The sequence below is a fragment of the Companilactobacillus nodensis DSM 19682 = JCM 14932 = NBRC 107160 genome (assembly GCF_000615905.1).
In the GTDB taxonomy this organism is placed as follows: domain Bacteria; phylum Bacillota; class Bacilli; order Lactobacillales; family Lactobacillaceae; genus Companilactobacillus; species Companilactobacillus nodensis.
On record NZ_BAMN01000007.1, the window covers coordinates 1 to 57,671 of the forward strand.

Consider the following 57,671-nt stretch of genomic DNA (forward strand, 5'->3'; position numbering starts at 1 on the left):
CAAGATTAATAAGAAATTAATCATCAAATAAATTATTGAAATATTAGTTTATTTGATATAAAATTTTTAATAATAAGATAAGCATTCGAGGAATACTAAATGACATTACTAAGCATGAGTTACCGTACTAATTACTTGCACACTTACTTCAAGACCACTGTTGTGATACCAGATTCCGGTAAAAAAGAATACAAGGCTGTCTGGCTATTACACGGATACACTGGTGATGATACAGCTTGGATACGCCATGCTAATATTGAAGAGTTAGCGAGAAAACATGATTGGGCTGTCATTATGCCTGAAGCTCGCAATGCCTTCTATACTGACTCAGATTTCATCCCTTATTACTCATTCTTTGTTAAAGAACTAATTCCAAAAATCCAGGGAATGTTCCCAATCTCCTCTAAACCTGAAGACAATTACATTGTCGGATCCAGTATGGGTGGATATGGAGCCTTGAAGATCGGCTTCACCAATGCTGATAAATTTAGCAAAATTGCAGCATTGTCTCCTATTACTGACATCGAAAAATTTAGGAATAATCCTCAATGCCCAATGGACAAGAAGACCTTTGACAGCATCTTCGGAACTGCCAAAAAGATTCATGATAACCAGCTTGCAACAATCTTCAATCGACTCCAACCTCGACAAAAAGTTCTGACAGTTTGTGGCGATGAAGATTACATGCACGAAGACAATATTATGTTCAAAAACTTTATGACCATTCATTTGACTGATAACTACACCTGGATGCCTGTTGATGGAGACCATTCTTGGGTCACTTGGGTTGGTAACATTGATAAAGTATTTAAATGGTTAGAAAACTAAAAAAGTTTGAAGTCTATTAAAAAGGCTTCAAACTTTTTTTGATACCATCCTGGAAGATGCCATTTTATTATTTTACCAAACGAACAGTCCTACAAACGCGGCTGACAATAACGAAACCAGAACACCTGATAACAACATGTAACCAACATTTTTAGAAATAACATCGTTCTTTTCCTTATCAACTATTCCTTTGAAACAACCGATGATCATACCCAAGGTCGAGAAATTAGCAAATGACGTGATAAAGACTGTTAAAACAGCTTTGAAATGCGGATCAAAGTTACTTATCGTACTAGTAACCTTTCCCATTACAACAAACTCGTTTGTAACCAATTTTGTACCCATATACTGGGCCATTTGAAAGGAATCATGACCATTCAATCCCAATAACCAAGCGAATGGATACATGATGATTCCTAAAATATGTTCCAAAGTTAACCAAGGATTAACCAATTGTAAAATCTTATCGATCAAAGCAGCCAATGCAACAAAGGCGATAACATTTGCGGCAATAATCAAAATCAATTTACCCGCACCTAAGATTGAATCACCCAAGAATGAGAAGAATGGCTCTTTCTTACCACTATCTCCCTCACCACTCAGCTTAGCAATCGTGTCCTCTGCTGGTGTGACTGTGACTGGGTTCAGCAAACTCGTCACAATGATCGAATTGATTATATTGATCGGAATTGCTGTTAAAATAAATCTTCCTGGCATCATTTGAATATAAGAGCCAATGATAGATGCCGTGACACAACTCATCGACATCATCGCTAATGTCACATTACGCTGTGACTTCATTTGTTTCAACTGTAAACTCGATACAGCAAGTGCTTCAGTATTACCCAAAAACATCATTTCAACTGCGAAGAATGATTCAAACTTCGGTTGACCCGTGACGAACGACAATCCTTTACCGATCCACTTAATAATGAAAGGTAGAATACCGATATACGTTAAAATATCAAACAATGGCACAATTAGTAAAATTGGTAATAATGCACTAGTGACAAAATCCATACTTTTTACATGCACCCAACTAGGCAATGCAAACTCGATTCCGACATAGGCAACCTGTACTAACCAATTAAACCCATTCGCAGCGCCCGAAACAATCGCACGCCCGATCCCAAAACTTGTTAAAAACCAAGCCAATAGTAAATTAAGAGCAATCATAATTCCAATTGACTTCCAGTGAATGTTCTTTTTGTTCTTCGAGAACAAAAACGCAATAGCAAGAAAAACTACTAGACCTATAATATTAATTATAAGGTAGATACCCATTTTTTATTTTCCCCTTTGTATTTCTGATGTCGACAACTCCAGTATGATTAATATAATATCATTTATTAACTAATTAAAACGTTAAAGATAACTTTTTATGACATGGTAAATAAAAAAGCCTCATCGAATATTACCGATGAGGCTTTTAATTGTTATTTATCAAATTACTAATATGAGCTTGTAATTCTTTCACGGTGTGATTATGATCTCTGATACATTCTGAAGCTGAATTATCACAAATCAAACATTTTCGAGGTTTTAACTTGAGATCCTCTCGCTTCAAGGCACCTAATGTATCGCCATGTACTATATAGACATCTATGTCAAAAATTGACCCTAACGGCGAATCATTTTCATATTTAACTGCAGCAGTTTTAACGATTTGCGCATCAGAATTAACAATGGCGAATGCCTCTGGGCCAGTTGCTATATCCCATATTATACGTTTTTTTATATCAAAATCACTGACAAAATCTTTGAAACCTTTCTCAAAAATCTCACTTAAATATTCATTATTCTTAATTGGTCCTGGAATCCGTAAGCTGGCATTGACGAGTGAAGCATAATCTGGAACTTCATCTGATAAATACTTTCTTTCACCCATACTAGCTTTATGGCTGCGGGCTATCTGCTTATCGTCTTGTTCAAAACCTTCAGCAAAAACATTGACCATTATTTAACACTCCTAAATTCATGAAATACTTTGGCATCGCGCCAACTATGTAATATTCTACCATGAATATAGCTATACACATCGACCAATATTTCATAAGTATAATTACAATATATGACCCTATTAGACGAACTCAAATTCGATTAACAAAATCTTTGAACAGCTGTAATTCTTCAGGATATTCTTCCCAAAGATTCTCGGGATGCCATTGTACTGCCTGGATACTGGCATCATCATTTTCGATCCCCTAAGTCACACCATCGGGTGCAGTTGCTACTATTCTTACACTGGAAGCCGGTTCCTTAATAGCTTGATGATGACGAGAATTAACAAAGACCTCATCCCCAACAGACTTTTGTAAGAACGAATCAGTAACTTGAACATGATGAACCGGAATATCCCCCGCAGCTTTCTGGTGATGCATCAACAAAGTCGGCTCATCATATTGGGTAGCCAGGTCTTGATAAACTGAACCTCCTAATGCAACATTAATAACCTGTGCACCACGACAAATACCTAGGATGGGAACATGCTTAGCAACTGCCTTTTTTATCAATGAGATTTCAGAGACGTCACGCTTTCTATTGGTCGTTCCTAATTCAGGAATGGGTTCTTCACCCATAAAAGTTGGATCAACATCGGGTCCACCAGTAAAAATAATCCCATCGAGAACTGTTAACAAGTCATCTTGTTTGTCTAATGAAGATGCATCATAGTATGGCAAACTAATTGGTACACCTCCAGCCTGCAAAACTGCATTGACCGCTGGTCTAGGGACAAAGTCTGCCTTGCTTTCATTGATGGCTGAGGCTGGTTCGAGAAACACATCTGCTGTGATACCAATTAACTTGCTCATACTATTCTCCTTCAAAAAAAGTCTAAAATTAGAATACATCCAAATTTAGACTAATTATATAGTTATTTTATTTATATGTCTTTAATACTGTCTTCATAATTGAACAAAATAATATCAATATTATGTATTTTATATTTTGTAATCGTTTCCGTTTATATCAATGAATAATTATTAAAATAATTTAATTTATTTCCGAACAATTCTCCCTTTATAAAATGAATTATTCATGTTAACCTAATATCAACTTAAATAAGGAAGTGTTAGATTATCACCTATCAAATTGTTTTTGAGGGAGCTGTTTTCTCTTCAGCATCGTTTGACAAGGCGGATTTTTCACCCAAAGTTCTCACATGTATTGATCGATCAGGAATGATTGATCGTGTAATATCTGTCGATGAACCGGATTTTAAATCGGTCAAACAAACTGCTGAAAATCACAACATTCTTCATGTCATACCAAAAAGCAGTTATCTGCTACCAGGATTCACAGATTTACACGTCCATGCACCGCAATGGCCTCAAGCTGGTCTTGCTTTGGACAAACCATTAAATGAGTGGCTGCAAACCTATACTTTCCCACTTGAAGCAAAATACCAAAACTTAGATTTTGCTAAAAAAAGCTACCAAAGCCTTGTCAAAGAATTACTGGCTAATGGAACCACAACTGTTTTATACTTTGGCTCCATCCATACTGAAGCCAATCTCGTCTTGGCACAAATTTGTGCTGACATGGGACAAAGGGCCTTCATTGGAAAAGTTGCGATGGATAATCCGGACCAAACTCCAGATTTCTATCGAGATAATTCTGCTCAAGAAGCACTGGAGCAAACAGAAGTCTTCATTCAACGACTCCAAAAATTACAAAAAGAAACAAACTCTGAACTCGTCCCCGTGATAACACCGAGATTCGTACCAAGTTGCACCGATGAAACCCTCGAAGGATTAGGTCAACTGGCCAAAAAATATGACCTTCCAATCCAATCACACTGCAGTGAGAGCATCTGGGAAGATCAATACGCCATCGATAGATTTGGCATGCGTGACGCTGAAGTCCTCGACAAGTTCAACTTGCTGACTGACAAAGCAGTCATGGCACATGGTACACAATTAAGTGATTCCGATCTTGATTTATTTAACGAAAGAAACACGGCTGTTGCCCACTGTCCTATTTCTAATATTTTCTTTGGTAGTTCCGTATTACCTGTCAGACACGTTCATGACAAGAATGTTGAACTTGGAATGGGAACTGATATTGCCGGTGGATACTCTCCAAGTATTTATCGTAATATCCAGCAAGCCGTCATGTCCTCACAAATGTTACAAGACGCTGGCACAAGGAATGCACGCATCACTGCTGCTAATGCGTTTTACCTTGCAACAGTCGGTGGCGCCAAAGCTCTCCACATACCGACCGGACAAATAAAAGCTGGTTATAAAGCTGATTTACAAATAGTGAACGATCAATATTCTGATGTTATGTCGAATAACGAAAATGATATTTTTGAACGTCTGATCTATCACACGACTAAATCCCAAATTAATGAAGTTTATGTTTCTGGAAAACAAGTAATCAATCGAGGAGAGAATAATGGAAAATAAAAGCAGCTTATTAGTTGGACCTGACGACAAAGTTGGATTCGGTGAAGCAGGGTTCTTAGGACTGCAACACGTTCTAGCAATGGATATCTATGTCCCACCAATTATTTTGGCCGGCATGATGGCTATGGGGGTTGGCGACCAAATGAGTCTCTTGCAGTCAACTTTCCTGGCAGCCGGAATCGGTACTATCCTCCAAACTTATGTATTCATGAAAATGCCCGTATCGCAGGACCATCGTTTGTACCATTAGGCGCAGCGGCTGGTGTCGTCTTAGCTTCAGGTGGACTCAAAGGAAATGGTATGGGTACTCTGATCGGCTCACTACTGATTGGAGCAATCATCTTGATCATCCTGGGTATTACTGGGGTCTTCCAAAAGGTCATCAGTAAACTTGTTCCCGCACTGGTCGGTGGCACGATCATCACTTGTGTTGGATTATCATTGATTCCTTCAGCTTTGAATGATAACATCTTCAAAGCATCTGGAAATATCAACAACAATATCATCCTAGCTTCGATCACCGCTTTAACACTTCTCGTTTCAGTTGGTATTAGTAATCGATTCCCACAAGTTAGAAGATTCTTCAGAACTGGTTCAATCATCTTAGCACTTGGAGTCGGCACTGTTGTTTCAACTCTCATGGGAATATTTGATTGGAAGACCGTTGGGGATGCCGCATGGTTCAGTGTTCCAACCGGTACAGTTCTCAAGTATGGTATTCACTTCTCACCTTCAGCTATTATTACGTTTATTATCATCTATGCTGTCATTACAACTGAAACAACTGGTACATGGTTCGCCATGGGAGCCGTTACCAACCATGAAATCAGTAAGAAACAATGGAACATGGGTATCATCGGTGAAGGCTTCAGTTGTTTAGTCGCTGCATTGCTAGGAACAACACCAGTTACGGGTTACTCAACCAATGCTGGTGTCATTTCTATCACCGGTGTTGCTAGTAAACGTGTCTTCTTGTTCGCTGGTATTTGGTTCTCTGTTTTAGGATTCTTCAGTAAACTATCAGCCTTCCTAGCCGCCATCCCTGCACCAGTTATCGGTGGTGTCTTCGCAATTATCTGTGTAACGATCATGTTGAATGGGTTGAATGTTATTCGTGGTCTACATACGACCGACCGCGATATCTATATTATTGGATTACCAATTATCCTGACGCTTGCACTAGTCTTATTACCAGCCAACGTCACAAAACAAGCACCACAGATCATCCAATATTTACTAGGATCACCAATTGCTGCGGCGGCCGTTGCAGCAATACTATTAAACCTCTTAATGCCAAGAATAAAAGAACTCTCAACTACAAAATCAGCATAAAAAATGTTCAGGTTGCCAATATGCAATCTGAACATTTTTTGATTTAGAAGTAATCTCTCAACTGTGGCTTTTCTGAGACAAGTGCATGGCTCAATCTATCGATTGAAACAGCATCACCATTAACTGCACCATAATGTGCTAACGAATCAAGCTGACGAGTCCCAAACATCGCCTTAGTCAAGGTTTCGATAGTAATTTGAATCGTTCCAGGTTCTTGTGTTTTTTCAAATTTAACATCACCATTCTTGATCGACAATCTCCAATGATGATTATTCCACTTCAAGGAATCCGTGACCTCAATTACGATTGGATCAAGATTGTACTTGATAAACGGATACTTCATTACAAAACTCTTTAAGTTGACGATTCGAGCTGACATATAAGGAACCGTTCTAACGTCTGCAATTTTAGGCTCATCCAACAGATCTGTTTTAACTTCCGAATCATCTGATTCATATACAAACTTATCAAATGTTGATGAATGTTTAGTTACAAAACTTGCAAGAGCGCGATAGCTATTTGGATCTTTGGTTACCCACTCGTGAATCTTGAGTGTGTCGCCTTCCTTAGAGTAGAACAAATATCCACCCAAATTATCGTCATCCTCATAATACAGTGCTGCAAACCAATCCGAGTGCTTATAAGCCATATGATCCCACCACCAGTCTTCACGGTTGACTCCGCCTAAAGAATTGTGATTATCATAAAGTTTTCTAGCTTGAACAGGAACCTCAGATAAACTGACCCGCTCAACATGACCAACCTTCGGTGCCTTAATATGCGTCCACTTATCACTAGGAATCTCCATTAAGACATGATCAAAAACATGCTCATAACCAAATTGACGATAGAACTCATACGAAAATGGTGCTAGATACGACAATGTAACATTATTCTTGTACATGTCCTTCATTGCTGCGTTGATAAGCTTACCAGCACCACCCTTACCTGCAAATTCGGGCGCACTCATCACGTCACCGATCCCATTCATATGATAATTTACGCCATGAAAATCAACTGTGAACGGAATGCTGAACAGTCCGCTTCCCAGCTTGTCACCATTCATAATCCCATAAACTAAAGAATGCTCATATCTAGTGTGAAGGGCATTCTTTTTTTGTTCGCTATCTTCACGATTGAAGGAATAAAGATACAAATCATAAAACTTATCGAAATCCTTAATTCCCAAACTATAATTTGCCATAATATTCCCTCCTTTATTATTAAATTTAACTTTAAATTAACCGATTGCGAGACATCTATCAAGAAATACACACTTTTTATTCATCCTCTGCAATATTCTCTGATAAACCACGCTTTGGCTGCTCGATCATTTTGTGATAAGCGTTGCTGGCACTCTGTTCCAGTATATAAACCAAAGGAACCTGTGTCGTAACATTGATCTGCCCATTTCTGATTTGTGGCAAATCATACGAAATGGGAAAATCCACAATTTGATTCAAAGAAGAATATGAATTAGCAGTCAATGCAATCGTTGCCGCTCCATTTTGTTTATAATACTTTGCCTGCTGAATCGAGTTTGGAGTTTCACCAGAAACAGATACTACAATCAAAAGAGTTTTGGAAAAATCTCGATCAGCTAGTGGTTCGGGTTGAAACGGGTCAGCAATTGGCAATGAATAAATACCATAACTTGATAAAAGGCTCGAACCATACTGAGCAATCTTGCCACTATTACCCACACCGAAGAAAAGAACCAAATCCGCGGCATTAATCATCTGTGCTGCTTGATTTATTTTTTTATCAAATGTACCTTCTTGAACTATTGTCTTGAAAAAATTCTGAATTGGCTCAACACTACTATCATTGAAAGTTCTTACAGGCTGATTTTGATTATGCTTAAGAGCAAACTTAAACTCTGAAAAACCGCCATAATTCATTTTCTTTAAAAATCGTAAAACGGTTGTCGTCGAAACTTGTGCCTCATTAGCCAAATCTCTGATAGTCATATTCTCGACTTCTTCCAAGTGTCCGACAATGTACTTGTACACTATCAGTTCAAGTCGATTAAGTTCATGAACCTTCTGATATGGAAACATGAAGCACCCCTCTTTTATACAAATTCTGTTATTAATTATTAAATAAAAAATTGGGGTACAATTCCCCAATTCAATTGGTATTAAAATTAGTCTTTGGAATCTAATTTTTTGTACAGATCAACAATTTCTCCAGCAAGATCTCTAAACGTTATAGCATTCATAATATGATCTTGTGCATGCACCATCATTAGCGAAACTTCAGCATGCGTTCCATTTGCCTCAGCCGTCAACATCTGCGTCTGAACGTTGTGCGCTTTTATTAGAAACTGATCTGATTCGTCCAACTTTTGATCAGCCTCCGTAAATTGACCCTTCTTTGCCGCGTGGATGGCTTCAAATGCAGAACTCTTGGCACTTCCACCATTAATGATCAATTTCATAGCTACTTCCAATTGCTCATCATGCTCTTCTTCGGCCATTTTAGAATCCTCGACTTGAATTAGATTTTTATTCCTTGATCAAAGATACGGCACGTTTGAATACTTTTTCACCATTCATCATTCCATAGTCTTGCATACTGATAACTTCGACCGGAACATCGAGTTTATCTTTGAATTGACCTTCAAGATACCTAACTTGAGGCCCTAACATCAATACGTCCGGATTTTTTCATCCAACTTAGCGTCTGCATCAGCGGCCGATGTTGCAAAAATCTCAGCGTTAATCCCGTTAGCTTCAGCGGCCTTTTGCATTTTTGAAACCAATAAACTTGTTGACATACCTGCGGCGCAGCATAACATAATTGTTTTTTCTGCCATAATGAGAGCTCCTCTATGTAATAAATTTATTTATTTGTTTTAATAAAAGACATTATATTAAAGCGTTTCCAATAGACAACTAGATTGTATAACCGGTTCTTGCCATATGCAAGATGTTTTTTCAAAAAAACAAAGGAGCATGACTACAATTTGTCAAGCTCCTCACTAAATATCTAATTCACTTTTTCCAGAACTACCGTCAAATTCACCACTCAATACACGGTCGATCATTACAGCAACACCATTTTTATTATTAGATTCCGTTATTTTCCACGCAACATCTTTTACCTTATCAATGGCATTTTCCATGGCGACACCGTATCCAACTTCACGGATCATATCAAAGTCATTCCCATAATCACCAAAACACATAAAATCTGATATAGGGATGTGCTCTAATTCAGAAATCTTTTGTAATGCTGCTAATTTAGTAACATCTTGTGCATTTATTTCAAAGTAATCACTACCTGAACGACTGATGGTAATTGGCAGCGATGCGAACGACTCTAATTTCTTACGTAATTCAGGAAGCCTATCTGGTGTAGTACTGAAACAAACTTTGTAAATATCAAAGTCTGGGTCATCATTCTTCTTGCACAGATCATCAACAGAATTGGCGTGTAAATTGTGACGACTACTTCCTTCAAAATAAGTCGTCCAACTCTTAGTTGGATCATAAACTTCTGTGTAATTTAAGCCGTTGAGAACGATTTTAAACTTACTGAATTCAGAACGTTTTAAAATTTCCGCAACAATATCATGCGCCAACGGTGCATCTACAACCTTTTCTCCCTTAGGGTCAACAACTACTGCACCATTTAACACAACTTTATATCCAGCTATTTTCAAATCATTTTTGAAAAACTTTTTAACTGAATGCAATGTTCTCCCTGAACAAACTGCATATACAAGACCCTTATCGACCGCTTTTTTAATAGCTGCAACATTTTCCTCAGAAATTTGACTGTAACTATTAAGTAACGTGCCATCAAGGTCAGTCCCAATAAATTTGATCATAAAATCAAGTAACCCCTTACATAATTTTCATTACATCAATCATACGTCAACAAGGCAAAAAAAAGAAGCATAAAACCTATGCTCCTATCAATACCTTCTTCATATCTGAGATGAAATCTGGATACGAAATATCAATTGCTTCGATGTTTTTTATTTGAAACGGTGTCGCCGTTAAATTAGATGCGACGCATAACATCATAGCGATACGATGATCATTATGACTGTCAACATCGTCTTTAACGTGTATCTCTTGATTACCTTGAATAACGATAGAATCATCATTTACATCCATAACGATGCCTAATTTTGCCAACTCCACACGCATGTTTCTAATTCGATCACTGATCTGCAGGTGGACATCATGGACATCCTCAATAATTGTTTTCCCTGTTGCTTGGGAAGCCATCAGAGCAATAATTGGAATCTCATCAATAATAAAGGGAACTTGTTTGGCCTTGATCACAGTTCCGTGAAGAGGCTGGCTTTTAACCACCAGATCACCATATGGCTCAACACTGTTCTTTGAATGATTAGTTATCTCAATAACTGCTCCCATTTGCTTGATAACTTCTAGCAGACCTGTTCGAGTAGAATTTAACCCGACTTTGTGAAGCGTTAGGTTACTGCCCTCTGACAATAGCGCACCTGCAATGTACAATGCTGCTGATGAGAAATCTCCCGGGATAGTTAGATTTTGTCCAGTCAATTCTGTATTTTGAGGATTAACAACAATCGTATCCGGATTAATCTCAATATCAGCACCAAAGTAATTAGCCAACACCTCGGTATGATTACGTGTAGGCATCTTTCGAATTATTTCAGTTTGAGAATCAGCAAAAAGACTAGCAAATATCAAACCGCTCTTAATCTGTGCACTAGCGATGTCTTGCTGATATGTAATTCCCTGCAAGTTAGTTGAACCAGTTATCTGTAATGGTAAATAATCATCTGACAAGCGTGTCAATCCTGCACCCATGTCATCCAATAACACTGCCAAATTATCCGATGGTCGTTTGCTCAAGAATTTCCCACCTTGCAGTGTGTACGTGTCAGGTAAAGCTGCTAACATCCCCATAATAAGACTCTGCAACTCTCCGACATTATTCAAATTCAAATTATGACTGATCGGTTCGAAATTACGATTTGAACCTTTGATAATCATATCCTTAGTCGTCGGTTCAATGTGCATTTTTACGCCGAGGGTTTGAAACAACTTAACGGTGGTTGTTAGATCCTCGGAAAATGAAAAATTACTTATTTGTGTAACACCTTTGGCTAGCGAACCCAAAATAATAGCACGATGGGCGATACTCTTATCACCTGGTACCGACATATCCCCCTCGAATCTATATTTCTTTGGTTGTGTATTAAAATTGAACATAAACATTCACCCGCAAGCTAATCTTGCAATATCCTTTCTTGACAAATGAATAGACATTTTGAAAAATTCAACGTTTCCTCTTACCCTTAAACTAACCAATTTATCAATATAAGACAAATTTTATGTCTTGAGAGAGTGAAGAAAAATTGAGAACTCCTGAGCATAACCTAGATAACGTGACGATACGGTCTTAGTATCTTCTCGTTATCGTAGTTAAGCGGAGGGAGTTATTTTTCGTAACTCGTTTTGAGAGAGTGAAGAAAACCATTTGAGAAACAAAAAAGAACCGCCGAAGCGGTTCTCATTTCGAATTATAAATAATTTTATAATACTTCAAAGGATATTACAAAAATTAAAGACTATACACAGAGACGATAGACTGCTTCAGCAATGATTTCCATAGCCTTACGCATATCTGCTTTGCTCCAGTTTTCATTTGCTTGGTGCATGAAGTCTGGTGTCGTTGGTAACATTGCACCAAAGGCAACACAGTTATTCATTGTTCTAGCAAATGTAGCACCACCAGAAATAGCTGGTTTGGATTCTGTATCACCAGTTACATCTTGATACGTTGACATCAAAGTCTTAACTAACTCTGTGTCAGTTGGTACATACAATGGAGCAACATAATCGAAGTTTTCGTACTTCATGTTAAATGGTTTAACTGCGTCAGCAACTTTTTGAACTAGTTCGTCGTGATCGATCTTAACAGGAATTCTCATATCGATTTGTAGACGTGATCCCTTTGGACTGATTTCCAAACTTGAAATGTTAAAGGTCAACTTACCTGATACGTCATCAGAAACGTCACCTAACAAATTAGTTGCATTGGCATCTTCGCCAAACTTCTTCAAGAACTTAAGAACTTCGATATCTGGGAATACGTCAGCAAGTGCCATACCAAGTCTAACAACAGCATTTGTTCCTTGTGGGGCATTCATAGCGTGAACTGAGTTACCTTTAACTTCAATTCCGCCCTCCACTTTTTCTGCATCAAACTTGTGGGCAACAAGTGCTGCCATAACCTCGTCTTGCTTAGGTCCATCATAAACTGCCTTGCCGGGTACAGCATTGAAGGCATTAACTAAGCTCAAGTTTAATTCATCTGAACCAGGGCCTGTTAAGTATGATTGTTGCAAGCCTTTTTCGGCATATGTTAATGGGAACTCTGAATCAGGAGCGATACCTAGGTCAATAGGATCTTCCTTCTTGTTGTATTGTGCCATACATCTCCAGAGTGTCTCTTCATCTGTACCGAAGATAAAACGAATTCTCTTATTGAAGGTGTGTCCAGCATCCATGATTGCTTTAACAGCAAACATTGAAGCTACACTAGGACCCTTATCGTCTTGAGTACCACGGCCGAACAACTTGCCGTCTTTCTCAACCATCTTGAATGGTTCAGTATTCCAAGCATCGATATTTCCAGCAGGAACAACGTCCATGTGGCAAACTAATCCAAAGATCTCTTTGCCTTCACCAATTTCGGCATATCCATAGTATCCTTCAGGATCTATAAATGTCGTATAACCGATTGATTCAGCGACTTTTAGGACTGTTTCCAAAGCCTTCTTGGGTCCAGGTCCAAAAGGCGCATTCTCTTCAGCGTCTTCGCAATATGATGGAACGGCAACAACTTTGCCTAACTCCTTGATTGCATTTTCTTGAACCTTGTCTGTGATAAATGTTTCCATTTTGAAACCTCCTTCAAATTTTTAAAACAAATCTGAAACTACATCATTGAAACAACTACTAAGAATGCCGCAATTACGACAAACAATACTGCAATTAGTTTCCAAATATACTTCCACCATGTAACAATATCAACGTGTCCAATTGCCAGAGCACCCATAACGATACCTGATGTTGGTGTGATCAAGTTAACTAGTCCTGAAGCAGCTTGATAAGCTGTGATAACTAATGAACCGTCAACGCCTGAGAACTTACCTAGTGGTCCCATGATACCCATTGTAGCAGCAGCTAATCCTGATGTTGATGGGATCAAGAATGACATAGGAATATAGAAGATATATGTCAAAACAATGAAGATACCTGATGATAGGTTTTGTAATCCTGTTTCACCAGCGTGCAATACTGTAGCCGTGATGTAACCATTATTCATAATAACTTGGATACCACGAGCTACGGCAACGATGATAGCAACACTCATGAATTCGCTCATACCATTCATGAAGGCTGTGATATAATCTGTTTCCTTCATGTGGAAAACAAACATGATGATAACTGACATCATGAAGAATAATGCTGTGATTTCTGTGAAGTACCATGTACCTAGTGGTGCGAAGTCTTGAGCAATTAAAGCACCCAAGAATGGAATCTTAGTAAACCATGCTGTGAAGTCATCGAAGAATGTCCATCCAGCATTCAAACTTGTCCAAGGGATCAAACCAAGGATCATAATTACGAATGTCAAAGCGAATAGCCATAGAACACTCTTTTGTTTCTTAGATAATTTGTCATCAATTGACTTGTCAGCAGTTGAGAATTCTTCGAGGTCTTTTTGACGACGTTCAAATACATAAGACTTACTTGGATCTTTTTTGACCTTGTCAGCGTAACGCATAACAAAGATAATACTGATTGCTGTTGTGATTATAAGTAAAATAAAACGTGGTATTAAACCATCACCAGGTGAGATGTTGATTGTTTGAGAAGCAACACCTGTGGCGAATGGATTAACTGTAGATGCTAAACATCCAATTTGTGAACCGATCAAAGCAAGTGATATGGCTGTGATCGAATCATACCCAACGCTGATCATTACTGGTATCAAAATTGGGTAAAATGCGATTGTTTCTTCACCCATACCATATGTTGATCCACCAATAGCAAATAATGTCATTAAAATGGGAATAAGTGCTTTTTCTTTACCGGCGTTCTTTCTAACAACTGTAGCAATACCGTCATCTAGTGCACGGGTCTTGTTTACAACTCCTAAAAATCCACCAATAACCAAAATAAATAGTGATACAGAGATCGAACCTTCGGTCAAGTCAGTACCAACCATACCATTGATCGGTGCCAAGAATATGTCCCAAATACCTTGAGGACTGCTTGCACGTGCTTTGTACGTACCAGCAATAATATTTCCCGCCTTAGTCGTTGCATACTCACCTGCTGGAATAATCCAAGTTAGTATGGCAACTACAATAATTAGGAAAAACAGTATTGTGTACGCCGAAGGCATTCTAAATTTCTTTACCTTTTTTTCCATGTTGTACCCTCCCTATACTCGTTCTCTCTAAAGCATATACAATAAATAAAGCGATTACAACGGTTTTAAAAGTTTATTTTTTTATAATATTTATTATTCTTTTCTTTCAATATTTATATGAAATTAATTTTTATTGTGAAAACGATTGCAAAAAGCTACAATAGATGTATTACAAAATACGGGTGATAGAATGGACAGAATGATAAACTTTGGTCGAGAAATAAATCACGGTCCTTTAATTAGAAGTATTTTAATAAGTGCACTTCTAGGCTGTGTTAGTTCTTTAATTAATTACAAGACTGGTTTGATGATTTTTCTAATAATTCTGCTAATAATGCTCTTCGTATATTATCCTAGCTACCTTCCTTTCCTTTATAGCTACTGGGCACTCGAAGCGCACGGAATCACCTACTATGACATGAGTTCATATCATGCCAAGTTAAAAATGATCTTCCGCGGAAGAAACTCTGATCATCAATTTATCAGTTACACCGAAATCAACAGTTTTGAAGTTAAATCAGAGAATAATTCATATTCATTAATCGATATCTCAACATTCAAAAATCAAAAACAATCAATCTTCACTTGGTTGAGAAAACCGCTTAATCTGATCTTGCATTTAAAGAATAATCAAATCACCTTGGATGCCTCTTGGGACCAGCTCCACGACAGCAAGAACATTCAGGCTCGCTTGATGAATGTCATGAGTTATTTAGATAAAAAAGTACAATAAAAGCCGTTTACTTCCTATATAAGAAGCAAACGACTATTTTTGTATTTTAAAACATTGTAGCAATGGCTAAAAAGACACATGTGAAGACGAAGAGAATCGCTAATAACTTCCACATATACTTCAACCAAGTAACGATATTAACATGACCAATTGCTAAGGAACCCATAACAATCGCTGATGTTGGTGTGATCAAATTGACGAATCCAGAAGCTGATTGGTAAGCTGTGACGACTAATGAACCAGCTACACCAGAGAACTTACCGATAGGTCCCATGATTCCCATAGTTGCGGCCGCAAGACCAGAACTAGATGGAATCAAGAATGACATTGGAATATAGAAAATATAAGTCAAAATAATAAAGACTGCTGATGATAAACCATGAAGTCCAACTTCACCAGCATGTAGCACTGTAGCTGTGATATAACCATTGTTCATAACAACTTGAATACCACGAGCTACGGCAACGATAATTGCAACATCCAATAGGTCCTTCATACCATTCATGAAAGCATCGATATAATCCGCTTCAGACATATGGAAAATGAACATTACGATAACTGATGCAATGAATAATAACGTCGTGATTTCAACGAAGTACCAGTCACCTAACGGTAAGATATCCTTACCAACTAAGGCACCGAGGAATGGAACCTTAACTAACCACTTATTGAAATTATCAAACATAGTCCAATTACTATTCAAACTTGACCATGGAATCAAACTGACGATCATGACTACAAAAGTCAAAATGAATGCGATCAGAACAGCTCTTTGCTTGCCAGATAATGACTTAGCAACATTTTCTTCTCCATCGTCATTCTTAACAAATTCTTCCAAATCCTTTTGGTGACGTTCAAAGACTAATGATTGATCAGGGTTCTTCTTGACCTTGGCTGCATAGTGCATGACGTAAGCAATTGAGATAATTACTGTACATACAAAGAAAATCAATCTTGGTACCATACCGGCACCTGGTGAAATATGAATCGTTTCTGAAGCAACACCAGTTGCAAATGGGTTAATAGTTGAAGCCATACAACCGATCTGCGAACCGATCAGTGAAATCGAAATAGCGGTCAAAGTATCATAACCAACACTTAACATAACTGGAATCAGAATTGGTACGAAGGCGATTGTTTCCTCACCCATACCAAATGTTGAACCACCAATGGCAAATAATGTCATTAAGAATGGAATTAAAATCTTTTCTCTACCTGCATACTTGGTAACTGCTGAACCAATACCATCATCGAGGGTCTTGGTCTTATTAACAACTCCCAAGAATCCACCAATAACTAAAATAAATAGTGAAACTGATATGGCACCATCCGTGGAATCAGTACCGACCATCCCATTGATTGGAGCTTCGAAGATGTCCCATAAACCCTGGGGACTGCTACTTCGGCTTCGGTAAGTCCCGGCAATGATATTGCCCGCCTTAGTAGTAGCATATTCTCCGGCTGGAATGATCCAGGTTAAAATTGCTACAAGAATTATTAGGATAAACAAAATGGTAAATGCCGATGGCATATGCCACTTACTCTTTGTTTCCTGCATATTAATCTCCCCTATCTTGTAGAATGATTACAAGAATACGAGTATTTTGATTAAATTGCAATGGTAAATTAAAAATATTCTAATTATTTTTTAAATTTATAATACTTTGGAATAGACCTTTTTAGATAATATGCTAATGATAATTTAATAATAATCTAATTAATTAGTGATTCTAATCGGAATTGAATAAGATAATTTGATTCTGACAATCAAAATAAATTCTTCAAAGTTTGTAAATAATCGATTGAAAACGAAAATTCACAATAACTATAATATCAACCAAATTTGCCAACTAAAAACGTCTAGTTTTCAATAAACTAGACGTTATTTTATTTAATATAATTTAACTGTTCCTGACGATGCTTTGCCCTTAACGGTATAAATTGGTTCATTTCCAACTCGACCATCCTTGAAATCCAAAGTATCGTGATCCAAAACAGCTAATTCTGGTGCTCTAACGATGCCGCTCTTTGCCTGAAGATCAAATTTATAATCTTTTGGCAACATAGTAATTTTTACAGCGCCACTATGTGATTCAGCCTCCAAATCACCTGTCAGTTCATTTATGCTCAAGGCAACCGTTCTCGAATGACTAACAATATGACCACTGCCGCTTAGTCCTTCGCCACGGATCGCACCACTATGCGCATTGATTTCAAATTCACGTCCCAAAACATTATGAATCTTGATAGAACCACTGTGTGCGGACAGTTCTAGGACATCCTCGGCCTTAACATTATCCAACTTAACCTTACCAGACTGGTCTCTGACAGAAAGATTCTCAACTGAAATATTATTAAAATAGCCATTGCCACTGTTGATCGTAGCCTTGACAGTTCTAAGACCACCGATTCCAGTAACATGCAAGTTACCAGCAATATTACCAATACGCATATCACCAGCAAACTTACGTGGAATCAACACTTGCGTTCTAACTTTCAAGTGTAAGAACTTAGGATAACGCCCTTGAGCAATTTTGACGGTACCATCTTGGGATTTTGTTCTGGCAAAGTAATCTGGATTATTACGAGACATGTACTCTCTTAAAATAATCTTGTCACCGTCAGTTGGCAGAACCCGCAATACTGCATAACTATAATTAATATCTAAACGCTCGATGTCCTCGATAGCAAACGACTCTTCATTGACCAAGTTGAGTGTTTCAACATATACTTCTGTGTCGACATGGTGATCGAATTGTTCATCGAACTTTGAAAAAGTATCACGTACCTTGTTCTTATTCTGGTCAAAATTAATGCCACGGCCGTCAATTGTCATATTGCCTAACTTCATGCCATTCTCGTCAGCTTGAAATATTCGTCCTTCACCAATCGAAACGCCATCCCCATCGGCACGAAATGACTTACCTTTATTGATGAAAACACCAGTTTTGTCGATCTTTAACTTATCGCCACCATCAATCGTAATTCCTGATTGATTGATATCAATATGATGACTACCTTCACTGTCAGGCTGTTCATCGTCAACATCATCCTGCATAACTTCATCGATCAAGTCATTGATATCTCCGAATTCAGCAAATGATTCTTTCACTGCATCTTCAAGCGACTTGCCCTCATCTACCTTATCTTCTGCCGCAGCAATCAAATCTGACTTCAATTCCTCAGCCAATTCATGAATATCAGGTGTGTGCGGATAGTCTTCAAATATTTCTGATAATTGTTTTTTTACTAGTTCTACAATTTTTTCATTCATAATTAGTCGATCCTTCCAAGAATTAAGTCATCGATCACGTGCTTGGCAAAATTCCATTCCTTAACGTTTGTTTTTAAAGTTTCTGTACCTTGTTCAGTTATTTTGTAATACTTACGTCTGCCACCCTGGCTCTCATCACCCCAGTAACTCTGGATGTCACCATTTTTTTCTAATCGTCTAAAGACGGTGTAGAGTGTTGCTTCGTTAAGCTCATATGCTTCATGACTCAGTTGTCTTATCGTCTTGGCAATTTCATATCCATAGCTATCACCTTGGCTAAGAATATTCAAAACGATCGTCGTAGTATGGCCGCGAATTATATCCTTCGAAATTATTGGTTTCATAATCTTGTCTTCCTTTCGATAAATATAATTTAACACCCATTACTATGTGTGTCAAAGTAATTATTTCAAAATAGTAAAAAAAGACTGCTTTCTACTTAGCAGTCTTTTTTATATGAATCTCGATTAAACAGTCTTGAGGGACGATTTTTCATTTTGAAGGAAATTACCACGAACATTTAACATTGAATCAATTCTTTCTTCGGCTAATCTATCTGCAGCTTCAGCAGTTGTAATGTCGTCACGTTTAGAAATTTCAAATACCTTATCCATTTGATCATAGATTGTCTTAACTTTTTCGAGAGCACGTTCACGGTCATAGCCTTTCAATTCATCAGCTACGTTAATAACACCACCAGCGTTGACAATGAAGTCTGGACCATAAACAATTCCTCTATCTTTTAACATTTGTCCATGTTTTTCAATGTCTAACAATTGATTATTAGAACTTCCACAAACAGCTTTTACTTTTAATCTTGGGATCGTGTCGTCATTCAGAATAGCCCCCAAAGCACATGGAGCAAAGATATCAGCGTCAACATCATAAATCTCGTCTGGCAGAACCGCTGTAGCACCATAATCATTGACCATACGATCGATAGCATCTTGATTGATGTCAGTCACTACAATATGTGCACCTTCATCATTGAGATGTTTTGCCAAACCAGTAGCAACATTACCAGCACCCTGAATAGAAATCGTCTTGCCAGTTAAATTATCATCACCAAAGGCTTCTTTGGCGGTACGTTTCATTGCATAATAAACTCCCAAAGCAGTGACAGGACTAGGATTACCAGATGCCCCTTTTGCATCACTTGTTCCAGTTACGTGATTCGTTTCCATATAGATTGAATTCATGTCATCAACAGTCGTACCAACATCTTCGGCTGTAATGTAACGTCCATTCAAGCTTTCAATGTAACGTCCTAAAGCTCTGAACATCGCTTCACTTTTATCTTTCTTTGGATCACCAATAATTACTGTTTTGGCACCACCGATATTTAATCCAGCGGCAGCGTTCTTGTATGTCATCCCTTTAGCCAAGCGAAGTGCATCATTCAATGCTTCTTCTTCACTGTTATACGGCCACATTCTGCAGCCGCCAAGGGCTGGTCCTAAGGTCGTATCATGAATGGCAATGATTGCCTTCAATCCTGATACCTTGTCTTGACAGAATACAACTTGTTCATAATCATCGTGTGTCATTACTTCAAATAAGTTCATGGCTCATTCCTCCAAATTAATAAATATTTGTATTTTGATCAATTGCTTCAAGATTTGCCTTTACTTCATTCAAAAACTTACCTGCTGCCAAACCATCCAGAATACGGTGGTCAAGCGTTAAGCACAAATTAACTTTGTTTCTAATGCCAAATGTATCATCATCTAAAACTGACAGCTCCTTACGAATCGATTCTACTTGTAAAATTGCTGCCTGAGGATAGTTGATGATACCCATTGATTCGACTGATCCAAAGGAACCAGTGTTATTCACTGTGATTGTTCCACCTTCACTATCAGATCCCTTCAAAGTATTTGTTTTGACTCCAGTCGCTAGACGACTGACTTCTGCTGCGATACCGGTGATTGACAGCCGATCAGCATGTTTGATGACTGGAACAAAGAGTGCATCATCGTTGCAACGGCGATAGAAATATTAATATCTTTATGCTGAATAATTTCGTCATTTTGCCAACTGCTATTTAGCTTTGGATTATTGCGTAATGCTGAACTAACCGCTTTAACGAAGAATGGGAAGTAAGATAATCCGAAGCCATTTTGTTCTTTGAACTCATTCTTCAAACTATTTCTTAACTTAACCAATCCAGTCACATCAACTTCGATCATTGTCCAAGCTTGCGGTATCTCATGAACACTCCTCAACATATTCTGAGCAATCATTTTTCTTACTGGGTCAGCCTTAGTAACAAGGTCATTGTTTGATACCGTTGTTTCAGCTACTGGTGTTGCCGGTGGTGCTGATTGTGCGACTGATTGGACTGGCTGATTGTCAACGACAGGTACTTCTTTGGGTTGGTAATTTAAGACATCTTTTCTCGTAATACGGCCATCCTTACCAGTTCCCGCTACCAAGCTCAAATCAATATTGCGTTCTCCGGCTATCTTAAGAACTGCTGGTGAGAATCTTCCGGCTGCTTTGGTTGATGGTGTGTTTTGTTCTTCTACACTGTTTCCTTTTTGGTAGTCGGTGCTGATTCTGCTGCACCTTCAGTCGTCATCTTCAAAATATCTGTTCCAATCGGCACCACGTCATTTTCATTAACCAATAATTCTTCGATCACGCCTTCATCACTCGAGGGGATCTCAGTGACGACCTTATCAGAAATTGCCTCCAAGATCGGATCGTATTTTTTTACATAGTCACCAGGTTTCACCATCCATTGAGAAACAGTTGCTTCGGTTACACTCTCACCCAACGGCGGCATTTTTATTATGAGTTCTGACATAAGTTTAACCTCCTAAAATTCAGCTAATTCTCTAATAGATTTGGTTACATCTGCTTGATTGACCAGGAAGGCATCTTCCAAGTCTTTGGCATACGGCATACTAGGTGAATCTGGTCCCGCAAGGATCTTGATTGGAGCATCTAGGTCAAACAATACTTCTTCAGCAATGATTGCCGAAACATTATTCATAACGCTACCCTCTTTGGTATCCTCAGTGATCAAGAGGACTTTTCCCGTTTTGCGAACAGCCTCAAGAACGGTTTCCTTATCAATTGGATACAAACTTCTCAAATCAACTACTTCGACTGAAAACTCATCCTTCAATTCCTCGGCAGCTTTGAGTGCAAATTGCAACATCACTCCATATGCGATCACAGTTACGTCATCCCCTTGCTTGAGGATATTAGCTTTGTCTAGTGGAACCGTATAGTCATCATCAGGAATATCATCTTTGATCGAACGATATAGTTTTTTATGTTCATAGAACAGCACTGGATCTTCACTTCTGATAGCTGACTTCAACAGTCCTTTGGCATCATAGACTGTCGATGGTGTCACGATTCTTAACCCCGGCTGACCAGCAAAAATTTTTTCAGTTGATTGTGAATGATAGAATCCACCACGTACGCCACCGCCATATGGTGTCCGCATGACAATTGGCGAGATCCAATCACCAGCTGACTTGTAGCGCATCTTGGTAGCTTCAGACATAATCTGATTGACCGCTGGCAAGATATAATCCGCAAACTGGAATTCAGCAATGGCATGATGTCCCATAACACCGAGGCCAACCGCTAGTCCAGCAATTTCAGATTCTCCTAATGGTGAATTGAAAACACGTTTGTCACCGAATTCTTCGGCTAGACCTTTGGTAACTCCGAACACCCCACCTTTGACACCACCAACATCTTCACCGAAGATCATTACCCCTTCATCATGTCGCATTTCTTCAGTAATGGCGAGATTCAATGCTTCTAAATAAGATTTTTCAGACATTTTTCTTACTCCTCTTCATAAATGTGCGTCATTAATTGATCTGAGGCCGGATTCGGCATTTCTTCTGCTTCCTCAGTTGCTTGATTGATTTTTGCTTCTAATTCTTTTTTGATACTTGCTAGTTCAGCTTCACTGAGGACTTTTTCAGACAATAACTGTTTCTCCATCAACATTACACAGTCGTTCTCTTTCATTTCAGCAATATCGTCCGGTGTACGATAGACTCTCTGATCATCATCGGATGAATGAGCTGTCAAACGATCGACTAACATTTCGATCAGTGTAGATCCATTACCATTTCTGGCATTGTCAGCAGCTTCTTTGAAAGCTAGATACGTTTCCGCAAAATCACGTCCATTAACTTGCTTACCGAATATTCCATAACCAGTTGCACGGACAGACAAGTCTTTAACACCGAATTCTTCTGCATTTGGAGTCGAAATGGCATAACCGTTATTCTCAATTACAAACACCATTGGTAACTTCTGGACTCCCGCAAAGTTCAATGCTTCATGGAAATCTCCCTCTGCAGTTGAGCCCTCACCAGTAGCTGTCAAAGCAATTGCTTTGCTGCCATCGATCTGCATTGCCAAAGCTACACCAGTCGCAACCGGATATTGAGTTGTGACAGTTGAACTGAATGGCACAATATTGTGTGCTCGATCACCGTAGTGATTAGGCATCTGACGACCATGAGAAGATGGATCATCAGCTTTACCAAGTGAACCCATCAGAATATCCTTGGCACTCATGCCCCAAACCATCACTGCTGCCATATCACGGTAATAAGGCAAGAAATAATCTTTATCATGCTCAAAAGCTAACGCCATTGCCACTTGTCCAACTTCTGCACCTTGTCCAGAAATATTAAAAGTTGATTTACCGATACGATTAAGCTGCCACAAACGCTCGTCTAGCATACGTGCTTCTTTGACCATTCGGTATGCTTGTATCAACTCATCTTTTGTTAGTTGACTATCTTTTAGTTTCATCGCTATAACTCCTATCGATTATTTGTTTAGTGAATTACCATTGATATCTCGAGCAGCCTCCATGATCACTTCAGAAAGCGACGGATGAGGATGCACAGTTTCACCAATTTCTTGTGGTGTAGCATTCAGATAAATTCCTAATGCCGGTTCACTGATTAAGTCTGTCGCATGTGGACCAACAATGCTTACACCGATCAAGTCGTCATTATCCTTGTCAGCAAAAACTTCTATCTGACCAATTGATTCACCCATGATCATCGACTTACCGTTAAACTTGAAATCGAATTGTCCATGATCAGCCTTAACCTCGTGACCATTAGTGCCATCAGTAATTCCAACACTAGCAATTTCTGGATACGTATAAACCCCACGAGGGATGTTGTCATATTTCAATGGTGTAACATCGTGTTCTAATATCTTCTCAACTGCAATCTCAGATTCTGCGGCAGCCACATGTGCCAACTGAAGGGTTGGAATCACATCGCCTACTGCATAGATGTTCTCAGCACTTGTTTGGAAAAACTCATTTACTTTTATCCCACGCTTGCCATATTCAACTCCGGAAGCTTCAAGACCGATATTCTCAATATTTGGACGTCTACCAACTGCCACTAGAATTTTTTCGGATTTAATTTCAGTTTTTTCTCCGGCCTTGTCCGCAATTATTTTTGTCTCACCATCACTGACTTCAACTGATTCAACTTTGGTAGATAGCAATAAATTAATTCCCTGTTTTTCAAATTCAGCTTTTAGTTGACTGGAAATTTTTTTACTTTCGTTAACGATCAATCTGTCTTGGAATTCTACAATAGTAACTTTGACACCCATCCATTTGAGTAATGACGCCCATTCGACACCGATAACTCCGCCGCCGATAATAGTGATCGACTTCGGCAATGTTTCTAATTCCAAAATTCCGTTAGAAGATAAAATATTTATTTCATCCACATTGATGTTGGGCAAACTAGCTGGTCTTGAACCTGTGGCAATCAAAACATTCTTCGGTGTCAAAATAATTTCATCAGCATCACCCTCTGGCTTGATCATTACTGAGCCCGATTTAGGAGTAAAAATCGATGTCCCTAGAACACTACCCTCACCTTGGAAGTAATCAATCTTGTTCATTTTGATCAATGCCGCAACACCGTTACGAAGATTACTAACGATCTTGTCTTTACGCTGTTTGATCTTCAAAAAATCAACTTGATATTCGGCATCAGTTTCAATTCCAAATTCTGAAATGTTCTTGAATTCTCGAATTGCCTGCGCACTCTTCAAATATGCCTTGGTAGGAATACATCCACGATTTAAGCAGGTTCCACCGACCAGATCACGTTCGACTAACGCAACATTCAAACCCTCTTTGGCAGCTTTGATGGCTCCGGAATATCCACCGATTCCACCACCAATTACGACTAGATCATATTCTTTTGGCATGTGCTAAAGCCTCCGATTCCTTTTGATAGTTTTTTACATCTTCGGTTCCAGTTAATACTCTCTGTGCTCCTAGATTCAGTGCCTGCATTTCCATTTCTCCAGGAATAACTACTACATCAGCAATCCATTTATTTTTTTGTGTCAGCGCTTTCTTCAAAGGCACAGAATACGCCAAACCACCGGTCAAAATTACCATATCTACTTCTCCCTGTAATACCGCAGCTTGTTTACCGATTTCTTTGGATATTTGATAGACCAAACTATCAAAAACTAATTTGGCATATTTGTCACCCGATGTAATTTTTGCTTCAACTTCACGCAGGTCATTGGTGCCTAAATACGAAACCAAGCCGCCAGTTTGCGTAATCAACTTTCTCATCGTTTCTCGATCTGTTTGATGATCAAAAACATAATCAACCACACTCATAGCACTGACCTGACCAGTTCGATTAGGTGCGAACGGACCTTCACCATCCAATCCGTTATTAACATCGACTACCTTACCGCGCTTATGTGCGCCGATACTAATACCGCCGCCGAGATGCGCCACAATAACATTAGATTCAGCATATTTTTTGTTGATATTTTTCAGAGCTTCTCTAGCAACGGCTTTTTGATTCAGAGCATGGAACACGCTTCGCCTCTCTAATCCCTTGAATCCACTAAGATATGCAACTGGTTCAAATTCATCGACACTACCGGATCAACAATGAAAGCTCTCTTTTGAAGTTTCTTAGCAAAATAATCAGAAATTATGGCACCAAGATTGGAGCATGTATACCAAACTTACCCGACCGCAAGTCTTCTATCATTGCCGTATCTACTTCATAAGTTCCGCCAGGAATGGGCCGCATCAGCCCTCCTCGACCGACAAATGCATCGATGCTATTCAAATCAATATTATGAGCTGTAATATATTCTTCAATTTTTTGTATGCGAAACGGTTCTTGCTCAACTAAACTGTGAAACTTTAATATTTCATGATTTTCATGTTCAATATTTTGATTCAACACACATTCATTATCAGCAAACAATGCAATTTTGGTCGAAGTTGAACCTGGATTAATAATCAGTGTCCTTATCATAGATTTATACCTGCTTAAATAGTTTTTAAAGCAAATTTCAGTGATAATATTTTGTTTTCGAGTGAATCACCACGAGATGTTAAGACGATTGGAACCTTAGTTCCCACAATAATTCCACCAACTTTAGCATTGGCAAACATTGTTAGTGACTTGTACAAGACATTACCGACATCAATATTAGGAACTACCAAAACATCAGCATCCCCTTGTATCGGTCCGGTAAACTTCTTTTCCTCCGCAATTTCTTTGGATAAAGAAATATCTAGCGAAAGTGGACCATAGACAATTGCGTCAATTTTTTTATCTTGATAGTACTCAGTTAAATCTTTAGCTTTGACCGATGAAGGCATTTTGGGATTAAAATTCTCCGCTGAGCTCAACAACGATACTTTGGGTGATTTAATACCGATCGAATGCGCTACGTCGATGGCATTCTCAATTATCAATCGTTCCTGATCAATATCAGGATCTATATTCATTGCTGCATCCGTCAGCAACACCGGCCGATTCAATGCTGATATCTCAATAATCGACACGTGAGACAGTAATTTCTTTTGAACCAAGCCATATTCTTTTTTTAAAACTTCCTTCAAAATCGTATGTGTCTGAACTAATCCTTTGAAGATAACATTCGCACCGTTCAGGACATCGTTGACTGCCAACCTGACCGCCTCTTCGTCAGAATCAGCTTCGATATATGATACATTGCTCCAAAAATGATATTCAGGTTTATCGACTCCAAATAAGTCAAAGGATATATTGTCATCATGGAAACTATCTACTAGTTCAAAAATTTTAAAGTCGTTTGCTCCCGCAATCGAAATCCGGATTTTATTACTCACTTCGGTTACCTCACAATTTCTATACCAATTTTTAAAAGATAAGATTTTTTCACAATATACTGTTTCTTATATTTCACCGACAGTATACATGAGTCTATTCATGTAGGCAAATAAAAGCTATTATAAAAAATAATATTCCGGTCATATTTGTTGACTTTCACAATTTATACCAATTATACTTTAGATGAAAAAATTCAAGGAGGAGGCGTTATGGAAATTGCAAAGTTATTAGCCAAGAAGAAGTTTGAAATAAAATATACTAAGGACGAAGACTCGTTGAGCCGAGATCTTAGTGCTTGGGGACTGACCGCAATGGGTGTCGGTGCGATCGTTGGTGCCGGAATATTCATCACACCTGGTATAATTGCGGCTAATTATGCTGGTCCCGGTACAATGTTTGCCTATATTCTCTCCGCTGCTGTCTGTGCATTAGCGGCACTTTGTTATTCGGAATTTGCTTCAACCATTCCGGTTGCTGGTAGTGCTTATGCCTACGTTTATACGGTTTTTGGTGAATTAGTTGCCTGGATCATCGGTTGGGCATTAGTTTCAGAGTACTTGTTTGCTGTCTCATCGGTAGCGGTTAGTTGGTCAGCATATTTTCAAAGCTTGTTATCAGGATTTGGGATCAACCTGCCCGACTTCCTATCAGTCTCCATGGGGACACCAGGTAAGAGTGGTGGTGTCAATATCATTGCCGGTATGATCACCTTAATAATCGGCTTCATTCTGGCAAAGGGCATTAAAGAATCCACGAAGTTGAATACGATCCTAGTCGCAACCAAAGTTATCGTTATTTTACTTTTTATTGCAGTCGCAATATTCTACATTAAACCTGCCAACTACAATCCATTGTTGCCATTTGGCTTCAAAGGTGTCTTAGCTGGCTCAGCCGTTGCATTCTATGCGTATATCGGATTTGATGCCGTGTCAACTGCATCTGAAGAAGTTAAGAATCCTCAGCGTGATATGCCGATCGGTATCGTATCATCCCTAATGATAGCGTCGGTCCTCTATGCTGCAGTAGCTGCTGTTCTAGTTGGTGTAGTTCACTACACTAAGTTAAATGTTGCTGACCCCGTCGCATATGCATTACAATTGATGAACCAAAATTGGGTGGCCGGTATTGTCTCATTTGGTGCTGTTGCCGGTATGACGACCGTATTACTGGTAATGTCATATGGTGGTACTCGTTTGATTTTTGCCATCAGTCGTGATGGATTATTACCCAAGTCTCTCTCAAAAATTAATAAAGAAACCCACGTACCTGTTTTTAATACTTATACTTTTGCAATCTTAGCAAGTTTGGTCTCAATGTTTATACCATTGGAAAAAATCGCGGAATTGGTTAATATTGGGACCCTGTTCGCATTCTCAACTGTTTCTATTGGTGTCGTCTTCTTAAGAAGATTGGACAACTACGATGAATTGCCAGCTGGTTTCAAAGTTCCACTTTATCCATACATTCCTATACTTTCATTCGTCATGTGTGTTGTCTTGATGACTCAGTTACAAGCCGTAACTTGGATGGTCTTCGCCGCTTGGTTCACCTTCGGATTGATCATCTACTTCACCTACGGATATCGCCATAGCCACCTCCACCAAAAGTCAGACAATGATGACGATCAAGATTCTGATATTGAACCAACAATTTAATTAGTTAACAAAAAATACGCCTGAATTATGTATGAAATACATAACTCGGGTGTATTTATTATCGTTGCTTGTTTAGTTATTCAATTATTTTCATGGTAATTAACTAAAAGCATTTCAAAAAGTTCCTGTAATTGTCCATTATTATCCAGATTTGCCAACATGACAATTTCATTTAACTCGTGGAAAACTTCATTAACTTGCTGCGCAGCATCTTCACCCTTGGGCAACAAAAAAAGCCGTTTTTGATGTGAATCGTTAGGATCAACACGACGAATGACTAAATCTTGTTTTTCAAGTTTCTTAATCATATTTGTCAAAGTGGCGGGCTGAACATTTAAGTACTTCGCAAGGCTCACTTGATTTGTCCCTGATTTCTGGCTCACATAATGCAACAATCGTGCATGATCCATACGGATACCTAGCCCGCTTAGCCGTTGATGAATGATTTTACCCTCTAATTGCCCAATCTGATAAATAAGTTCCGCTGTTGTAACTAAATGATTCTGACCCATAATATCATCACCTTCAATATTGTATTTAAAACTTAGAATAATTGACTAAAAAATACGACCGTTGTATGATAACAGCATTCAAGTTGTACTTACAACTTGAGAAATTATTTGGAGGCGTGTCTTTTGTGACAAAATCCTATCATGTAAGAACAATCTTAACAATTTTCACACTTGGAGCATTTATTACTATACTCAATCAAACACTATTATTTACAGCATTCCCTGACATCATGAAAACTTTTTCGATTAGTGGCAATACTGTTCAATGGTTAACAACTGCTTATATGCTAGTAAACGGCGTTTGTATTCCAGTTACCGCTTATTTGATCGGACGTTTCAATACTCGTCAGTTGACCCTCTTTGCCTTAGGTACTTTCTCACTGGGAACACTACTGTCAGCCATTTCTCCTGCTTTTAGTCTATTACTGATTTCTCGACTCATTCAAGCAATTGGCGCTGGCATTATTATCCCATTAATGCAGGTTGTTATGTTTACAATTGTTGCAAAAGAAAAGCACGGAACAGTAATGGGTATCATCAGTTTGACAACTGGTTTTGCTCCACTTATAGGCCCAACTGTCGCTGGTTTCATTATTAGTCATTTGTCATGGAGATATCTTTTTTGGTTAGTACTACCGATTGGAATCGGATTAACTATCGCAACATTTTTTTGTATGCAAAATGTAGGAACAGTCAATAAACGTCAACGACTAGATTATTCATCTGTCACTTATTCAACTCTTGGGTTTGGATCATTGCTCTACGGAACAGGTAGCCTTAATTCAAATATAAAGTTAGGAATTTTATTTATCATCATTGGCTTTCTATTTATCGTCATTTTCATTCATCGCGAAGCGCAATTAAAAAAGCCAATGCTAGACTTCAGTATTTTCAAAAATCGTCAATTCTCTATATCACTTGTTCTGGTAGTTCTATCATTCATCATCTTAATTGGTCCACAGGCTATTGTACCTACCTTATTCAATCAGCAATGCATCACTCAGCTTTGACCTCAGCCTTTGTTTTACTACCTGGGGCGATTGCCAGTGGCTTAACCTCATTAGTTGCAGGACATTTATATGATCGTATAGGTGCAAAAATTCTTGGACTTGTCGGTAGTCTAACCGTAGCAATTTCAATGATTCCATTCTTGTTTCTAAATATTCATAGCTCATTAATTATGATGGCCATTTGCTTAATTTTCAAAATGATTGGGAATGCTCTCGTACTAACACCCCTAACAACTGAAGCATTGAATGTACTCCCAAATCCATTATTGAAACACGGGACTGCAATGGTCAATACGCTTCGTCAAGTAGGTGGTTCCATTGGGACGGGCATCTTAGTCGCTATTCAGACCTTTTACAGCACAAGGTCTCCATTCATTGGAGCTCGAGCATTTTTTATGGGTATAGTTTTGATTAGTATATTACGTTTCCTACTGATTTTGATGTTAAAACAAACCAAACACGCATAAGAAATTATTTTAACTGTATCCAAGACATATTTACTTTAGCTTCATTGTTAGACGAACCATATCCTTTAAAACAAAACCGTCAAACGTCAAATACTTATCAATGACTTTTCTTGAATAATTATTAGTGAAGAAGTCCTTATCTATCCAACTCATTCTGAAACCAACTTTTTGATATACATGCAATTGCTGATAAGAATTGCTTCCGGTACCAATTTCTAACGTGTTGTAATCCGCTGCCTTAGCACTAGCAATCATCTTCTCAAGAATCATTGTCCCAATTCCTAGGTTCTGCTGTTCTGGTGCCACGGCAATATTGACGATTTCCAATGTTTCGGGACGTGTCGGTAACATCGCAACGATTCCGACCAACTTGTCCAAATTCAACACTTCAAAAACGGTCGAACGTTTGATATAACTATCAACTATCTCCTTAGATGGATCAGCGTCTAGCAATAACTTATAATCGTCTTCACTGATTTCTTCAGCCTGTCTATACTCTAGATTCATTTCAAATTCTCCCCAAAAACTGTGGTTAAATAAAAATTTTAAAAAAACATTACTCATATCTATTAAACTACTCTATCATAGTAAATGCATAGAAATATGGAAAACGCTTTATGGAGGGGAACCGTATGAAAGAATTCATGAATTTTTTTGACTGGTATACTAACTATTTTGTCGAAATAAAAACAGCTTCCGAAAATCTTATTGATCCCAGAAAAATAAAAGGTATAGATAAACTAGGGAAAGTCTCTACCAATGGTAACAATGATGCTTGGCATCTAAAATCAAAGATGGACGAAGAAGATTTGCATCGTCACCTATCAGAAATATTAAAATCCGAAACCAACATTGACCCAGAAACAGAAATGACGCTGACTAAGGGTATTGACGGTGGACCAATGCAAATGTTATAGCAATAATTGTGCCAAAAGTATCTTCAAAAAATTTTTTTGAAGATACTTTTTTAATTTAAATATTTGTGAAAAAAAGCACTTATTATTAAATCAATCTTATTTAACAACTTGAGAAAATTAAAAATTAGAAAAATATTGTGAAATTAGTTTGCGATTACATTAGCGATGCATCAATGTTTTCACAATAATAATAATATGTTAATATTAAGCAACACAATTTGTGTTTATAAGTCATTTAGGACCTCAAAGTATTTCTCCCCAACTAAATAGCTAGGAAGATACATTTTGAGGTTCTTTTTTCAAAATGGCATATGCAGTTAGTACGATGTACAATATGAAACGTTCAAAGAACCTTATACTGCATTCAATCACAATTTAATAATTCGGGGGATTTATCTATGATACTTGTTGCACTTTCAGCAGTAATCTTACCCATGATCCTTTTGGGAGTACTCAATTTACCGGCAACCAAAGGGATGTCGATCAGCGCCATTGTTGTAATGATACTGGGCGCCACATTTTGGAAAATGGATACCAAAATTTTAATTGCTTCGATTTTTCAAGCGATCCATAAGTCACTTCCTATCATCTGGATCTTATTCGGAGCACTGGTAATGCTCAAGACTCTGGAACATACCGGAGCCATTACTAGGATCAATATTGGTTTCGAAAAATTATCATCCGATATGCGCGTGCAAACTGTTTTGATCGCATATTTATTCGGAGGATTAATTGAAGGTGTTTCCGGCTTCGGAACTCCAGCCATGGTAACTGCCCCACTTATGATTGCCCTGGGATTCTCACCAATGGCATCAGTGACCTTAGCTTTGGTAGCTGATTCGACTCCTGCTGCCTTCGGTGCTGTCGGAACTCCACTAACAGTTGGTTTAAGTAACGTTAATGATGCTCCTTCATTTTTAAACACTGTCGGACAAAGCCTAACTAGGATTGACTTATTTGCTGGCTCATTAATGCCTACAATATTAATCTTCCTACTAGTATTTCTATTCAGTCCGAATAAACAAAACCGTCTCAAAAATTGGCTAGAATTCTTGCCATGGACATTATTATTGGGAATCTTATACAGCGTCATCGCCTTATTATCTGCGGCATTTGTAGGTTACGAATTTGTTTCGATTCTATCACCATTTATAACGATTATTATCGCCATTATCTCAATTAGATTTAAGTTTTTGATACCAAAATCCAGCTTTATAACACCTTGGACTATGAAGCAACAAAGTGACACAGTCGAAGAAACTTCCGATATGCCATTGATCAAAGCCTGGTCTCCATACATTATCGTCGTAGTTATGTTGCTACTATCAAGAGTTATTGAACCACTCAAAGTCTTTCTAACGACATTCTTAAACCTTTCTTGGAAAAACATTTTTGGCTTCAAGGGTTTAAACTCTGATTGGGAGTTCTTGTATTCACCGGGGACCTTACTGACGATCGCCGTTATCTTAGGATTACTGATTCAAGTAAGATCAATCAAGAGCTTTGTACCAACCGGAATAAAAGTCATCAAGTCAATGAAATCAACTGCTATCGCCTTGATCGTCACTTTGGTCATGGTTCAAGTGTTCACCAATTCCAATTACAACAGTGCTGATCTTGAAAGTATGCCGATGTATATCGCCAATTTCATCTCTAAATACTTCTCAGCAGGTTGGATCTTCATTGCACCATTCCTTGGTGCCTTAGGTTCATTCGTTACCGGAAGTACCACCGTCTCCACATTGACTTTCGGGCAAATTCAATCAGATATTGCCAGCAACGCCCATATTTCACAACAAATCGTCTTATCGGCTCAATTGATCGGTGCCGCTGCCGGGAACATGATCTGTGTTCACAATATTGTGGCAGTAAGTTCACTCGTAGGATTGAATGGACAAGAAGGAAATATCTTACGTAAAACGTTAGCCCCAGCATTCCTCTATTGTTTACTAGTCGGAATCATCGGATTCATTTTCATTTCAATATTCTAAGAAAATAAGAGCTTGCGGAAAAAATTCCGCAAACTCTTATTTAATTTCAGCCATCATTTGTTTTTCAGATAAATAACGATTGATCCGCTCGATCATTGTTGGACCTTCATAGATGAAGCCCGTATACACTTCAACTAGTGTTGCTCCAGCTTCTAATGCTGTTTGTGCATCTTCGGGTGTGAATACTCCACCAGAATAGATGATTGGCATGTCAGGGAATTCACTGTGAATCAACTTAGTCATCGCAATTGATGTTTCAAAAATTGGCTTACCGCTCAGTCCGCCGTTTTCTTTTTTATTAACAGATTGAAGTTTTTCACGTTTCATCCCGCTTGTATTAGTCAGAATGACTCCGTCTAACAATCCTTCAACTGCGTGCAATGTCGAAACTAATTCGTCAGTATCAATATCATTTCCAAATTTACAAAAGATTGATTCGTCGATTTCTAATTCTTTAATTCCAATTAATAACTCAGTGAGTAGTCCAACTTGTTGTAAAGTTGCTACTCCTTTTTGATTGGGACAACTGATGTTGAGAGCAATATAATCAGCTTCTTCATGGATATCTTTGACACTTTGAACCATTTCCGCAACTTTTCCAGCATCATTCAATCCGTGGCCGGGTGCGATGCTCAAACCAATTTTCACACCGTCGGCAGGATGTGCTTGTAAACGTGCCTTAGTTGTTGCAATGCCGTCATTATTCAATCCCATGCGATTGATGATCGCATGATTTTCAGGCAAACGAAATACACGTTTTTTCTTGTTACCTGCTTGCGCCTCTTTAGTAACACTACCGACTTCAACGAATCCAGCTCCTAAGGCGCCTAGACTGTTGTAGAATTCAGCTTTTTTATCAAAACCAGCCGCAATGCCGATTGGCGAATCAAAAGTTAAATTTTTGATCTTCACTTGTAAGTTAGGACGTTTTTTCGTATAAAACATCTTGCGAAGGATACCAGCATTATCGTTGAATATTTTCAAACCATCACCAACTAGGTGATGATCAACTTCAGGATCGACTTTAAAAATAAGTGGTCGTACATATTTATATAGATCCATTATTTGCCCCAACTTTCTGGTTCTTTGTACCATTGTTTTAATAGTTCCATATCTTCTGCTTCAACGTAGTTTTGTTCCTGAGCTACTTCGATCATTGTTGGGTAATTTGTTAAGGTAACTAATTTTGTGTCAGCGTCCGCAAAATTCTTCGTACTTTCAGGCAAGTTATAAGAGAAGATAGCTGCAGTACCGATCACTTCAGCACCAGCTTCACGAACGGCGTGGACAGCCTTTAAAATACTGCCGCCAGTAGAGATCAAGTCATCGATCAAGACAACTTTATCTCCCGCTTTGCAACGACCTTCAATTTGTCCTTTCTTACCATGGTCCTTAGGTTGTGCACGGACATAGTTTAGCGGCAAGTTAAGAATATTAGCTACGCCAGTGGAATGAGGAATCCCAGCAGTTGCGACACCACTGATAACTTCTACATCAGGATAGTTTTCTTTGATCAGATCAGCTAAGTCTTTGGCAATTTGTTGGCGGAATTTTGGATAAGCTATCGTCAAACGATTATCAGTATAAATCGGTGCGTGAATCCCACTTGCCCAGATGAAAGGACTCTTAGGATTAAGTGTCACCGCCTTGATATCTAATAACTCACTTGCAATATTCTTTGATACTTCGATTTTATCCATTATTTATTCCACTCCTTACAAATATTTTGATATGCAACATAACCATCATCAGCCTGAGTAATCGGACGTCCAACGACGATGCCGTCACTTCCAAGAACTCTGGCTTTGGCAGGTGTAGCCACACGTTTTTGATCTCCAACTTGGGCTGATTTTGGTCTGATACCTGGAGTAATACATAGGAAGTCTTCACCAGTTGCTTCTTTGATAAGTGGAACTTCTAGAGCTGACGAAATAACTCCATCAGCGCCGTTATCATAAGCTAATTTGGCTAGATGTGTAACGTAATCTTGAGATTGTAATGGAACTTGTAGTTCATTAGCTAGTTCAACTTGTCCAAGGGAAGTCAATTGTGTAACGGCTAATAACTTCGTATCAGTTCCATCAAGTCCTTCTTTGGCTGCGGCAATCATCTCAGCCCCACCAGATGCATGAACTGTTAACATTTGAACATCCCATTTGGCGATCATCTCGCAAGTTCTGCGAACTGTATTCGGGATATCATGCAACTTGAGGTCTAAGAAAATATTGTATCCACGGTTTCTGAGACTTCTAACAAATGGATAACCAAACTGACAGAACATTTCCAAGCCAATCTTCACAAAAAGATTCTCGTCCTTTGGAAACTGGCTCAAAAACTCAATACACTCAAAATCATCCGCAAAATCTAACGCAATTATTACTGGTTTCTTCATTACTACCTAGTACCTCCTCAAGTATTCTTACTCTGAATAAACTTCCTCACCATTCACAAATGTCTTCTCGATCTTACCGAAACAATTCCAGTCACTACCAACAAAAGGCGTGTTAATTCCTTTAGATAGGAAGTCCTCTTTTTCAAAATGATATTCTTCAAATAAATCAATTATGGTAAAGTCGGCTGACCTATCAAGCTGGATTTTACCAGCATCCAGTCCAAAAATCTCGGCTGGTCTACTAGACATAATGTCTAGTAGACGTTCTAGACTCATCATGCCGCTTTTGACAAATAACTTATGTATCAACGGAAATGACGTCTCGATCCCAGTTATTCCAAAAGCACTCTTTAATAATCCCTTATTCTTCTCGTCAACTGCGTGCGGCGCATGGTCGGTAGCTATCATGTCGATAGTGCCATCAAGTACACCAGCAATCAAAGCCTCTCGATCTGACTCACACCGCAGTGGTGGATTCATCTTATAATTAGCATTGTCATTAACAATATCTTGATCACTCAACAATAAGTGATGTGGTGTTACTTCACAGGTCACATTAATTCCTGCATCCTTAACGATTCGTATCAAGTTAACACTATCGGCTGTTGAAATATGGCAGACATGATAATGAACGCCAGATTCCTTGGCTAACAAAAGATCTCTGGCTAACTGTGATGTTTCCGCAACTCGTTCAATGGCTGGTAAACCTAGATTAATTGCTGTAGCACCAGCATTGATAACGCCTTTATTAAATAAATTTTGATCCTCAACATGAGCTGCCAAATGGCTGTTCAATTGAGCAATTCGTTGCATGGCATCAAACATTGTCTTAGCATTGTTAATTCCGTGACCATCGTTTGAGAAAGCAAACGCTCCTGCAGCCGCAAGATCTTCAAGTGGGCTTAGTTGATCTGATGTTTCCTCTAATGTTATGGGTGCATATTGTAATGTGTGAATCTTAGATTGCTTATTTAATTCCATTTGATGTTCGAACTTTTCAACATCGTCAGGTACAGGTACAACATTTGGCATTGCCCCAACTGTCGTAAATCCACCGTGGGCAGCAGCCGCACTACCAGTTTTGATAGTTTCCTTATGAACCTGTCCTGGTTCTCTAAAGTGAACGTGTACATCGACAAGGCCTGGAGCAACCAAGTTATGTTGAGCGTCGATTACTTCAGCTCCATCAAAATCGATCTCAGTTGCGATTTCCTTGAACTTACCATTCTCGATTAGAACATCCCTATCAACTAACTTCTTATCGTAATACAGCTTGGCGTTCTTGATTAGTTTCACTGTCAATTTTTGCTCCTTCGAGTACCGCTTCGATCATTGCCATTCTCATGTAAACACCGTTTGTCATTTGTGGGAAAATATACGACTTGTTGCATTCAACTACATCATCTGCAATTTCAACACCACGGTTGACTGGTGCTGGATGCATGATCATTGCATCTGGTTTCATCATTTCAACTCGGCGCATATCCATGCCGTATGTGTTGAAGTAATCTTCTTTGGAGAAGTTTTGATTCTCTTCTGAGCTTAATCTTTCGTGTTGTACTCTGAGTAACATAACAACATCCATCTCTTGGCAAAGTTCATCAACACTCATGTGTGATCCAATACCTTGGAACTCATCTGTGTACCATGAATCTAATCCACCAAACTCACTTCAGCACCTAATCGCGTTAAGATTTCAGCATTTGAATGTGCTACACGGGAGTGACTCAAGTCGCCGATAATGCCAACCTTTAGTCCATCAAAGTGACCGTAGTGTTCATAAATGGTCATTAAATCTAGTAGTGATTGTGAAGGATGTTGGCCAGTTCCATCTCCACCGTTGATGATGTGAATATTCATATTGTTATTAATAAGTTCTTCATAATATTTGTCTTGTGGGTGGCGAATCACAGCTACACTAGCACCGATACTTTCGACTGTCTTAACTGTGTCATAAAGGCTCTCACCTTTGGTTGTTGAAGAAGTTGAAGCTTCAAAAGCAATTTCCTTCATACCTAATTTCATTTCAGCTACTTGGAAACTTGACTTAGTTCTTGTACTGTTCTCAAAGAATAAGTTCATGGCGAACTTATCTTGACCAATTTCTGACTTCTTACCATTCTTGAAATCGATTGCGGTATCGATCAATCCATATACGTCTTCGTTTGTTAGATCTGACATTGAAAGTATGTGCTTCATTGCTTTTTCCTCCAAATTAAAAGGGACACTGTCAGATTCAGTGTCCCAAAGTTGGAGTTTACTCGTATAACCTTTGGGACCTCACTGGATCCGATTAAAAGTTGTCTTCTTTTATTTTTCATAATTTTTATTACGAAAACTGTATGTAACCTTTCAGGCCTCACTGGACTTGCTTAAAAGTTTTCGTTGGAAATACTATATGTTAATTCCAAATAATCGTCAAGAAAGAATTTAGTTTACGGCTAACAAAAAACGACTTTCAAACTGTTATATCAGTCATGAAAGTCGTTTTATTTTATTTTTTATATTTAATTATTAGTATCTAAGGCTGGCTTTTTAAAAGAAAATTTCTTTTCGTTGGCCTCTGTATCTTTTACGTAACTCTTACCAAAGACAAACGCAAAGATAACAGTCAATAATGGGTTCATCCATACGTAGAATGCAAATGGAATAAAGGCAAATGGACTTACGCCTAGAATACCTGAGATGAAGATACCACTAACGCCCCATGGAACTAGCGCATTGATATCGGCACCACCACTAGCCAACACACGTGATAAGTATTGAGGTTGAATACCTAACTTCTTGAAGTTATCACGGAAAGTAGTTCCGGGAAGAATAATTGAAATGTATTGTTCACCAACTAGGAAGTTAACACCGATAGCACTAAGCATTGAAGCACTGACCAACTTACCCGGTGTATTAACTTTGTTGCTCAACTTACCGATTAAATTCTCGACTACACCAAGCTTTAGTAAGACACCACCAAGTGTTAAAGCAACTAGGATAAGTGAAATACTGTCTAACATACTTGAGACACCACCACCACTGACGATAGCATTGATCTGCTTGTCAGATGAGTTTAACTTGAATCCTTGCATGATAACGGTACTGATTGTTTTGAATGATGTGTGGTTAATGAACATATCCATGATGATAGCTGTTAATGAACCACTCAACAATGTTGGAATTGCAGGTACTTGCATTATGGCACAACCAATCAAAACAATGATCGGTAATAACATCCAAGGAGATACGAAGAAGTTTGCTTGCAATGCATTCACAATGTGATGAACAGAACTCATATCAACTTGACCATTACTGTGGCCGATGAATAAAAAGATAATTGCGGTTACTGCGGCAGAAATCAATGCCGTATGAGAAATTGTTCTGATATGACTGAAGACGTTCTTAACACCAGCAATACCAGTAGATAAATTAGTTGTTCCAGATAGTGGCGACATATTGTTACCAAACAATGATCCGGAAACGATCGAACCTGCTACTAGAACCGCATCAATGCCCATAACGTGTCCAATACCCATGAAAACAATTCCCAAAGTTGAAATGGTAGTGAACGAACTACCAACTATAACACCAACTAAACAACAACTTACAAAAACTGTGAATAAGAAGAAATGTGGATTGAGAATTTCTAATCCGTAAACCATGATTGTCGGAATAACTCCGGAGATCAACCATGATGCGACCAGAACTCCGATCATAACGAAAATAATCATCGGAATGATACCAGGCTTAACGCCGTCAACGATTCCCTCTTGTAACTCTGTCCAACTGAATCCACGGAACTTTCCGTAGAATAGCAATAGGGTAAATGTTAACAGAATCGGAACTTGTGGCGTCATACCGAAGCCGATCATCATCGTTCCTAGGATTCCAAACATTACTACCATAACAATTAAACTTTCTAATGTGCTTAGTCTTTTTTCTTTTCTCATATTATTCATCGCCCTAATTAAATTTATTTAATTAGGGCTAGGAAGTACTTTTTCTTACCACGACGGATAACGATGTATTTGCCATCAAATGAATCTTTAGGGTCGATCATTTCTGTTGTTTCAGTTAGTTTCTCCCCGTTGATTCTGATTGCACCGTTTTGAATATCTTCACGTGCTTGACGTTTTGACTTGTCGACATTAGCGGCAATCAATAAGTCTACCAAGTTGATCTCATCAGCTGGGATCTCTTCACTTGGTACACCACTGAAGGCTTGTGCGACTTCATCCGTTGTTAGAGCTTGAATTTCACCTGAGAAGAGAACTTCAGTAATTTTTTCTGCTGTTTTAAGTGCTTCTTCTCCGTGAACGAATTTAGTAACTTCTTCTGCCAAAGTTCTTTGTGCTTCACGTTTTTCAGGTGCTGTCTTAACTTTTTCTGCTAAAGCTGCGATTTCATCTTGGTTTAAGAAAGTGAATTTCTTAAGAAGGTTAATTACGTCTTTGTCATCTTGGTTGAACCAGAATTGATAGAACTCATATGGGGATGTCTTTTCAGCATCGAGCCATACAGCACCACCAGCAGTCTTACCAAACTTTGTACCGTCGGCTTTTAGTAGCAATGGAATCGTCAAAGCATAAACTTTGGCATCTTGACCTTCGGCCTTATGGATCAAGTCCAATCCGGCTGTAAGGTTACCCCATTGATCACCACCACCAACTTGTAGTTGAACATTGTGCTTACGATAAAGTGTTAAGAAATCTAGTGATTGTAAGATTTGATAGGTAAATTCTGTGAAGGAAATACCTGCTTCCAAACGACTTGAAATAATTTCCTTACCTAACATTGTGTTAACATTGAATAATTTTCCATAATCACGCAAGAAATCAAGAATTCCGATTGGTTCTGTCCAATCATAGTTATTAACCATTGTGAAATCTGTGAAAATTCTCTTAGCTTGATTGCTTAGAGCCTCAACGTTGTGATTGACTTGGTCCATAGTTTGCATTGGACGCTCAGCCTTCTTACCACTTGGATCACCAATTGAACCAGTAGCTCCACCAATAACGATATAAGGATGATGTCCAGCATCACCAAATCGTTTCAATGTCATGAATGGTAACAAGTGACCGATGTGCATTGAGTCACCTGTTGGATCCATTCCGCAATAAAGGGAAATGTCTTTCTCGTCGACTAACTTTCTTAAGCCCTCTTCGTCAGATTGTTGGTTGATCAAACCACGCCATGAAAGTTCATCAATAATGTTCATGTAAATATCCTCCTATTATTTTGCCCGAGTCGCTGGGAATAAAAAAAGCGCCCCTGCAGTATATGCAGGGAGCTAATTGCGCGGTACCACCCAAATTCAGATAAATAAATTATCTGCTCTTTACTCCAGTAACGTTGGACACGAAATTTCAACTTGGTATTTTATCAGATTACCCTGCATGACTTGCACCAACCGTCAATTCTCTTAACACTCAGGTAAATGATTACTTGTTGTGAAGCTGAAATTTAATTTATGTAAGTTATACTAACAGATGCTCAAAATAATGCAAGTGCTTTTTATTAAAAAAAATTTAATTTGTGTATATTTTTTTTAATTTAGCATAGTGCAATGAACCATCACTATAATTTATTTAATTTTTTAACTAAGCGTTTATTCTCATACTTCCGGTAAAAATAGAATGCCAAAATATGCATAAATAAATCTAGTAAAACAATTGCTAACCAATATGGAATGATCAAAGCAAACATTTCTTTTGATAATAAATACACGGAAATAAATCCACAGAAAAGATTGGCACTTGTTGTTGTAATAATATTAATTGGAGCTATCCAAGTTCCATAGTTCCACACATATGGATAGATAACTCCAAAAACTGTTGCAAACAACAATGCTATTCCGATAATACTCCAAAATGTATTTAGATTAACTGTTATATTTCCAAAGACAATATTCAAAATCCCTAATATCCAAATTATAGTTAAAAAAGTAGCTTGCATAAACTTATTCTTCAATTCTTTGAACACTAATCAATTCCTCCTTGAGCCTCTTAGCATAATGTCGGCTAACAATAAAACTTTGATTGCCTTTAGTGTGTACTTCCAAACGTGCATACTTACCAGTATTAAAATCAACTACTTCTGATAAATTAAGAATAACGGAATTATTTATTCTAAATAAATTTGCATTTGTAATTGCTTCAAATTTTTTAAGACGTCCATTAACATAAAAAACTTCGTTATTAATTGTATAAACTTTTGATAAATTATCCATAGCTTCGATTGACAAAACTTGCGAGCAGTTCAGCAATAAACTCCGGTTATTTTTAGGATTGATAACCTCAATATGTGCTTTGTCAGATAAAAAGGTTTTTAACTTATTTTTCAATTCATGATTTTTTGGATTAAGTTGAATACCAATTTCAGATAGCGAATACAAATCATCCCAATCAAAGTTAATCTTCATTAAATTTTTCTCCTTTCACACATAAATATACTTATTAGTGACTCAGACATCATCATATTTATCATTTGTTGCATTTTAATCCATTTAGTTGCAGTAATTTTAATCGTTATAATCAAGACATAACAAAATAACGCCACTTTGAGTAAACACTCAGAGTGACGTTTTTATATTACATATGATCTTCGATCCATGACCAAACTTCTTCTTTACCATACTTTGTTTCAGCACTAAATAACTGCAAATTATCGGTTTGATTGATTTGCATAGTCTTAGTTACCTTACTAATAGTCTTATTCCATTGATTACGTTTAATCTTATCCATCTTAGTGGCTACGACTAGCGTTGGAATGTGGTAGTAACTGACATACTGATACATCGATACATCGTCTTCACTTGGTTCATGTCGACCATCAACCAAAATAACCACGCCTTTTAAAACATGACGTGTTGTTAGATATTCTTCAATCATTGTTCCGAATTCTTCACGTTGCTTCTTAGACACCTTGGCAAAACCATATCCGGGAACATCAACCAAATATAATTGATCCTCGATATTATAAAAGTTTAGTGTCTGTGTCTTACCGGGCGTACTAGACGTTCTGGCAAAGCTTTTACGATTTATTAGTGTATTTATCAATGATGACTTACCAACGTTAGAACGGCCTAATAAGGCTATCTCAGGGTAGCCTTCATCTGGATACTGTCTTGAACTTACTGCACTCATGTTCATAGATACATTATTTACTTGCATAATTCACCTCAATGTAAGTATTTTATCATAAATCCTATAAAAAAAGGCCGCCTACTAGGCAACCTCTCCATCTTTAAGAATCAATTCTGGCTCTTTAACTTTACGAACAGCGTCTTTAGTAACTTTGACACGTTCAACATCCTTACGTCCAGGAATATCAAACATCGTATCAAGCATCGTCTCTTCAACAATCGAGCGCAAACCACGGGCACCAGTGTTACGTTCAATAGACATCTTAGCGATTTCTCTGAGCGCACCATCAGTGAATTGTAGTTCTACACCATCAAGTGATAACAATTCTTGATATTGCTTAATAAGGGCATTCTTTGGCTTAGTAAGAATATTAACCAAATCTTCCTCAGTAAGTTTTTCCAAAGCTGTAACGATTGGAATACGACCGATAAATTCTGGAATAATACCAAATTTCATCAAGTCTTCTGGGATGATTTGTTGCATCAAACTCTTTTCTTCGTCGATACTTTCTGATTGTTCAGCACCGAAACCAATTGTCTTATCGCCTAAACGGTTTTTGACGATTTGTTCGATACCATCAAAGGCACCACCAACAATGAACAAAATATTAGTTGTGTCGATTTGGATAAGTTCTTGTTGTGGATGTTTTCTACCACCCTGTGGTGGAACACTGGCAATTGTTCCTTCAAGGATCTTCAAGAGAGCTTGTTGAACACCTTCACCAGAAACATCACGAGTAATTGAAACATTCTCACTCTTCTTTGAAATTTTATCAATTTCATCGATATAGACGATACCATGCTCAGCCTTTTCTACATCAAAGTCAGCATTCTGCAATAACTTGAGTAAGATGTTTTCAACATCTTCACCAACGTAACCTGCTTCGGTCAATGTTGTAGCGTCAGCAATAGCAAATGGCACCTTTAAGATACGAGCTAAAGTTTGAGCTAAGAATGTCTTACCTGAACCAGTAGGTCCGATTAAGGCAATATTACTCTTTTGCAGTTCAGTATCCCCGTCTTTTGAGTGTTCCATTTCATTAATTCTCTTATAGTGATTATAAACAGCAACTGACAACGCACGCTTAGCGTCAGTTTGACCGATAACGTAATCATCAAGAATATGCTTGATTTCAACTGGTGTAGGAATATTATCAAGATTTAATGGTGCACTATCTTTTAATTCTTCATCAATGATCTCTTTACATAAATCAATACATTCGTTACAAATATAGACACCTGGTCCAGCAACGATTTTTTTAACTTGGTCCTGAGTCTTTCCGCAGAAAGAACAACTGATTGTACCTGTAGTTTCTGTACTATCAAACATATGCATTTTCTCCTTCAATAGTTCCGATACTTTGAAAGTCTAGCATTTAAGTTGTTGCTAGTAAAGTAATTAGTTTATACAGACTAAAAACACCAATCTCATCACCTACATAAACCATAACACACCCACAAAAAAAGAGACCTTACGGCCTCTTGATTCAAGAATAATCTAGATTACTTTTCTTCAGCTGAATCAACGATCAATTCAATTGCTTTCTTAGCAGCAATATCATGAGCTAACATGTCATCTGATAGTGCATTTCTAACAGCACTTTCTTCCATATTATATTCATCAGCCAATGACTTGATTTCATCTTTAATTTCGTCTTCTGAAGGTTTGATGCCTTCCTTAGCAACGATTGCTTCAATAACTAAGTCAGTTTCAACACGTTCTGCAGCATCCTTAGCAAATTGCTTCTTCAAATCGTCTTCGCTTGTACCTGTCATTTGATAGTACAACTTAGGATCGATTCCTTGACGACGTAAGTTAGCCAAGTATTGGTTCATTTGGTTGTCAACTTCTGTATCGATCATAGCTTGTGGTACTTCGTCGATCTTAGCATTCTTAACAGCGGCTGAGATTGCTTCTTCTTGGATAGCATCTTCAGCAGCTTGTTTCTTTTGATCCTTTAGTTCATCATGGATCTTCTTCTTAAGATCATCAAGTGTGTCAACATCTTCGTCAACATCCTTAGCAAAGTCATCATCTAACTTAGGCAATTCCTTTGTCTTAACTTCATGAATTGTTGTCTTGAAGATAGCATCCTTACCAGCTAATTCTTTAGCTTGGTAATCTTCTGGGAATGTAACTTTAACGTCAACGTCTTCATCAGCACTGTGGCCAACCAATTCGTCTTCGAATCCAGGAATGAATGAGTTTGAACCTAATTCAAGTGAGTAGTTTTGTGCGCTACCGCCGTCGAATTCTTTGCCGTCAACTGAACCAACATAGTCAATAACAACTGTGTCGCCATTTTCAGCTTTACCATCTTTAAGAACTAATTCAGCTTGTTGCTTTTGTAGTTCTTCAAGACGTGCATCAACGTCAGTCTTCATAACATTACGTTTTTGCTTCTTAACTACTAGACCTTTATAGTCACCAAGTTCAACTTCTGGTTTAACAGTGATTGTTGCACTGATAGCCCAAGGCTTGCCCTTTTCCATTGATTCAACATTAATTTGTGGTTGATCAACTGGTTCTACTTTTGTATCACTAACAGCTTGTTCATAAGCAGCAGGTAATACAGCATTCAAAGCATCTTCATAAAGTGCTTCTTCACCGTACATACGGTTAAAGATTTGGCGAGGTACGCGACCCTTTCTGAATCCAGGTACGTTCAAGCTCTTCTTTACACGATCAAAAGCAGTATCTAAACCTTTTTTAATAGTATCTTGGTCAATTTCAAATTTTAATTCACCAGTATTTTTTTCTTGTTTTGTAAATTTAGCCTTAGCAGACATTTTATCCCTCCGGTATATTTCACGATCTCATACTTTGTAATATTACCTTAAAATGGTGATATTGTAAATATTTGACGCTGATTCTAAGCCTTTTTCAGACATTACTTTAACATTATATGATACTTTTGTTACTTTTTATATAGAAATTATATAAAAAAAGAGCTGAGACGTATGTCTCAACTCAATTTTTAAGGTTTGTTATCATTAATTGATCAAAGAGATTAGTCTAAGATATCAGTAACAACACCAGCACCAACAGTACGTCCACCTTCACGAACAGTGAATCGTGTACCACTTTCAATGGCAACTGGAGCAATCAAGTCAACTTCAAAAGTTACTTGATCACCAGGCATAACCATTTCAACGCCATCTGGTAATTCGATAACACCAGTAACGTCAGTAGTATGGAAGTAGAATTGAGGACGGTAGTTTGAGAAGAATGGAGTATGACGTCCACCTTCTTCTTTAGACATGATATAAACTTCACCCTTGAACTTAGTGTGAGTTTGGATTGAACCTGGTTGTGCAAGAACTTGTCCACGTTCAACTTGGTCACGGTTAATACCACGAAGAAGAACACCAACGTTATCTCCGGCTTCACCAAGATCCAATGTCTTACGGAACATTTCTAGACCAGTAACAGTTGATTTTTCAACTTCTGGCTTCAAACCAACGATTTCAACTTCATCACCGACTTTAACTTCACCACGGTCGATACGACCAGAAGCAACAGTACCACGTCCAGTGATTGTAAATACATCTTCAACAGGCATCATAAATGGCTTGTCTGTTTCACGCTTAGGTGTTGGGATGTAGTCATCGACAATATCAAGTAGTTCTTCAACATGCTTGATTTCCTCTGGGTCACCTTCAAGAGCCTTCAAAGCTGATCCACGAACAATAGGTGTATCGTCCCCAGGATAATCGTATTCTGAAAGTAATTCACGTACTTCCATTTCAACTAAGTCAACAAGTTCGTCATCATCAACAAGGTCTGTCTTGTTTAGGAATACAACGATGTATTCAACACCAACTTGGCGAGCCAAAAGGATGTGTTCACGAGTTTGTGGCATAGGACCATCAGTTGCAGCAACAACAAGGATGGCACCATCCATTTGTGCAGCACCAGTGATCATGTTCTTAACGTAATCAGCATGTCCTGGAGCATCAATATGTGCATAGTGACGCTTTTCAGTTTCATACTCAACGTGAGCTGTGTTGATAGTAATCCCACGTTCTTTTTCTTCTGGGGCCTTATCAATATCAGCGTAGTCTTCAGCCTTAGCTAAACCTTTGTCAGCCAATACCTTAGTGATTGCGGCTGTAAGTGTTGTCTTACCGTGGTCAACGTGACCAATTGTCCCAATATTTACATGGGGCTTAGTTCTCTCATAATGTTCTTTTTCTGCCATTACAAAGAATCCTCCTAAAATTTCATTTCATAAGATTAATCCAAAGAAAATGTTCTTTAGATGGCTCTTTACTGAAAAATTATACTACTTTCAGTGGCGAAAGCAAAGTAATTCAGTATAACTCGCCTACTAAAAATATACTCTTTGGATTATACGGGGCGCGGTCAAAATTGTAAATACTATAAGCGAAAAAAGTTTATTTTATTTCACTGTTGAAAGGTATTTATTAAAGAATCGAATCTTTTTATCCATTTTTTAACCTCTGGAAGCTCCGGATCGTCCCCAACTAGAGACTCATCGAGTAAACCATACCGCAAAAGGAATACTCTTGTCCAGAGGCTTGGGCTTTTTATGATATCTTCTCCAAATGGATAGACCATTGCGGCGTATAAAGACAATTCACTTCGAATATTTTCTAGTTGAACTTCATTTTCACTATCCACAAGGATTTTTTCAAGCTCATCACACATTTCTAAGTAAATACTTGTTGATAATATTGGCTTTAGCTTGGACGGATTGAAAGTTTTATTTTCACCATAGAATGAAATATCTACTTCATCATCAATACCAAGCTTAAACAGATTCTCAACTGTTTCACTCTTTAACAGTGGATGTAATAAAGGATTACCTAGTAAACTGCGCGCACAATCCAGGTAATTCTTTCTGTCAAATTCTCTTAAACTTCTGATCAATTGAATCTGGTCAATAACAGGCTTTGTAACTATCGAATTCAATGCTTCTTCAATCCGCTTCATTCGTGGCTTAAATGAGCGAATATGCCTGTCCTCTGACAATCTCACACGTTTTTCAAAGTCAGTAATGAATGATTTTTCAATCGTTGATAATGGATTCGTTTCATAAAAATACAGCATCTGATTGGCCAATAAATAATCATTGTTTTCAATCACGATATCGGTTGCTAAACCGGCTGCTTCTGGATCACTCAAATAATAATTAAAATAATCTAAAATGACAGCCTCAGCCTCATCTGCTCTTTTTGAATTCAACAAAGAAGCGGCCAATCCTTGATTTATCAAAAAAGATTGTCGCAATCCATACGCCTGAGTATAAAGATCAGTCGCATCATCCCAATTGCCCTTATCATAGGCATCCTCTGCTTGATCCAATATGCGCTTTAGGTTATCTGAGTCGTCCATTAAAATACCTCTTTATAATAAAAGATCGACCGAGGTCGACCTATTTTTTGGATTTTCTATGTCTGTTTTGATTTACTTCCATGATCACTGGCAAAATCACTGGGTGGCGATTTGTTTGTTCATATAAGAAATGATTCAACTTATCACGAACACCTTGTTTCAAATCTGACCAATCGAAGTCTTTGCTGTTTTGAAGATAATCAACGATCGTATCTACAATAATATCTGAACTTTCGCTTAACAGGTCTCTGCTAGCTCTCATATAGACGAAGCCACGTGCAGTGATCTTAGGCTTTGCAACGACTTTTTTCTTTTTACGATCAATTGTAGCAACAGCGATGAAAACACCGTCCTCAGCTAATAATTCACGATCACGGAGAACAATACTTCCAATGTCACCTACTCCAATACCATCAATCATCGTATCTCCGGCGTCAACACCTTTACCAAGATAAAATTGACCATTTTCGTAGTTTAAAACATCACCTTTTTTAGTTAGGAAAATGTTTTGATATGGAATACCAGTTTCATGTGCAATACGAGCATGTGCATCAAGTAAACGATACTCACCTTGAACTGGAACAACATTTTCTGGTGTTAACAAGTTGATCATCAATTGTAGGTCTGACTTGTTAGCATGACCTGAAGAGTGCTTCTCATCACCTAGAGACTTAACTTCAGCACCTGTACGATAAATTGCATCACGAGTTTTAGCAAATGTTGTATCCATTGCATGTGAAGGAGTTGTAGCGATAAATACTAAATCGCCTTCTTCAATTTGGAACTTAGTCTTAGAAGCAGGATTAGCCATCTTTTGAAGCAGCTTGATAGGTTCACCCATACGACCAGTTTCAATGATCACCAATTTACTTTGGTCAATATCTTTTAATTCCTTTGAAGTTACAAGTAAGTCCTTGTTGTTGATCTTCAAGTAGCCAAGTTTCATAGCTGTCTTCAAAATCTTTTCAGCATCGGTACCAGACAAGTATACTCGATGATTTGTCTTATCAGCAGCATCCATTACTTGTTGCATTCTTTGAATGTTTGAAGCAACTTGTGCTACGACGATACGACCGTTGTGATAACTGAAAGTATCCAAGATATACTCATAAATATCACGTTCACTTGAATTCTCATATGGGGATTCGGCATTGGCTGAATCACTCAACAATGCAAGAACTCTTTCACTACCAATTTTAGCAATTCTAGCATAATCAGTCTTATATGTAGAAACTGCGGCTTGATCAAATTTGAAATCACCAGTATAAACGATTTGTCCTTCAGATGTTTTCACGTCAATACCTAGAGAACCAGGGATCGAGTGAGTTGTCTTGAAGAATGATACAGTTGCTTCATCAAAATCAATTGCTGTATTCTCATCGATAACATGAAAATTATCAAACTTCTTGCTTCTATTATCATTAGAACAAACGATTCTAGCCAATTCGATAGTCATTTCTGAACCGAATACTGGAATATCGTAGTCACCAATCAAGTATGGCAAAGCACCAATAGCATCAGCATGCCCATGTGATAAGAAAATACCGACAACCTTGTCGATGTTATTCTTGATATAAGTCATATCAGGAACAACAACATCAATTCCGTATAAATCATTGTCTGGATATTGTAAACCAATATCTAGAATATAAATTTCGTCGTTAACTTCAACAGCATACATATTTTTTCCATTTTCACGTACACCACTCAAAACGACAATTTTAATTTTTTTGCTCATCTTTTCATCTCTCATTTCATATAAATAGCATAGATCATAATATTTGATTTTGATTTTTTAAGTCACTGATTAAAAGTAGACTACTTGAGCTATACCTAGCATTTATTCTATCACACCATAATGCAATAATGAAATTAAGTAAAAAAAATAGGAGGCTCCCAATGGGAACCTCCTAACAGCCGAATATTAACGACGTAGACCAAGTGATTGGATCAAATCACGGTAACGTTGAACATCGTTATCTCTAAGATATTTAAGTAAGTTACGACGGTGACCAATCTTCTTCAACAAACCAACATATGAATGGTGGTCTTTCTTGTTAACTTTCAAGTGATCGTTTAATGAGTTAATATCGTATGTAAGAACAGCAATTTGTACTTCTGGAGAACCAGTGTCTCCTTCTTTACGAGCGTATTGCTTGATAATTTCTGTTTTCTTTTCTTTTGAAATAGCCATTTCATTCACCTTTTCCTATAAAATTTAGCCACACTATGCAAGACGTTGGTGAATCGCCTAACAGAGCATGGTTAACACAATTAAATAATTTACTACATTTTTCATTATTTTTCAAGTCCTGTAAAAAAAATCAAACTATTTATTGCATTGAAAGTACCGATTGGGTATAATTCTATGTATTGAGTTTAAGTTTACTAGGTAATCGGAGGTGACATCTATGCCACAAATTAAATCAGCAATCAAGCGTGTTAAGCAACAAGAAAAGGCTAATGTTCGTAATACTTCACAAAGAAGTGCAATGCGTTCAGCTGTTAAGAACTTTGAAACATCAGCTGCTAACAACGCCGACAACAAGGAAGATATGTTCCGTACAGCAGTTCGTGCAATTGATATGGCCAAATCAAAAGGTCTTATCAAAGCTAACAAGGCTGCTCGTGACAAGTCAAGACTTGCTAAGATGAACTAATTAATCAGTAAATTAATATAAGCGACTATGTGTTGCTTATTTTTTTGCCCAAAATATCCCTTTGCTACTAACGATATGTTAGCAACAAAGGGATATTCTTGTTTTCTATGCAAATTTAGCAATAAAAAGATCAAAAAGTAATTCTTTATCACCCTGACCCGATTTAATTTGATAATCCAAATTGACTATTGCGTCAAACATCTCAGTTAATTGTGATGGCTTTAAGTTTCGAGATTGTTTAAGAGTCATTTTCACCCGATAAGGATGTATTTTTAGATTCTTAGCAATCGTAGCTTCCGTCAATCCTCTCCCACTTAGTACTTTTGTTTGGATCAAAGTCCGTAATTGTGACATGATTATTGCCACCAGAAGTATCGGATCAATTTTTTGCAATAAAAATTGATGATACAACTCTTCGGCCTGATAAACATTCTTACTTAGAATTTGATTCATCAATTCAAAAACATTATCATCCAAACTTTGTGGAACTAACTCATTGACAGCTTTTGCATCAATCTTTTTAGTCTGCATCGCATATAGCTTCAGCTTGTCCATTTGATTGATTATCTGCGAATAGTTAGCTTTGGTTTTATTGACCAGTATTTCCAAAGCATCATTATCAATTTGGTAACCATCAGTTCTTAAGTTCTCTCTAATTGTTTTTACCAAAAAATGACTTTCCATTTGACTAGCATCAACATTGGTTGCCAATTTTTTTAATTGTTTAACAATCTTTTTACGCGAATCCAGTTTTGGATATGTCGCAAAAATCACTAGTATTGTTGAGGGCGTAGGATTCTGAATATATCTTGTCAGTAAATCCACATTTTGATCAACTGAACTTTTAATTCGTTCAGATGTCAAAAAATACGGTCTCTCTGCAAAAACCAGCCTACGTTCACCGAAAAAAGGCGCTGAAATTGCTTCATTGATCAAGTCATCCAATGAGACTTCCTCTAAATCAAAATTAGAAAAATTCATATCTCTTTCTTCTGGTAACAATAAATTTTTAAAAGTTTCTTGAATATCTTTAATAAAAACCTGTTCATCACCGGTTACAAAATAAACATTATCAATTTTATTAGAATTTAAATTACTTTTTAACTCTGCTATCTTCAACTACTTCACCCTTTAAAAAAGTTGATATTCCATTCTTGTGGCTAAATGGATAATAATACCAAACAATCATACCATAATCAGCCGTGTTCAAATGTTCAACGTGATTTTTGTCTAAAACATCGATTGTTTCTTTGTTAGGGTGACCGTATCGATTGTTAACTCCTGCAGAAATCAGTGCCAATTTGGGATCGATGTACTTAATAAACGCGTCACTACTAGAAGTCTTAGAACCATGATGTCCAACTTTTAAATAGTCGACTTTGAAACTCTGATCGGCAATTATTTTTCGTTCTCCTTCTATATCCAAATCGCCAGTAAACAACCACTTACTTCCATTAATATTGGCCAGCAACGTCAGTGAATCGCCATTTTCTCCAATCGATTTTACTTTTGGCCACAATACATTCCAATTTATCTTCCCAGCTACAAACTTGTCACCGGTTTTTAACTTATTAAATCTTATCTGGGGATTGTTTGCCATCAATTCAACAATAATTTTGTTTTGTTCTAATCCAGTTCCAAAATTAATTTCTTTAACCGGAAACTTATCAACTAATTTATTTAAATTACCAATATGATCCACGTCCTTATGTGATAAAAATACTTTGTCGATTTTACTTATGCCTTGGCGCTTCAAATATGGAATCGTCGAGGTCTCAACCTGTGTTAATTGCTCTCGTTTTTGCCAATCCTTTTTTGGAAAACCCAGCTTGCCACCAGTATCGATCAAATAAGTTCTTCGATGGATCGGTGTGGTTACTAAAATACTGTCACCTTGACCAACATCGATAATAGAGACTCTACCTTGAATCGGATACTTATTGAATAATATACATATCGACAGAATTGAAACATACAGGACTAAATATTTACTTTTCAACTGCTTTGTTTCAGCAATAAACAAGCTCAAGACTATCAAAGTAAAGATGACTAATAATGGAATGGTTCCCGTTACAAATAAATAATCATTATTACTAGCAACTGTATTTATGAATGAATAAAGTTTTTCAAATAATAAATCAATCATTTGCCAAATAGGCGCATTAACCGTGAAAGCCGAAATAATGGTAATTGGTAAAATTATATAAGTAAATATAGGAACAAAAATTATATTTGCTAGCAGAATCAACCAACTGAACTGAAAAGTGAAATAAATTATTATTGGTAAACTTACCAAGTTCATCTTAATAGTGTTCATTATCAGTCGTGAATCATACAAAAATAATAATGCTAATGACAATAAGAAACTTAACTGGCCACCCATATCCATCATTGAAAAGGGATTGATGAATAAACAAATTATGGCTGTAATGCCGAACACGTCTAGCTTGCTAAGTGTTATATCAAACTTATGCAAACTGATTCCAACAATTGATAATATAATGGCTCGCCATATACCTGGCTTAGAACCAACTAATACTGCATAGATTGGCAGAATAACCAACATAAAAGTATCAATCGTCTCCCTCGTTATCTTCAAACATGAACATATTTTTCTCAAGATAGACAGCAGGATCAATACATGAAGCCCTGACAAACTAAATAGATGTATTACTCCCAATATACTTAAGTTATGTAAAAAGTTAGGTTCCTCATTTGTGTTATAACCCAATATCAGACTATCAGCATGAATTCTTAGCCACTTTGGAAGTTGTGAGAATCTTTTTATTAAATGTATTCGTGAAACATTTATCTTATCATTAAATGTCAAATTTACTTTAGGACTGATAAAAATAATTTCATCAATATTAATACTATATTTTATTTTATGATGTTCCAAATATGGAGCGTAATCGAATTCACCGGGATTTCTAGGTGAATTTATTTTTTCGATTTTTTTAACCTTTATCTTCGCAACACTTATATTATCAAGTTTTTGCCACAACAACTTTTCATTCTGACTCTTAATTCGATAAAAAAACTTGTATTCATATCCATCATAACTGCCTGTCCCACTTAACAAATCACCAGACACTTTGATTTTATCTGGACTAATCACCAATTCATCAATATTATGTGGTGGATCATCGGGTATCTTAGCTAGTTGAGTATATCCTGCCAATATCATCCCCACAAAAAACGACAAAAATAAAATTTTGATGTTTTGTAAAAATAGAATCCGTAAAATGACCGCCATCAACAAGAATATCAAGAGATAATTGTTATTAAAAATTATTGCGACTACTAAACAACCAACGATGGCTGGAAATATCAATAAATCTCTCATCATTTAATTACACCGTTAACTGATCACGCAGAGATTCCAAAGTCTTATCACCGATTCCTGAGACCTTAGTCAAATCCTCTAAATTGGCAAAATTTCCATTTTGAGTGCGATAATCAATAATTTTTTCTGCCTTCTTAGGACCGATTCCCGAAACTTTTTGAAAATCTTCGACAGTAGCAGTATTTATATTCACCTTGGCATTATCGGATCCAGTATTTGGACTGGGCATATTTGGAGTAACAGTTGTATTTGCCGATTCACCAATTTTAGGTACAATGATCTGCATTTGATCCGTTAATCGTTGTGCTTGATTGATCAGTCTAACATCAGCAACATCAGTCAATCCGCCTGCTTTACCAATCGCATCTTGAACAATTGCATTAGCCTTAAAGCGATAAACACCAGGAACTTTGACCGCTCCCTGGATATCCACGACAACCTCATCACTCTTTGGATTCGTCTTAGCTTCCTTTTTAGCAATTGGTTTCTCCTTAACGTCCGAATTCTCTAGTTGATTTTCTACTTTAATCGCAGAATCAGCGTGATGGGCGGGTGTTGAATTCAACATATGGAACACACCAAATCCCGCTATACCTACAATCAGAGCCACTAATATTTTATTTTCAAACATATAATCCAAAATCTTATCCATTTTAATCACCTCTTAAAAAATTACGCAAAAAAAGACTCAGATTTTTAATCTGAGTCTTAATTAATTATTTCGAGGTTTTTTCAAGATAATTCAACGCATCATTTAAGTTCTTAACTGGTACGATTTTCATCTTAGTATGAATCTTCTTAGCCGCACGTTTAGCCAAATGATAGTTATTGACATACGTTGGATCATATTTTTTAATCAACTTAGTTACAGGATCATCTGGAGCAAAGAATACTGTAGCCCCTTCTTGTGAAGCAGCATAAACCTTCTTCTCGATCCCGCCAATAGGACCAACTGTCCCGTCAGGTGCAATAGTTCCCGTACCAGCGATAGTTCTTCCATTCTTCAAGTCCTTATTAGTAACTTGAGAATAAACTTGAAGCGTGAACATCAAACCGGCAGACGGTCCACCAATATCTCCAGCATTGATCTTCGTAGGAGGATTACCTTTGGCTTCAGTGTTATCAGTCAAAGTAATTCCCAAGCCGTAACGCTTAGTCTGTTTAAGTTTCACTAGACCGTCCGTAACAGACTCCTTCTTACCATCACGCAAGAAATCAATCTTAACTTTAGAGTCTCTTTTTTGTTTCTTAACATACTTGATAAATTGATCTGAATTTTTAAATTTATATCCATTAATAGATGTAATCGTATCACCAATCTGCAACTTACCTTTAAACTTAGAGTTATCCATAACTTCCATTACATAGACGCCCAGATACTTCTTAGTAAAAGGTTTCCCAGCAGCTGAGTACGCCGCCTGAACAGCATTATTCGTGGCAGACTTCATATAATACTGTTGCACTCGGAAGTACTCTTGACTATTTTCATCACCCATTAAGTCTTCTTTGGAGTAAATAGTCTCAAAATCATTTCCCATTGATTTCAACATGGTAAACAATGATCCAGGAACAATTCCCACGGTTGTCAGTAAGAAGTCACCTTTTTTCTTATCATGCTTGCCATCAACTTTTACAAATTGAGACGTAGCCTCAGCACTACCTGGAACTTCCAGGTAATAACCAGTCGGCATGACGAAGAAAGCAACTACCATGACAAAAATAAAAATACCACCAATTATTTTGTTTCTGGTTTTATTAAATTTCAATTGACCTAATCCTTCCGCAATCGTTTTGTCAATTCAGTTGCTACTGCTTGTGGTACAAGATGGGAAATATTCCCATTGAATTTTGCAACTTCTTTTATCATTGATGAGGATATATTAGCATACTTCGAATCAGCTAATAAAAATATTGTTTCAATATCATCATCCAAAACTTTGTTTACCGCAGCAATACCAGCTTCGTAGACGAAGTCATCCCCACTACGCATTGATCTGATCAAGAAATCGGCGTGGTACTCCTCAGCAACTTAGTAGTCAACTGACCATTGCCATCGATCACTTCGACATTAGACAAGTCGGTGATCTCATCTTCAATGAACTTTTTCTTTTCTTCATAGGTAAACATGTAATTCTTTGAAGTATTAGTCATAGTCGCAACGATCAACTTATCAAATAACTTGGAAGAACGACGGATAATGTCTAAATGCCCATTTGTTACCGGATCAAAACTTCCAGCATAAATTCCAACTCTATCTGTCATGCTAACCTCCAAATCTATACATTGCTACTTTTGTGTCTTTATAATTCTTTTCTTTGATCAAACTGACTTTATCAAAATCACTCAGATCAACATCATAATCAGTTTCATCGATAATTATGGCATTATCATCCAACAAATCGTTTTCAACCATATCCTTGATGATCTGCTCAGTGATCTTCATACGATAAGGTGGGTCTAAGAACACTAGATCGAACTTAACGCCATCTTCGGCGAACTTCTTCAATGCTTCAGTAGCCGCAGATTTTGTAATGACAAACTGGTCTGAGCCATGCGTCTTCTCGACATTTTCTTTGATCGTATTAATAGCCTTATAGGCCTTATCGACCAGATAAGCCTTCTCGTATCCACGGGAGACTGCTTCAATACCCAGGCTTCCCGTTCCAGCAAACAGATCCAGAGCTTTACCATATTGCATATATGGTGAAATCATACTGAAGACAGCCTCTTTGACCTTGGCTGAAGTTGGTCGTGTATTATTTCCGGGAACGGGCTTCAAATTCAGACCGCCAAATTTTCCAGATACTACTTTCATCTAACAATTACTCCTCTAAATTATCTCTTTTATCTGCATCGCTTTTTAGGACATAATGTTCATCCAATTCCTTGCGATGTGCCATCGTTACTCGCTTAACGTAATTCTTAGAGATCAACTCTTTTTTTACTTCCGCAGCACGACTCGAATTCACATATATCAAGATATACTTCATCTTGGGTGAAACATAATGGATTGTGCCAAAATGTTGCAGTTTTTTCTT

Annotated in this window: 53 protein-coding genes and 5 pseudogenes (1 of these 58 running past the window's edge); 10 read left to right on the forward strand and 48 right to left on the reverse strand. The window is 37.6% G+C overall.

The window, feature by feature from the left end; all coding sequences use genetic code 11:
* Positions 1-99: 99 nt before the first annotated feature.
* Complete coding sequence (locus tag JCM14932_RS06365) at positions 100-828, forward strand: alpha/beta hydrolase (RefSeq protein ID WP_025024155.1); 729 nt, start codon at positions 100-102, stop codon at positions 826-828.
* Positions 829-900: 72 nt separating this feature from the next.
* Here JCM14932_RS06365 and JCM14932_RS06370 read toward each other — a convergent pair whose 3' ends face one another.
* The 3 genes from JCM14932_RS06370 to JCM14932_RS14735 all read right to left on the reverse strand — a co-directional run bounded on the left by JCM14932_RS06370 (position 901) and on the right by JCM14932_RS14735 (position 3,641).
* Positions 901-2,106, reverse strand: coding sequence for a NupC/NupG family nucleoside CNT transporter (locus JCM14932_RS06370; RefSeq protein ID WP_025024156.1), 1,206 nt, complete (start codon positions 2,104-2,106; stop codon positions 901-903).
* Between the two features lie 151 nt (positions 2,107-2,257).
* On the reverse strand, positions 2,258-2,785 hold the full coding sequence (gene citX, locus JCM14932_RS06375) for a citrate lyase holo-[acyl-carrier protein] synthase (RefSeq protein WP_025024157.1): 528 nt from the start codon (positions 2,783-2,785) through the stop codon (positions 2,258-2,260).
* A gap of 247 nt (positions 2,786-3,032) precedes the next feature.
* Positions 3,033-3,641: a gamma-glutamyl-gamma-aminobutyrate hydrolase family protein gene (locus JCM14932_RS14735; protein ID WP_235700540.1), complete on the reverse strand. Its 609-nt coding sequence runs from the start codon at positions 3,639-3,641 to the stop codon at positions 3,033-3,035.
* Positions 3,642-3,920: 279 nt separating this feature from the next.
* On the opposite strand from JCM14932_RS14735, the gene guaD reads away from it, so the two are divergent.
* Positions 3,921-5,240, forward strand: a complete 1,320-nt coding sequence (guaD, locus tag JCM14932_RS06385; protein ID WP_034542758.1) for a guanine deaminase — start codon at positions 3,921-3,923, stop codon at positions 5,238-5,240.
* A pseudogene (locus JCM14932_RS14740) lies at positions 5,230-6,572 on the forward strand (uracil-xanthine permease family protein). The gene guaD and the pseudogene JCM14932_RS14740 overlap by 11 nt, the downstream one beginning before the upstream one ends.
* A 43-nt stretch (positions 6,573-6,615) precedes the next feature.
* Here JCM14932_RS14740 and JCM14932_RS06395 read toward each other — a convergent pair.
* The 8 genes and pseudogenes from JCM14932_RS06395 to JCM14932_RS06430 all read right to left on the reverse strand — a co-directional run bounded on the left by JCM14932_RS06395 (position 6,616) and on the right by JCM14932_RS06430 (position 15,023).
* The gene (locus tag JCM14932_RS06395) at positions 6,616-7,776 is read right to left on the reverse strand and encodes a GNAT family N-acetyltransferase (protein WP_025024159.1); all 1,161 of its coding nucleotides are present in this window, start codon (positions 7,774-7,776) and stop codon (positions 6,616-6,618) included.
* Positions 7,777-7,852: 76 nt separating this feature from the next.
* Positions 7,853-8,632, reverse strand: a complete 780-nt coding sequence (locus JCM14932_RS06400) for a MurR/RpiR family transcriptional regulator (RefSeq protein WP_025024160.1) — start codon at positions 8,630-8,632, stop codon at positions 7,853-7,855.
* Between the two features lie 86 nt (positions 8,633-8,718).
* Positions 8,719-9,051 (reverse strand): PTS lactose/cellobiose transporter subunit IIA, encoded by a 333-nt coding sequence (locus JCM14932_RS06405; protein ID WP_025024161.1) that lies wholly within the window; start codon positions 9,049-9,051, stop codon positions 8,719-8,721.
* Between the two features lie 28 nt (positions 9,052-9,079).
* A pseudogene (locus JCM14932_RS14745) lies at positions 9,080-9,390 on the reverse strand (PTS sugar transporter subunit IIB).
* A 165-nt stretch (positions 9,391-9,555) separates the two neighbouring features.
* Positions 9,556-10,407: a Cof-type HAD-IIB family hydrolase gene (locus JCM14932_RS06415; RefSeq protein WP_025024162.1), complete on the reverse strand. Its 852-nt coding sequence runs from the start codon at positions 10,405-10,407 to the stop codon at positions 9,556-9,558.
* Positions 10,408-10,483: 76 nt separating this feature from the next.
* On the reverse strand, positions 10,484-11,788 hold the full coding sequence (gene aroA, locus JCM14932_RS06420) for a 3-phosphoshikimate 1-carboxyvinyltransferase (protein ID WP_025024163.1): 1,305 nt from the start codon (positions 11,786-11,788) through the stop codon (positions 10,484-10,486).
* A gap of 359 nt (positions 11,789-12,147) precedes the next feature.
* Positions 12,148-13,482: a M20 family metallopeptidase gene (locus JCM14932_RS06425; RefSeq protein WP_025024164.1), complete on the reverse strand. Its 1,335-nt coding sequence runs from the start codon at positions 13,480-13,482 to the stop codon at positions 12,148-12,150.
* Between the two features lie 38 nt (positions 13,483-13,520).
* Positions 13,521-15,023: a YfcC family protein gene (locus JCM14932_RS06430; RefSeq protein WP_025024165.1), complete on the reverse strand. Its 1,503-nt coding sequence runs from the start codon at positions 15,021-15,023 to the stop codon at positions 13,521-13,523.
* A 190-nt stretch (positions 15,024-15,213) separates the two neighbouring features.
* On the opposite strand from JCM14932_RS06430, the gene JCM14932_RS16500 reads away from it, so the two are divergent.
* Positions 15,214-15,756: a hypothetical protein gene (locus tag JCM14932_RS16500; RefSeq protein ID WP_155832086.1), complete on the forward strand. Its 543-nt coding sequence runs from the start codon at positions 15,214-15,216 to the stop codon at positions 15,754-15,756.
* A gap of 46 nt (positions 15,757-15,802) precedes the next feature.
* Here JCM14932_RS16500 and JCM14932_RS06440 read toward each other — a convergent pair whose 3' ends face one another.
* The 11 genes and pseudogenes from JCM14932_RS06440 to JCM14932_RS06485 all read right to left on the reverse strand — a co-directional run bounded on the left by JCM14932_RS06440 (position 15,803) and on the right by JCM14932_RS06485 (position 27,191).
* The gene (locus tag JCM14932_RS06440; protein WP_025024167.1) at positions 15,803-17,314 is read right to left on the reverse strand and encodes a YfcC family protein; all 1,512 of its coding nucleotides are present in this window, start codon (positions 17,312-17,314) and stop codon (positions 15,803-15,805) included.
* 333 nt (positions 17,315-17,647) lie between these two features.
* The gene (locus JCM14932_RS15900; protein ID WP_025024168.1) at positions 17,648-19,030 is read right to left on the reverse strand and encodes a DUF4097 family beta strand repeat-containing protein; all 1,383 of its coding nucleotides are present in this window, start codon (positions 19,028-19,030) and stop codon (positions 17,648-17,650) included.
* Between the two features lie 2 nt (positions 19,031-19,032).
* Entirely contained in the window at positions 19,033-19,374 is a 342-nt protein-coding gene (locus tag JCM14932_RS06450) for a PadR family transcriptional regulator (RefSeq protein ID WP_025024169.1), read from the reverse strand.
* A 123-nt stretch (positions 19,375-19,497) separates the two neighbouring features.
* The gene (locus JCM14932_RS06455) at positions 19,498-20,595 is read right to left on the reverse strand and encodes a Glu/Leu/Phe/Val dehydrogenase dimerization domain-containing protein (protein ID WP_025024170.1); all 1,098 of its coding nucleotides are present in this window, start codon (positions 20,593-20,595) and stop codon (positions 19,498-19,500) included.
* Positions 20,596-20,611: 16 nt separating this feature from the next.
* Positions 20,612-21,839 (reverse strand): annotated as a pseudogene (locus JCM14932_RS14755) (dihydrolipoamide acetyltransferase family protein).
* A gap of 12 nt (positions 21,840-21,851) precedes the next feature.
* Positions 21,852-22,835: an alpha-ketoacid dehydrogenase subunit beta gene (locus tag JCM14932_RS06465; protein ID WP_025024171.1), complete on the reverse strand. Its 984-nt coding sequence runs from the start codon at positions 22,833-22,835 to the stop codon at positions 21,852-21,854.
* Positions 22,836-22,840: 5 nt separating this feature from the next.
* Positions 22,841-23,827: a thiamine pyrophosphate-dependent dehydrogenase E1 component subunit alpha gene (locus JCM14932_RS06470; RefSeq protein WP_034542761.1), complete on the reverse strand. Its 987-nt coding sequence runs from the start codon at positions 23,825-23,827 to the stop codon at positions 22,841-22,843.
* Positions 23,828-23,845: 18 nt separating this feature from the next.
* Positions 23,846-25,264, reverse strand: coding sequence for a dihydrolipoyl dehydrogenase (gene lpdA, locus JCM14932_RS06475; RefSeq protein WP_025024173.1), 1,419 nt, complete (start codon positions 25,262-25,264; stop codon positions 23,846-23,848).
* Positions 25,248-25,901: pseudogene (locus JCM14932_RS17035) on the reverse strand (butyrate kinase); the annotation flags it as partial. The gene lpdA and the pseudogene JCM14932_RS17035, both read right to left, overlap by 17 nt.
* Before the next feature lie 115 nt (positions 25,902-26,016).
* Positions 26,017-26,349, reverse strand: coding sequence for an acetate and sugar kinases/Hsc70/actin family protein (locus JCM14932_RS17040; RefSeq protein ID WP_235700542.1), 333 nt, complete (start codon positions 26,347-26,349; stop codon positions 26,017-26,019).
* 14 nt (positions 26,350-26,363) lie between these two features.
* A complete protein-coding gene (locus JCM14932_RS06485; RefSeq protein WP_034542764.1) occupies positions 26,364-27,191 on the reverse strand; it encodes a phosphate acyltransferase in 828 nt (275 codons plus the stop codon).
* A 210-nt stretch (positions 27,192-27,401) separates the two neighbouring features.
* Between JCM14932_RS06485 and JCM14932_RS06490 the strand changes: the two genes are divergently transcribed.
* Positions 27,402-28,847 (forward strand): amino acid permease, encoded by a 1,446-nt coding sequence (locus JCM14932_RS06490; protein WP_025024175.1) that lies wholly within the window; start codon positions 27,402-27,404, stop codon positions 28,845-28,847.
* A gap of 80 nt (positions 28,848-28,927) precedes the next feature.
* Here JCM14932_RS06490 and JCM14932_RS06495 read toward each other — a convergent pair whose 3' ends face one another.
* Positions 28,928-29,359: a MarR family winged helix-turn-helix transcriptional regulator gene (locus JCM14932_RS06495; RefSeq protein ID WP_025024176.1), complete on the reverse strand. Its 432-nt coding sequence runs from the start codon at positions 29,357-29,359 to the stop codon at positions 28,928-28,930.
* Between the two features lie 125 nt (positions 29,360-29,484).
* Between JCM14932_RS06495 and JCM14932_RS17625 the strand changes: the two genes are divergently transcribed.
* Together JCM14932_RS17625 and JCM14932_RS17630 are read left to right on the forward strand one after the other, a co-directional pair.
* Positions 29,485-30,369 carry an MFS transporter gene (locus tag JCM14932_RS17625; protein ID WP_051528073.1) on the forward strand — a complete coding sequence of 295 codons (885 nt, stop codon included), beginning with the start codon at positions 29,485-29,487 and terminating at the stop codon, positions 30,367-30,369.
* Positions 30,297-30,836, forward strand: coding sequence for an MFS transporter (locus JCM14932_RS17630; RefSeq protein ID WP_369342791.1), 540 nt, complete (start codon positions 30,297-30,299; stop codon positions 30,834-30,836). Before JCM14932_RS17625 ends, JCM14932_RS17630 begins: the two co-directional genes overlap by 73 nt.
* 30 nt (positions 30,837-30,866) lie before the next feature.
* Here the strand turns inward: JCM14932_RS17630 and JCM14932_RS06505 are convergent, their stop codons facing one another.
* Positions 30,867-31,343: a GNAT family N-acetyltransferase gene (locus JCM14932_RS06505; RefSeq protein WP_025024177.1), complete on the reverse strand. Its 477-nt coding sequence runs from the start codon at positions 31,341-31,343 to the stop codon at positions 30,867-30,869.
* 125 nt (positions 31,344-31,468) lie between these two features.
* Between JCM14932_RS06505 and JCM14932_RS06510 the strand changes: the two genes are divergently transcribed.
* Entirely contained in the window at positions 31,469-31,753 is a 285-nt protein-coding gene (locus tag JCM14932_RS06510; protein ID WP_025024178.1) for a hypothetical protein, read from the forward strand.
* A 398-nt stretch (positions 31,754-32,151) separates the two neighbouring features.
* Positions 32,152-33,744 carry an L-lactate permease gene (locus JCM14932_RS06515; RefSeq protein ID WP_025024179.1) on the forward strand — a complete coding sequence of 531 codons (1,593 nt, stop codon included), beginning with the start codon at positions 32,152-32,154 and terminating at the stop codon, positions 33,742-33,744.
* Between the two features lie 36 nt (positions 33,745-33,780).
* On the opposite strand, the gene JCM14932_RS06520 is transcribed toward JCM14932_RS06515, so the two are convergent.
* From JCM14932_RS06520 to rpsO, 16 genes and pseudogenes are all read right to left on the reverse strand, one after another.
* Positions 33,781-34,806 carry a quinone-dependent dihydroorotate dehydrogenase gene (locus JCM14932_RS06520; RefSeq protein WP_025024180.1) on the reverse strand — a complete coding sequence of 342 codons (1,026 nt, stop codon included), beginning with the start codon at positions 34,804-34,806 and terminating at the stop codon, positions 33,781-33,783.
* Complete coding sequence (gene pyrE, locus JCM14932_RS06525) at positions 34,806-35,435, reverse strand: orotate phosphoribosyltransferase (RefSeq protein WP_025024181.1); 630 nt, start codon at positions 35,433-35,435, stop codon at positions 34,806-34,808. The genes JCM14932_RS06520 and pyrE overlap by 1 nt, the downstream gene beginning before the upstream one ends.
* A gap of 8 nt (positions 35,436-35,443) precedes the next feature.
* Positions 35,444-36,136, reverse strand: a complete 693-nt coding sequence (gene pyrF, locus JCM14932_RS06530; RefSeq protein ID WP_025024182.1) for an orotidine-5'-phosphate decarboxylase — start codon at positions 36,134-36,136, stop codon at positions 35,444-35,446.
* 27 nt (positions 36,137-36,163) lie between these two features.
* Positions 36,164-37,438, reverse strand: coding sequence for a dihydroorotase (gene pyrC / locus JCM14932_RS06535; RefSeq protein ID WP_025024183.1), 1,275 nt, complete (start codon positions 37,436-37,438; stop codon positions 36,164-36,166).
* A pseudogene (locus tag JCM14932_RS14770) lies at positions 37,395-38,335 on the reverse strand (aspartate carbamoyltransferase catalytic subunit). Before JCM14932_RS14770 ends, pyrC begins: the two are co-directional and overlap by 44 nt.
* A 308-nt stretch (positions 38,336-38,643) precedes the next feature.
* Entirely contained in the window at positions 38,644-40,074 is a 1,431-nt protein-coding gene (locus JCM14932_RS06545; protein ID WP_025024184.1) for a Na+/H+ antiporter NhaC family protein, read from the reverse strand.
* A gap of 23 nt (positions 40,075-40,097) precedes the next feature.
* Positions 40,098-41,342, reverse strand: a complete 1,245-nt coding sequence (tyrS, locus tag JCM14932_RS06550) for a tyrosine--tRNA ligase (protein WP_025024185.1) — start codon at positions 41,340-41,342, stop codon at positions 40,098-40,100.
* A gap of 359 nt (positions 41,343-41,701) precedes the next feature.
* Entirely contained in the window at positions 41,702-42,106 is a 405-nt protein-coding gene (locus tag JCM14932_RS06555) for a hypothetical protein (RefSeq protein ID WP_025024186.1), read from the reverse strand.
* Complete coding sequence (locus tag JCM14932_RS06560) at positions 42,084-42,545, reverse strand: LytTR family DNA-binding domain-containing protein (protein WP_025024187.1); 462 nt, start codon at positions 42,543-42,545, stop codon at positions 42,084-42,086. Before JCM14932_RS06560 ends, JCM14932_RS06555 begins: the two co-directional genes overlap by 23 nt.
* Positions 42,546-42,714: 169 nt before the next feature.
* Entirely contained in the window at positions 42,715-43,296 is a 582-nt protein-coding gene (yihA, locus tag JCM14932_RS06565; RefSeq protein ID WP_025024188.1) for a ribosome biogenesis GTP-binding protein YihA/YsxC, read from the reverse strand.
* Positions 43,297-43,350: 54 nt separating this feature from the next.
* The gene (clpX, locus tag JCM14932_RS06570; RefSeq protein WP_025024189.1) at positions 43,351-44,598 is read right to left on the reverse strand and encodes an ATP-dependent Clp protease ATP-binding subunit ClpX; all 1,248 of its coding nucleotides are present in this window, start codon (positions 44,596-44,598) and stop codon (positions 43,351-43,353) included.
* A gap of 173 nt (positions 44,599-44,771) precedes the next feature.
* Positions 44,772-46,058 (reverse strand): trigger factor, encoded by a 1,287-nt coding sequence (gene tig, locus JCM14932_RS06575; RefSeq protein WP_025024190.1) that lies wholly within the window; start codon positions 46,056-46,058, stop codon positions 44,772-44,774.
* A gap of 221 nt (positions 46,059-46,279) precedes the next feature.
* A complete protein-coding gene (tuf, locus tag JCM14932_RS06580; protein ID WP_025024191.1) occupies positions 46,280-47,470 on the reverse strand; it encodes an elongation factor Tu in 1,191 nt (396 codons plus the stop codon).
* 206 nt (positions 47,471-47,676) lie between these two features.
* A complete protein-coding gene (locus JCM14932_RS06585; RefSeq protein ID WP_025024192.1) occupies positions 47,677-48,627 on the reverse strand; it encodes a tetratricopeptide repeat protein in 951 nt (316 codons plus the stop codon).
* 40 nt (positions 48,628-48,667) lie between these two features.
* Entirely contained in the window at positions 48,668-50,365 is a 1,698-nt protein-coding gene (locus tag JCM14932_RS06590) for a ribonuclease J (RefSeq protein ID WP_025024193.1), read from the reverse strand.
* A gap of 186 nt (positions 50,366-50,551) precedes the next feature.
* Positions 50,552-50,821 (reverse strand): 30S ribosomal protein S15, encoded by a 270-nt coding sequence (rpsO, locus tag JCM14932_RS06595; protein ID WP_025024194.1) that lies wholly within the window; start codon positions 50,819-50,821, stop codon positions 50,552-50,554.
* A gap of 217 nt (positions 50,822-51,038) precedes the next feature.
* Between rpsO and rpsT the strand changes: the two genes are divergently transcribed.
* Complete coding sequence (gene rpsT / locus JCM14932_RS06600; RefSeq protein ID WP_025024195.1) at positions 51,039-51,287, forward strand: 30S ribosomal protein S20; 249 nt, start codon at positions 51,039-51,041, stop codon at positions 51,285-51,287.
* Positions 51,288-51,392: 105 nt separating this feature from the next.
* Here rpsT and holA read toward each other — a convergent pair whose 3' ends face one another.
* The 8 genes from holA to JCM14932_RS06635 all read right to left on the reverse strand — a co-directional run.
* Positions 51,393-52,406 (reverse strand): DNA polymerase III subunit delta, encoded by a 1,014-nt coding sequence (gene holA, locus JCM14932_RS06605; protein WP_025024196.1) that lies wholly within the window; start codon positions 52,404-52,406, stop codon positions 51,393-51,395.
* Positions 52,381-54,468: a DNA internalization-related competence protein ComEC/Rec2 gene (locus JCM14932_RS06610; protein WP_025024197.1), complete on the reverse strand. Its 2,088-nt coding sequence runs from the start codon at positions 54,466-54,468 to the stop codon at positions 52,381-52,383. The genes holA and JCM14932_RS06610 overlap by 26 nt, the downstream gene beginning before the upstream one ends.
* Positions 54,469-54,640: 172 nt before the next feature.
* Complete coding sequence (locus JCM14932_RS06615; protein ID WP_034542767.1) at positions 54,641-55,285, reverse strand: helix-hairpin-helix domain-containing protein; 645 nt, start codon at positions 55,283-55,285, stop codon at positions 54,641-54,643.
* A gap of 64 nt (positions 55,286-55,349) precedes the next feature.
* A complete protein-coding gene (locus JCM14932_RS06620) occupies positions 55,350-56,399 on the reverse strand; it encodes a SepM family pheromone-processing serine protease (protein WP_025024199.1) in 1,050 nt (349 codons plus the stop codon).
* Positions 56,400-56,404: 5 nt separating this feature from the next.
* Positions 56,405-56,635, reverse strand: a complete 231-nt coding sequence (locus JCM14932_RS17050) for a nucleotidyl transferase family protein (RefSeq protein ID WP_051528075.1) — start codon at positions 56,633-56,635, stop codon at positions 56,405-56,407.
* Complete coding sequence (locus tag JCM14932_RS17055; RefSeq protein WP_051528076.1) at positions 56,632-56,895, reverse strand: adenylyltransferase/cytidyltransferase family protein; 264 nt, start codon at positions 56,893-56,895, stop codon at positions 56,632-56,634. The genes JCM14932_RS17050 and JCM14932_RS17055 overlap by 4 nt, the downstream gene beginning before the upstream one ends.
* Position 56,896: 1 nt before the next feature.
* Positions 56,897-57,448 (reverse strand): 16S rRNA (guanine(966)-N(2))-methyltransferase RsmD, encoded by a 552-nt coding sequence (gene rsmD, locus JCM14932_RS06630; RefSeq protein WP_025024200.1) that lies wholly within the window; start codon positions 57,446-57,448, stop codon positions 56,897-56,899.
* Between the two features lie 7 nt (positions 57,449-57,455).
* Positions 57,456-57,671, reverse strand: the 3' portion of a protein-coding gene (locus tag JCM14932_RS06635; RefSeq protein WP_025024201.1) for a YlbG family protein. The gene runs 57 nt beyond the window's last position; only the last 216 of its 273 coding nucleotides appear in the window; its start codon lies beyond the right edge, outside the window; its stop codon occupies positions 57,456-57,458.

Bases quoted from the DNA above. Each gene is read 5' to 3' on its own strand.
- JCM14932_RS06455 (WP_025024170.1), bottom strand. From the start codon at position 20,595: ATGAACTTATTTGAAGTAATGACACACGATGATTATGAACAAGTTGTA.
- JCM14932_RS06515 (WP_025024179.1), top strand. From the start codon at position 32,152: ATGATACTTGTTGCACTTTCAGCAGTAATCTTACCCATGATCCTTTTG.
- JCM14932_RS06395 (WP_025024159.1), bottom strand. From the start codon at position 7,776: ATGGCAAATTATAGTTTGGGAATTAAGGATTTCGATAAGTTTTATGAT.
- JCM14932_RS06415 (WP_025024162.1), bottom strand. From the start codon at position 10,407: ATGATCAAATTTATTGGGACTGACCTTGATGGCACGTTACTTAATAGT.
- JCM14932_RS17055 (WP_051528076.1), bottom strand. From the start codon at position 56,895: ATGACAGATAGAGTTGGAATTTATGCTGGAAGTTTTGATCCGGTAACA.
- aroA (WP_025024163.1), bottom strand. From the start codon at position 11,788: ATGTTCAATTTTAATACACAACCAAAGAAATATAGATTCGAGGGGGAT.
- clpX (WP_025024189.1), bottom strand. From the start codon at position 44,598: ATGTTTGATAGTACAGAAACTACAGGTACAATCAGTTGTTCTTTCTGC.
- citX (WP_025024157.1), bottom strand. From the start codon at position 2,785: ATGGTCAATGTTTTTGCTGAAGGTTTTGAACAAGACGATAAGCAGATA.
- JCM14932_RS06465 (WP_025024171.1), bottom strand. From the start codon at position 22,835: ATGTCTGAAAAATCTTATTTAGAAGCATTGAATCTCGCCATTACTGAA.
- JCM14932_RS06615 (WP_034542767.1), bottom strand. From the start codon at position 55,285: ATGGATAAGATTTTGGATTATATGTTTGAAAATAAAATATTAGTGGCT.
- JCM14932_RS06430 (WP_025024165.1), bottom strand. From the start codon at position 15,023: ATGGAAAAAAAGGTAAAGAAATTTAGAATGCCTTCGGCGTACACAATA.
- JCM14932_RS06585 (WP_025024192.1), bottom strand. From the start codon at position 48,627: ATGGACGACTCAGATAACCTAAAGCGCATATTGGATCAAGCAGAGGAT.
- JCM14932_RS06590 (WP_025024193.1), bottom strand. From the start codon at position 50,365: ATGAGCAAAAAAATTAAAATTGTCGTTTTGAGTGGTGTACGTGAAAAT.
- JCM14932_RS06560 (WP_025024187.1), bottom strand. From the start codon at position 42,545: ATGAAGATTAACTTTGATTGGGATGATTTGTATTCGCTATCTGAAATT.
- JCM14932_RS06470 (WP_034542761.1), bottom strand. From the start codon at position 23,827: ATGAAACTAAAAGATAGTCAACTAACAAAAGATGAGTTGATACAAGCA.
- JCM14932_RS06440 (WP_025024167.1), bottom strand. From the start codon at position 17,314: ATGCAGGAAACAAAGAGTAAGTGGCATATGCCATCGGCATTTACCATT.
- yihA (WP_025024188.1), bottom strand. From the start codon at position 43,296: ATGCAAGTAAATAATGTATCTATGAACATGAGTGCAGTAAGTTCAAGA.
- JCM14932_RS17040 (WP_235700542.1), bottom strand. From the start codon at position 26,349: ATGATAAGGACACTGATTATTAATCCAGGTTCAACTTCGACCAAAATT.
- tuf (WP_025024191.1), bottom strand. From the start codon at position 47,470: ATGGCAGAAAAAGAACATTATGAGAGAACTAAGCCCCATGTAAATATT.
- JCM14932_RS06490 (WP_025024175.1), top strand. From the start codon at position 27,402: ATGGAAATTGCAAAGTTATTAGCCAAGAAGAAGTTTGAAATAAAATAT.
- JCM14932_RS06510 (WP_025024178.1), top strand. From the start codon at position 31,469: ATGAAAGAATTCATGAATTTTTTTGACTGGTATACTAACTATTTTGTC.
- JCM14932_RS06545 (WP_025024184.1), bottom strand. From the start codon at position 40,074: ATGAGAAAAGAAAAAAGACTAAGCACATTAGAAAGTTTAATTGTTATG.
- JCM14932_RS06495 (WP_025024176.1), bottom strand. From the start codon at position 29,359: ATGGGTCAGAATCATTTAGTTACAACAGCGGAACTTATTTATCAGATT.
- rpsO (WP_025024194.1), bottom strand. From the start codon at position 50,821: ATGGCTATTTCAAAAGAAAAGAAAACAGAAATTATCAAGCAATACGCT.
- rsmD (WP_025024200.1), bottom strand. From the start codon at position 57,448: ATGAAAGTAGTATCTGGAAAATTTGGCGGTCTGAATTTGAAGCCCGTT.
- JCM14932_RS06520 (WP_025024180.1), bottom strand. From the start codon at position 34,806: ATGGATCTATATAAATATGTACGACCACTTATTTTTAAAGTCGATCCT.
- JCM14932_RS06365 (WP_025024155.1), top strand. From the start codon at position 100: ATGACATTACTAAGCATGAGTTACCGTACTAATTACTTGCACACTTAC.
- JCM14932_RS06450 (WP_025024169.1), bottom strand. From the start codon at position 19,374: ATGAAACCAATAATTTCGAAGGATATAATTCGCGGCCATACTACGACG.
- JCM14932_RS16500 (WP_155832086.1), top strand. From the start codon at position 15,214: ATGGACAGAATGATAAACTTTGGTCGAGAAATAAATCACGGTCCTTTA.
- JCM14932_RS06425 (WP_025024164.1), bottom strand. From the start codon at position 13,482: ATGGAAACATTTATCACAGACAAGGTTCAAGAAAATGCAATCAAGGAG.
- rpsT (WP_025024195.1), top strand. From the start codon at position 51,039: ATGCCACAAATTAAATCAGCAATCAAGCGTGTTAAGCAACAAGAAAAG.
- lpdA (WP_025024173.1), bottom strand. From the start codon at position 25,264: ATGCCAAAAGAATATGATCTAGTCGTAATTGGTGGTGGAATCGGTGGA.
- JCM14932_RS14735 (WP_235700540.1), bottom strand. From the start codon at position 3,641: ATGAGCAAGTTAATTGGTATCACAGCAGATGTGTTTCTCGAACCAGCC.
- JCM14932_RS06400 (WP_025024160.1), bottom strand. From the start codon at position 8,632: ATGTTTCCATATCAGAAGGTTCATGAACTTAATCGACTTGAACTGATA.
- tyrS (WP_025024185.1), bottom strand. From the start codon at position 41,342: ATGAACATTATTGATGAACTTTCATGGCGTGGTTTGATCAACCAACAA.
- pyrF (WP_025024182.1), bottom strand. From the start codon at position 36,136: ATGAAGAAACCAGTAATAATTGCGTTAGATTTTGCGGATGATTTTGAG.
- tig (WP_025024190.1), bottom strand. From the start codon at position 46,058: ATGTCTGCTAAGGCTAAATTTACAAAACAAGAAAAAAATACTGGTGAA.
- JCM14932_RS15900 (WP_025024168.1), bottom strand. From the start codon at position 19,030: ATGAATGAAAAAATTGTAGAACTAGTAAAAAAACAATTATCAGAAATA.
- JCM14932_RS06405 (WP_025024161.1), bottom strand. From the start codon at position 9,051: ATGGCCGAAGAAGAGCATGATGAGCAATTGGAAGTAGCTATGAAATTG.
- JCM14932_RS06505 (WP_025024177.1), bottom strand. From the start codon at position 31,343: ATGAATCTAGAGTATAGACAGGCTGAAGAAATCAGTGAAGACGATTAT.